This is a genomic window from Undibacterium sp. Di27W, assembly GCF_049340345.1.
Taxonomy (GTDB): Bacteria; Pseudomonadota; Gammaproteobacteria; order Burkholderiales; family Burkholderiaceae_D; genus Undibacterium.
The window spans coordinates 461,371-519,041 of the sequence record NZ_JBMPOS010000001.1 but is presented as its reverse complement, the minus strand read 5'-3'; the positions used below and the strand labels follow the sequence as shown (position 1 = coordinate 519,041).

The 57,671-nt window shown below is 50.5% G+C and carries 55 protein-coding genes and 2 tRNA genes (1 of these 57 running past the window's edge); 12 read left to right on the top strand and 45 right to left on the bottom strand.

The features are described 5' to 3' along the window. Window positions 1-89 precede the first annotated feature (89 nt). Window positions 90-165: transfer RNA gene (locus ACO0LF_RS02325), tRNA-Asn, on the top strand. 274 nt (window positions 166-439) lie between these two features. Here the strand turns inward: ACO0LF_RS02325 and ACO0LF_RS02320 are convergent. The 5 genes from ACO0LF_RS02320 to ACO0LF_RS02300 form a co-directional block, all read right to left on the bottom strand. Then, entirely contained in the window at window positions 440-988 is a 549-nt protein-coding gene (locus ACO0LF_RS02320; RefSeq protein WP_423011516.1) for a cytochrome b/b6 domain-containing protein, read from the bottom strand. Continuing rightward, window positions 978-1,259 (bottom strand): PepSY domain-containing protein, encoded by a 282-nt coding sequence (locus ACO0LF_RS02315; protein ID WP_423011514.1) that lies wholly within the window; start codon window positions 1,257-1,259, stop codon window positions 978-980. The genes ACO0LF_RS02320 and ACO0LF_RS02315 overlap by 11 nt, the downstream gene beginning before the upstream one ends. Window positions 1,260-1,293: 34 nt before the next feature. Continuing rightward, window positions 1,294-1,977, bottom strand: coding sequence for a Fe2+-dependent dioxygenase (locus tag ACO0LF_RS02310; protein ID WP_423011512.1), 684 nt, complete (start codon window positions 1,975-1,977; stop codon window positions 1,294-1,296). A gap of 25 nt (window positions 1,978-2,002) precedes the next feature. Next, window positions 2,003-3,103 carry an alpha-hydroxy acid oxidase gene (locus tag ACO0LF_RS02305; RefSeq protein ID WP_423011510.1) on the bottom strand — a complete coding sequence of 367 codons (1,101 nt, stop codon included), beginning with the start codon at window positions 3,101-3,103 and terminating at the stop codon, window positions 2,003-2,005. Window positions 3,104-3,195: 92 nt separating this feature from the next. Beyond that, complete coding sequence (locus ACO0LF_RS02300; RefSeq protein WP_423011508.1) at window positions 3,196-5,520, bottom strand: TonB-dependent receptor; 2,325 nt, start codon at window positions 5,518-5,520, stop codon at window positions 3,196-3,198. 667 nt (window positions 5,521-6,187) lie between these two features. On the opposite strand from ACO0LF_RS02300, the gene ACO0LF_RS02295 reads away from it, so the two are divergent. The 7 genes from ACO0LF_RS02295 to ACO0LF_RS02265 all read left to right on the top strand — a co-directional run bounded on the left by ACO0LF_RS02295 (window position 6,188) and on the right by ACO0LF_RS02265 (window position 13,920). Continuing rightward, complete coding sequence (locus ACO0LF_RS02295; RefSeq protein WP_423011506.1) at window positions 6,188-6,910, top strand: ABC transporter ATP-binding protein; 723 nt, start codon at window positions 6,188-6,190, stop codon at window positions 6,908-6,910. Continuing rightward, complete coding sequence (locus ACO0LF_RS02290; protein ID WP_423011504.1) at window positions 6,882-9,344, top strand: ABC transporter permease; 2,463 nt, start codon at window positions 6,882-6,884, stop codon at window positions 9,342-9,344. The genes ACO0LF_RS02295 and ACO0LF_RS02290 overlap by 29 nt, the downstream gene beginning before the upstream one ends. 5 nt (window positions 9,345-9,349) lie before the next feature. Further along, complete coding sequence (locus ACO0LF_RS02285) at window positions 9,350-10,021, top strand: arylesterase (protein WP_423011502.1); 672 nt, start codon at window positions 9,350-9,352, stop codon at window positions 10,019-10,021. Window positions 10,022-10,029: 8 nt separating this feature from the next. Then, window positions 10,030-10,791, top strand: coding sequence for a hypothetical protein (locus ACO0LF_RS02280; protein ID WP_423011500.1), 762 nt, complete (start codon window positions 10,030-10,032; stop codon window positions 10,789-10,791). A gap of 14 nt (window positions 10,792-10,805) precedes the next feature. Continuing rightward, a complete protein-coding gene (locus tag ACO0LF_RS02275; RefSeq protein ID WP_423011498.1) occupies window positions 10,806-11,546 on the top strand; it encodes a winged helix-turn-helix domain-containing protein in 741 nt (246 codons plus the stop codon). Continuing rightward, window positions 11,518-12,867, top strand: coding sequence for a sensor histidine kinase (locus tag ACO0LF_RS02270; RefSeq protein WP_423011496.1), 1,350 nt, complete (start codon window positions 11,518-11,520; stop codon window positions 12,865-12,867). The genes ACO0LF_RS02275 and ACO0LF_RS02270 overlap by 29 nt, the downstream gene beginning before the upstream one ends. Before the next feature lie 165 nt (window positions 12,868-13,032). Next, the gene (locus ACO0LF_RS02265) at window positions 13,033-13,920 is read left to right on the top strand and encodes a polysaccharide deacetylase family protein (protein WP_423011494.1); all 888 of its coding nucleotides are present in this window, start codon (window positions 13,033-13,035) and stop codon (window positions 13,918-13,920) included. Here ACO0LF_RS02265 and ACO0LF_RS02260 read toward each other — a convergent pair. The 25 genes from ACO0LF_RS02260 to ACO0LF_RS02140 all read right to left on the bottom strand — a co-directional run bounded on the left by ACO0LF_RS02260 (window position 13,909) and on the right by ACO0LF_RS02140 (window position 38,925). Beyond that, window positions 13,909-14,496 carry a 4'-phosphopantetheinyl transferase family protein gene (locus ACO0LF_RS02260; RefSeq protein ID WP_423011492.1) on the bottom strand — a complete coding sequence of 196 codons (588 nt, stop codon included), beginning with the start codon at window positions 14,494-14,496 and terminating at the stop codon, window positions 13,909-13,911. The genes ACO0LF_RS02265 and ACO0LF_RS02260 overlap by 12 nt on opposite strands. 41 nt (window positions 14,497-14,537) lie before the next feature. Continuing rightward, on the bottom strand, window positions 14,538-15,122 hold the full coding sequence (locus tag ACO0LF_RS02255; protein WP_423011491.1) for a hypothetical protein: 585 nt from the start codon (window positions 15,120-15,122) through the stop codon (window positions 14,538-14,540). A gap of 68 nt (window positions 15,123-15,190) precedes the next feature. Beyond that, window positions 15,191-15,637, bottom strand: a complete 447-nt coding sequence (locus ACO0LF_RS02250) for an excinuclease ATPase subunit (RefSeq protein WP_423011489.1) — start codon at window positions 15,635-15,637, stop codon at window positions 15,191-15,193. Window positions 15,638-15,700: 63 nt separating this feature from the next. Continuing rightward, window positions 15,701-16,951, bottom strand: a complete 1,251-nt coding sequence (locus ACO0LF_RS02245; RefSeq protein WP_423011487.1) for a beta-ketoacyl-ACP synthase — start codon at window positions 16,949-16,951, stop codon at window positions 15,701-15,703. After that, a complete protein-coding gene (locus tag ACO0LF_RS02240) occupies window positions 16,948-17,673 on the bottom strand; it encodes a 3-ketoacyl-ACP reductase FabG2 (RefSeq protein ID WP_423011485.1) in 726 nt (241 codons plus the stop codon). Before ACO0LF_RS02240 ends, ACO0LF_RS02245 begins: the two co-directional genes overlap by 4 nt. Window positions 17,674-17,675: 2 nt before the next feature. Continuing rightward, a complete protein-coding gene (locus ACO0LF_RS02235) occupies window positions 17,676-18,140 on the bottom strand; it encodes a 3-hydroxylacyl-ACP dehydratase (protein ID WP_423011483.1) in 465 nt (154 codons plus the stop codon). A gap of 2 nt (window positions 18,141-18,142) precedes the next feature. After that, on the bottom strand, window positions 18,143-19,336 hold the full coding sequence (locus ACO0LF_RS02230) for a beta-ketoacyl-ACP synthase (protein ID WP_423012433.1): 1,194 nt from the start codon (window positions 19,334-19,336) through the stop codon (window positions 18,143-18,145). A 16-nt stretch (window positions 19,337-19,352) separates the two neighbouring features. After that, complete coding sequence (locus tag ACO0LF_RS02225; protein ID WP_423011481.1) at window positions 19,353-19,913, bottom strand: DUF3261 domain-containing protein; 561 nt, start codon at window positions 19,911-19,913, stop codon at window positions 19,353-19,355. Continuing rightward, window positions 19,897-22,275: an MMPL family transporter gene (locus ACO0LF_RS02220; RefSeq protein ID WP_423011479.1), complete on the bottom strand. Its 2,379-nt coding sequence runs from the start codon at window positions 22,273-22,275 to the stop codon at window positions 19,897-19,899. The genes ACO0LF_RS02225 and ACO0LF_RS02220 overlap by 17 nt, the downstream gene beginning before the upstream one ends. A gap of 27 nt (window positions 22,276-22,302) precedes the next feature. Then, the gene (locus tag ACO0LF_RS02215) at window positions 22,303-22,923 is read right to left on the bottom strand and encodes a LolA family protein (RefSeq protein ID WP_423011477.1); all 621 of its coding nucleotides are present in this window, start codon (window positions 22,921-22,923) and stop codon (window positions 22,303-22,305) included. A 14-nt stretch (window positions 22,924-22,937) separates the two neighbouring features. Next, window positions 22,938-23,372, bottom strand: a complete 435-nt coding sequence (locus ACO0LF_RS02210; RefSeq protein ID WP_423011475.1) for an acyl-CoA thioesterase — start codon at window positions 23,370-23,372, stop codon at window positions 22,938-22,940. Then, complete coding sequence (locus ACO0LF_RS02205; protein WP_423011473.1) at window positions 23,365-24,921, bottom strand: HAL/PAL/TAL family ammonia-lyase; 1,557 nt, start codon at window positions 24,919-24,921, stop codon at window positions 23,365-23,367. Before ACO0LF_RS02205 ends, ACO0LF_RS02210 begins: the two co-directional genes overlap by 8 nt. Next, a complete protein-coding gene (locus ACO0LF_RS02200; protein ID WP_423011471.1) occupies window positions 24,908-25,873 on the bottom strand; it encodes an acyltransferase in 966 nt (321 codons plus the stop codon). Before ACO0LF_RS02200 ends, ACO0LF_RS02205 begins: the two co-directional genes overlap by 14 nt. After that, entirely contained in the window at window positions 25,870-26,628 is a 759-nt protein-coding gene (locus tag ACO0LF_RS02195; protein ID WP_423011469.1) for a glycosyltransferase family 2 protein, read from the bottom strand. Before ACO0LF_RS02195 ends, ACO0LF_RS02200 begins: the two co-directional genes overlap by 4 nt. A gap of 1 nt (window position 26,629) precedes the next feature. After that, window positions 26,630-27,709 carry a class I SAM-dependent methyltransferase gene (locus tag ACO0LF_RS02190; RefSeq protein ID WP_423011467.1) on the bottom strand — a complete coding sequence of 360 codons (1,080 nt, stop codon included), beginning with the start codon at window positions 27,707-27,709 and terminating at the stop codon, window positions 26,630-26,632. After that, complete coding sequence (locus ACO0LF_RS02185; RefSeq protein WP_423011465.1) at window positions 27,703-29,436, bottom strand: AMP-binding protein; 1,734 nt, start codon at window positions 29,434-29,436, stop codon at window positions 27,703-27,705. The genes ACO0LF_RS02190 and ACO0LF_RS02185 overlap by 7 nt, the downstream gene beginning before the upstream one ends. Beyond that, window positions 29,429-29,941: a hypothetical protein gene (locus ACO0LF_RS02180; RefSeq protein ID WP_423011463.1), complete on the bottom strand. Its 513-nt coding sequence runs from the start codon at window positions 29,939-29,941 to the stop codon at window positions 29,429-29,431. The genes ACO0LF_RS02185 and ACO0LF_RS02180 overlap by 8 nt, the downstream gene beginning before the upstream one ends. 38 nt (window positions 29,942-29,979) lie before the next feature. Beyond that, window positions 29,980-30,252, bottom strand: a complete 273-nt coding sequence (locus ACO0LF_RS02175; RefSeq protein ID WP_423011461.1) for an acyl carrier protein — start codon at window positions 30,250-30,252, stop codon at window positions 29,980-29,982. 10 nt (window positions 30,253-30,262) lie between these two features. Further along, entirely contained in the window at window positions 30,263-30,517 is a 255-nt protein-coding gene (locus ACO0LF_RS02170) for a phosphopantetheine-binding protein (RefSeq protein ID WP_423011459.1), read from the bottom strand. Then, window positions 30,510-31,283, bottom strand: coding sequence for a lysophospholipid acyltransferase family protein (locus ACO0LF_RS02165; RefSeq protein ID WP_423011457.1), 774 nt, complete (start codon window positions 31,281-31,283; stop codon window positions 30,510-30,512). Before ACO0LF_RS02165 ends, ACO0LF_RS02170 begins: the two co-directional genes overlap by 8 nt. Further along, window positions 31,276-31,947, bottom strand: coding sequence for a beta-ketoacyl synthase chain length factor (locus ACO0LF_RS02160; RefSeq protein ID WP_423011455.1), 672 nt, complete (start codon window positions 31,945-31,947; stop codon window positions 31,276-31,278). Before ACO0LF_RS02160 ends, ACO0LF_RS02165 begins: the two co-directional genes overlap by 8 nt. A 409-nt stretch (window positions 31,948-32,356) precedes the next feature. Beyond that, window positions 32,357-35,503 (bottom strand): efflux RND transporter permease subunit, encoded by a 3,147-nt coding sequence (locus ACO0LF_RS02155; protein ID WP_423011453.1) that lies wholly within the window; start codon window positions 35,501-35,503, stop codon window positions 32,357-32,359. Window positions 35,504-35,512: 9 nt separating this feature from the next. Continuing rightward, window positions 35,513-36,718: an efflux RND transporter periplasmic adaptor subunit gene (locus ACO0LF_RS02150; RefSeq protein ID WP_423011451.1), complete on the bottom strand. Its 1,206-nt coding sequence runs from the start codon at window positions 36,716-36,718 to the stop codon at window positions 35,513-35,515. Between the two features lie 31 nt (window positions 36,719-36,749). After that, window positions 36,750-38,168, bottom strand: a complete 1,419-nt coding sequence (locus ACO0LF_RS02145; RefSeq protein WP_423011449.1) for an efflux transporter outer membrane subunit — start codon at window positions 38,166-38,168, stop codon at window positions 36,750-36,752. A 31-nt stretch (window positions 38,169-38,199) separates the two neighbouring features. Next, window positions 38,200-38,925, bottom strand: coding sequence for a CerR family C-terminal domain-containing protein (locus tag ACO0LF_RS02140; protein ID WP_423011447.1), 726 nt, complete (start codon window positions 38,923-38,925; stop codon window positions 38,200-38,202). A gap of 201 nt (window positions 38,926-39,126) precedes the next feature. On the opposite strand from ACO0LF_RS02140, the gene ACO0LF_RS02135 reads away from it, so the two are divergent. Continuing rightward, on the top strand, window positions 39,127-41,115 hold the full coding sequence (locus ACO0LF_RS02135) for a methyl-accepting chemotaxis protein (RefSeq protein ID WP_423011445.1): 1,989 nt from the start codon (window positions 39,127-39,129) through the stop codon (window positions 41,113-41,115). Between the two features lie 75 nt (window positions 41,116-41,190). On the opposite strand, the gene ACO0LF_RS02130 is transcribed toward ACO0LF_RS02135, so the two are convergent. From ACO0LF_RS02130 to ACO0LF_RS02090, 9 genes are all read right to left on the bottom strand, one after another. Beyond that, on the bottom strand, window positions 41,191-41,565 hold the full coding sequence (locus ACO0LF_RS02130) for a MerR family transcriptional regulator (protein ID WP_423011443.1): 375 nt from the start codon (window positions 41,563-41,565) through the stop codon (window positions 41,191-41,193). Between the two features lie 8 nt (window positions 41,566-41,573). Continuing rightward, a complete protein-coding gene (locus tag ACO0LF_RS02125) occupies window positions 41,574-41,987 on the bottom strand; it encodes an integration host factor subunit alpha (RefSeq protein ID WP_110253938.1) in 414 nt (137 codons plus the stop codon). A 42-nt stretch (window positions 41,988-42,029) separates the two neighbouring features. Continuing rightward, window positions 42,030-44,456 (bottom strand): phenylalanine--tRNA ligase subunit beta, encoded by a 2,427-nt coding sequence (gene pheT / locus ACO0LF_RS02120; protein ID WP_423011441.1) that lies wholly within the window; start codon window positions 44,454-44,456, stop codon window positions 42,030-42,032. 74 nt (window positions 44,457-44,530) lie between these two features. Continuing rightward, window positions 44,531-45,547: a phenylalanine--tRNA ligase subunit alpha gene (pheS, locus tag ACO0LF_RS02115; protein ID WP_110253940.1), complete on the bottom strand. Its 1,017-nt coding sequence runs from the start codon at window positions 45,545-45,547 to the stop codon at window positions 44,531-44,533. A gap of 140 nt (window positions 45,548-45,687) precedes the next feature. Beyond that, window positions 45,688-46,047, bottom strand: a complete 360-nt coding sequence (gene rplT / locus ACO0LF_RS02110; protein ID WP_110253941.1) for a 50S ribosomal protein L20 — start codon at window positions 46,045-46,047, stop codon at window positions 45,688-45,690. 28 nt (window positions 46,048-46,075) lie between these two features. Then, window positions 46,076-46,273: a 50S ribosomal protein L35 gene (rpmI, locus tag ACO0LF_RS02105; RefSeq protein WP_110253942.1), complete on the bottom strand. Its 198-nt coding sequence runs from the start codon at window positions 46,271-46,273 to the stop codon at window positions 46,076-46,078. A 201-nt stretch (window positions 46,274-46,474) separates the two neighbouring features. Then, window positions 46,475-46,996 (bottom strand): translation initiation factor IF-3, encoded by a 522-nt coding sequence (gene infC, locus ACO0LF_RS02100; protein ID WP_110253943.1) that lies wholly within the window; start codon window positions 46,994-46,996, stop codon window positions 46,475-46,477. 70 nt (window positions 46,997-47,066) lie between these two features. Continuing rightward, the gene (gene thrS / locus ACO0LF_RS02095) at window positions 47,067-48,974 is read right to left on the bottom strand and encodes a threonine--tRNA ligase (RefSeq protein ID WP_423011439.1); all 1,908 of its coding nucleotides are present in this window, start codon (window positions 48,972-48,974) and stop codon (window positions 47,067-47,069) included. Between the two features lie 236 nt (window positions 48,975-49,210). Then, a tRNA-Val gene (locus tag ACO0LF_RS02090) sits at window positions 49,211-49,287 on the bottom strand. Window positions 49,288-49,482: 195 nt separating this feature from the next. On the opposite strand from ACO0LF_RS02090, the gene ACO0LF_RS02085 reads away from it, so the two are divergent. Beyond that, complete coding sequence (locus tag ACO0LF_RS02085; protein ID WP_423011437.1) at window positions 49,483-50,409, top strand: cation diffusion facilitator family transporter; 927 nt, start codon at window positions 49,483-49,485, stop codon at window positions 50,407-50,409. Between the two features lie 399 nt (window positions 50,410-50,808). Here ACO0LF_RS02085 and ACO0LF_RS02080 read toward each other — a convergent pair whose 3' ends face one another. The 3 genes from ACO0LF_RS02080 to ACO0LF_RS02070 are packed head-to-tail and all read right to left on the bottom strand — an operon-like array spanning window position 50,809 to window position 54,293. Further along, entirely contained in the window at window positions 50,809-53,046 is a 2,238-nt protein-coding gene (locus tag ACO0LF_RS02080; protein ID WP_423011435.1) for a RelA/SpoT family protein, read from the bottom strand. A 5-nt stretch (window positions 53,047-53,051) separates the two neighbouring features. Next, window positions 53,052-53,402 carry a RidA family protein gene (locus ACO0LF_RS02075; RefSeq protein ID WP_423011433.1) on the bottom strand — a complete coding sequence of 117 codons (351 nt, stop codon included), beginning with the start codon at window positions 53,400-53,402 and terminating at the stop codon, window positions 53,052-53,054. 21 nt (window positions 53,403-53,423) lie between these two features. After that, window positions 53,424-54,293, bottom strand: a complete 870-nt coding sequence (locus ACO0LF_RS02070; RefSeq protein WP_423011432.1) for an alpha/beta fold hydrolase — start codon at window positions 54,291-54,293, stop codon at window positions 53,424-53,426. A gap of 325 nt (window positions 54,294-54,618) precedes the next feature. Here ACO0LF_RS02070 and ACO0LF_RS02065 point away from each other — a divergent pair, with 325 nt between their 5' ends. Next, a complete protein-coding gene (locus ACO0LF_RS02065) occupies window positions 54,619-55,143 on the top strand; it encodes a DUF3617 domain-containing protein (RefSeq protein WP_423011430.1) in 525 nt (174 codons plus the stop codon). Between the two features lie 89 nt (window positions 55,144-55,232). Here ACO0LF_RS02065 and ACO0LF_RS02060 read toward each other — a convergent pair whose 3' ends face one another. Together ACO0LF_RS02060 and ACO0LF_RS02055 are read right to left on the bottom strand one after the other, a co-directional pair. Continuing rightward, on the bottom strand, window positions 55,233-55,874 hold the full coding sequence (locus ACO0LF_RS02060) for a CoA transferase subunit B (RefSeq protein WP_423011428.1): 642 nt from the start codon (window positions 55,872-55,874) through the stop codon (window positions 55,233-55,235). A gap of 18 nt (window positions 55,875-55,892) precedes the next feature. Further along, window positions 55,893-56,594 carry a CoA transferase subunit A gene (locus tag ACO0LF_RS02055; protein ID WP_423011426.1) on the bottom strand — a complete coding sequence of 234 codons (702 nt, stop codon included), beginning with the start codon at window positions 56,592-56,594 and terminating at the stop codon, window positions 55,893-55,895. Window positions 56,595-56,762: 168 nt separating this feature from the next. Here ACO0LF_RS02055 and ACO0LF_RS02050 point away from each other — a divergent pair, with 168 nt between their 5' ends. Continuing rightward, the gene (locus tag ACO0LF_RS02050; RefSeq protein ID WP_423012431.1) at window positions 56,763-57,323 is read left to right on the top strand and encodes a LuxR C-terminal-related transcriptional regulator; all 561 of its coding nucleotides are present in this window, start codon (window positions 56,763-56,765) and stop codon (window positions 57,321-57,323) included. Window positions 57,324-57,371: 48 nt separating this feature from the next. Here ACO0LF_RS02050 and ACO0LF_RS02045 read toward each other — a convergent pair whose 3' ends face one another. Beyond that, a protein-coding gene (locus ACO0LF_RS02045; protein WP_423011424.1) for an acyl-CoA thioesterase crosses the window boundary here: on the bottom strand, window positions 57,372-57,671 show its 3' portion. 162 nt of this gene lie beyond the right edge of the window; the window shows 300 of its 462 coding nt (coding positions 163-462); its start codon lies off the right edge, out of view; the stop codon is at window positions 57,372-57,374.

Here is a 57,671-nt window from a genome sequence, read left to right as displayed (position 1 = left end):
GTAAAGAATCGAAGTGAGTAGTGAACTTGAAAAAAATCACTGCCGAAAGATAGTTTTAAAAGTTTAATGAAGATCATCATATCTTCTATTCCCTGATAGCTCAGTTGGTAGAGCGACGGACTGTTAATCCGCAGGTCCCTGGTTCGAGTCCAGGTCGGGGAGCCAAATTTAGAAAAGAGTTACTTGCCAAGGCCAGTAACTCTTTTTTTTCCGCCCTGCCCTTATAAGGCATGGCAAACAGGTCAGACAAAGTTTCTATAGCCAGACTTTTTATGTACGCGGCGTAAAATCAAGCTAGAGATTCAAATAACAAAATACCGGTTGACGTACTATCCCGGGCAAAGAAAATCGTACAAGTATTTCCCCCTTCGCTTTAGCCCCATATAGCAAATCCCTGCACCACCATTCAAAAAGTCCTTATCGCCATCAGCGATGCGCACTAATCGATATCACCCGGCTCTGGCACTGGTTTTTTGCCCGAGATCATAGCCCTGGCAAGATTCTCTCTATGCTGCCAGCTGGTGAATACCACCCCTAGCAAATGCAAGCCTATCAAGCCCAGCATGGCCCAGGCAATGGCGACATGCACACGTACTGGCCAAGCATAACCCCATAACATATCCGTACCCATGGCCCAGCCTGTCAGTACCAGCAAACCCACGCAAGATAACAGTGCAACAGCCATCCAGCCGCCCAGGGGGTTATGACCTATATATCTTGGTGCTTTGGAAGTGACGACGAGGCGCAAGTAAGCCAGTGTGGCAGATGGCGATTTAAGAAATTGTGCAAATTTTGCATAACGATTGCCGATGCCGCTCCAAACCAAACGCAGAAGCACCAGTGCGCCTGCACCATAACCTATGTATTCATGGGCCACACCTGTCATGCCACTGGTGATCCAGGCCGCGACGATGGCGCAAACCTGCGCCCAGTGAACCAGGCGCACGGGCAAGTCCCATACAGGCACGTCAGTTTGCTTATTCTTCAACGCGCTCAAACGTCACAGGATTGAAGAATGCTTCTACGCGCTTACCTTTGGGGTCTTTGGCATACACTTCGTAGCAGCTGCTGGTTTTTTCCATGCGACGGATTTGCCAACCCTCCTTGACCAGCTTTGCTTCCAATTCTGTATGTGGACGCCATTTTTCTTTTGGCTCGTTGGTACATTTAACATCACCATGAGCCCAGGCGCTGCCAGATATCATGGCAAAGACCACGGGGACGAGTGCTGCGAAAACGGATTTCTTGATTAATTTCATTGATGCCTCCTGACAAGTTATAGCAGTAAATAAATTAAGTGATTGCCCAGCGACGCAACAAATTATGATAAATGCCAGTAAGCCTGAGCAGTGCGGAATTTTGCGCATCAACCAAGGGGGTCAATTGCTGGATAGCCTGATCAAGGTCGTACAACATACTGCGTTCTGCATCATCACTGACCATGCTTTCTATCCAGAAAAACGAAGCTACCCTGGAGCCTGAGGTCACCGGCGTGACTCTATGCAGGCTTGATGAAGGATAGAGCACCATATCACCCGCTTCAAGTTTCACCGTCTGTGCACCAAAGTCGGTTTCGATTTCCAGCTCCCCTCCTTCATATTCTGCAGGCTCAGCCAGAAACAAGGTTGCCGACATGTCACTGCGCAAATTTTGACGAGTACCGGGCATCATCATGACTGCGCTGTCTACATGCAGGCCATAACCGCCACCATCCTGGTAACGATTAAATTTTGGGGGGTATATTTTTTGAGGCAAGGCAGCAGAAATAAAGGCGGGATGCTCACCCAACTTGCGCAAGATATGATTACCAAGCTGAATCGCCAGGTCTGAATTATCGTCTATCTGTAAATTATTCTTGACCTGTAACGCGAGCGTACCGGCAGTCTTGGCACCATTTTGCCAATCGGCCTGATCCAGATAAGCACGAAATTGCCTCACTTCATCTTTGTTCAACACAGCTTCAATCACATTTAGCATCAGTATGCCTCATCTTTCATGATCATTAGTAATGCAGCAAAGCATGACTGTTTATATCATCCAGGCTTGCGCATCCGGCCTGGGCCATACATATCTCCAGCTCTTCACGCAAGAGTTTAATCATGTGGGCAACACCCAGGGCTCCGGCAACACTGAGCGCATACATTTGCAGGCGGCCAATCAGGACAGCATTTGCACCCAATGCCAAAGCCTTGAACACATCCGAACCTGAGCGTATGCCACCATCCAGCAATAAAGGGAAACCCTCACCTACCGCAGCACGAATGGCGGGCAGTACAGTCAAGCTGGCAGGTGCGCCGTCCAGGCTGCGACCGCCATGATTGGAAACAACAATACCGGCAACACCGGCTGCTTTTAGCGCCAGTGCGTCATCGGGATGCAAGATACCTTTTACCCATACAGGCAAGGATGTTTCTGCCATCAGCCAGGTTAAATCAGACCAGCCTGGCGCTGCACGCATTGCCCCCTGGAAGATACGGCTATCATCAGGTGCAAGCTCCACAGTTTGCCCCGCATAGTTCTCTGGCAGGTTGCCAGCCACGCAATCTGCTGGCATCTGGAATCCGGCTTGCAGGGCGCGCGCGCTGGCAACTTGTATCGATGCATCGAGAGTGACGACGATGGCGCTGAAACCAGCTGCTTCTGCCCGTGCAAGCAAGCTGCGAGTTTCATCACGCCTGTTTTGAAAATACAGTTGAAACCATTTATGCGGGCCCGCAGCATGCGCCACATCTTCCAAAAGGCAAGATGACAAAGTGCTGCATATTATGCAGCTGTCCATGGCACGCGCTGCCCGTGCAGTATCGATTTCACCGGCAGGATGTGCCAGCTTTTGAAAGGCCACTGGTGCCAATAGTATGGGATGAGGAAAAGTTTGCTTGCCTAGCGTCACGCGCGTATGACCGCCAGTAACATCACGCAATACACGCGGATACACTGACCATTGCGAGAAAGCTGCCAGATTGGCAGCGACAGTCAGGTCACGCCCAGTGCCACCTGCCACATAAGCATAACTGGCTTCTGCCATGCTACGCTGGGCCGCAAGTTCATAGTCCTGGGCACAGCGTATATCCGGGGGAATGGCAGGGGTAGTTGGGGTTTTCATCAATGAAAATAATCAATAAAGAACCCGTATTTTAGCTGAATCAACAGGACTCACTCTTAAAGATGAATGAGCCCTTGTTCAACATCAAATGATTACATTTCGTAGTTCAGTGTCACGCGTACTGCACGTGCATCACCTTTATACAGGAAGGCGCCAGAACGATAAACTGCCGTGAAGTAGTCTTTGTTCGTGACGTTTTGCACGTTGACACGCAAATCAAAGCGGCGTGAGAAACGGTATGCAGCAAAAACATCAAATGCCGAGAACGAAGGCACGGGTTGTGAGCACAGGCCAGCTGTAGTGTAACCTGCTGCTGTATCAGGCTGTCCACCGCAACGATCACTTTCATGACGTGCCGCACCACCAAATGAGAATGCATTGGTCAACTGGTACTTGGCTTGTACCGAGAAAGTCTGCTTGGCAAAGTTACTCAGTGGGTTACCGACGTTGGCAGGAGTTGTAGAAGCCAGTACTTTGGAATCCATGAATGCTGCACCAACTTGCACGGACAAGTCTTCTGTCAAATTACCACTGAGACCCAGTTCCAGGCCTTGTACACGATTTTTACCTGAATTGAATGTACCTACTGTGTCGTAGTTAGCACCTTCCATCACATCAGATTTTTTAGTCTGGAACAATGCCGCAGTTGCCAGCAATTTATCGTCCATCAGATTCCACTTCAAGCCCAACTCATAGTTGATAGAAGTCTCAGGCTTGGCACCAGCGATCTGGTTTTGATACAGGACTGCGCCACCGTAACCACTGCTGGTACCAGCATCGGCCTCACCGCCATTGATATCTTGCGCACTTGCCACAGAACCATAGACGATGAGCTTAGGTGTGATCTTGTAGCTCAAGCCAAAATGGCCATTCAGCAGGGTATCTTTATAGCCGTAGTCACCGGTGATCACACCTGTGGTGTTATTGCGGCGAGTCAGGTCCAAATCAAAGGAGTCTGCACGCACACCAGCAAAAACGGTAAATTTATCTGTCAGATCGACCGTATCCATTGCTGTCAGCGCCAGCGCCTTGATATGCCAGTCCTGGTTCCAGCTCAGGCGTGTGGAATTACGACCAGCCAGTTTGTTCAGGTTAGCAACCTGCACTCCGGCACTATCAGTGAAGCAGTAACCATTGTTAGCACCTATGCCTGCTGTGGTCTTGCAATTAAATGCGCCAGTGTTGGTGATGGCATAAGTACCTGAAACAACTTTATGGTCAGCATATTCTGCACCAAAGATGAATTCATGTTTCATGCCACCCAGCTGTTTGTCCCAACGCAGATTACTCTGGTGAGCAAAGTAATCAATGTCCTGCCAGCCCGTGTGGCCGCCATCAAGTACACCGGTTGTGTAAGCTACACCTGTTGCGCCGTTATAACGGGTTGCAGAAGATGCACCTGTAGTCACATAGCCATTGCTGGACTTGCCATAGCGCGTCAGGCTGGTGAGTTTGAGGTCAGAAGCAAGAGCCCAGTTCACACGAGCAGTCAAAGTATCAACGTCAGACTTGAGGAAATCATTTTCCTGGCCATACACTGGTACATTGATTGCTGGCAAACGGTTAGGCACTGTACCTACCAGGTAGTAACCCAGGTCTGGCGAAGTATCTTTGGTACGCAGACCATAGTAGTCCAGTGTTACAGACAAATCCTTGCTGGCTTCATACAAACCGGACAATGCAATACCCTGGCGTGAACGCTTGGCAGGTGAACGATCAGGCACGCCTTCATCGCCATACAATAAATTGGTACGCAAAGCAAAATGGTCGCCGAAACCTTTATTGATATCAGCAGTAATACGTTTTTGTGAATCGCTACCTACGCCGACGGAAACGCGCTCGAAATCATGGTCCAGAGTCGCTTGCTTGGTGATGGCATTGATCGCACCGCCAGCAGTACCACGACCAGCAAAACTAGAATTAGGGCCTTTGGAAATTTCCAATTGTTCGATGACGAAACTTTCGCGTGTCGACATACCAGGATCGCGCAAGCCGTCAACGAAAACATCACTGCGTGCTTCCTGACCACGGATGATGTAACGGTCGCCGAAGGCATTACCGTTTTCACCAGTACCCAGCGTGATACCAGGTTGTGCACCCAGGACTTGTTTCAAGTCTGTCAGGCCAGAATCATCCAGCGCAGAACGTGTCAATACAGAGATAGTTTGTGGCGTTTCTGCCAGTGGGCGGGTATGACGGGAATCAGCAGACGATTTAGCTTTGTAAGGTGCACCGACTTCTGCATTTGGATTGGATTCGCGACGCTTACCCAGGATTTCAACCTCAGGCAATTTTTGGCCATCTTTTTGTGTCTTGGCCGCAGGCGGCGTAGTAGCTGGCGTTGCATCTTGCGCCATTGCTGCCATGGGCATGAACATCGCACCAGAAATACCCAATGCCAGAGTGGTTTTCTTCATAGAAATCATTACCTGATCATCGCTATTGCGCAGGCTTTTTGGTTTTTTAACTGGTGAGTGTTTCATGCAGACCTTTGATTTTATGGAAATATTTCAAATAAGATACTAATTTAATGCAGGATGACGAATTGTATGAATGATATACAGATTGACAATGAGAATCAATATCATTTGCATTTGCAAATGTTAAATACTTTTTCTTTTTGGTAGAAATGCCTCAGAAATTCGGCGTAAATTTAATTTAACTGGCCTTGATTATCTCTGGCGAAACCGAAAGCAAACTGCTATTGCGTGAATGGGATTTTGTGAAGATAAACGGCAAATCGCGTTTTGTAATCGCCCTGCAGTGCTGCCGCCATTTTCTTAAGCTTCTGTATTCAGCATTTGTGGAAACAATATGCTCGTTGCCAATCCATAATTGAGTGAACATCTTTACGCCCAGACGCAAAGCAGCGCATTTTGATCGGCTACGGGCGAGCATGTCGATGCAAGTAACTTGTAATAGCTGTGTTAGTAAAATGCGGACCTCGCTCAGCAATTAAGCCCCCCTCCTCCAACTCCATCTATACACCTGCAACTTTACAAATCTTTACCTGCACTACACAGTCCGTTTAAGCGCAGCACTTAAAGTCATCTCATCTGATGAATGACTGATAAAAGTGAGTAAATGAATAGCAAAGAAATTGCCCTGCAAGCCAGGGCAATCAGCAAGCAGCTTGATACGCCTGAGGGCAAGCTTGAGATTCTTAGCCCAGTCAGTTTTTCGCTGCATGCTGGAGATTCACTGGCTATCACCGGACCATCTGGTGTAGGCAAATCCACCTTGTTAAGCATCCTGGCGGGTCTTGACGTCGCCAGTGCTGGTGAAGTCCTACTGCATGAACATCAACTAGGAAAGCTGGATGAAGAAGGTCGTAGCCGGATCAGGGCTGAATATGTCGGCTTTGTTTTTCAATCTTTCCAGCTTTTGCCAAGTTTGACGGCTCTGGAAAATATCATGCTGCCTTTGGAAATGAAAGGCCACAAGTCAGCCAAAGACCTGGCCAGAAATTTCATCACCAGGGTGGGACTAGCGCAACGGCAGCAACACTATCCCAGGCAATTATCTGGCGGCGAACAACAACGCATTGCCATCGCCCGTGCTTTTGCCTGCCAGCCACGCCTGCTGTTTGCCGATGAACCCACTGGTAACCTGGACAGCCTGACTGCAGAAAAAATCACCCGGCTTTTGTTTGATTTAAACCGCGAATCAGGCATCAGCCTGGTCTTGGTCACCCACGAAAAACATCTGGCAGCACTATGCCAGCAACAATTGACACTGGCTGCAGCACCAGACAGCCACTCTATATTGGATATTACCCATGCTGGCCATCAAATTATTGCTGCGTAACTGGCGCAGCGGCGAACTCGGGCTCATGACGGCATCGATATTATTGGCGGTCTGCATAGTCGGCGCGGTTTCTGTTTTTTCACAACGACTGGAACGCAGCATGCTGAATCAAAGCAGTGATGCGCTGGGCGCTGATGGCATCGTCACCAGCAGGCAAGCAAACCCGCCAGCCTGGGAGACTGAAGTACAGGCTTTCCATATCCGTACCAGCAAAATAACTGAATTTGAAGCCATGCTGATAGCTGGCGAAGAAATGACACTGGCATCAGTCAAGGCAGTTGATCAAAACTATCCTTTGAGAGGCCGTCTCGAAGTGCGGCCTCAAACCAAGGCCAGGGAGAGCAATGAACTGGGGGAAATCCCGGCAGCAGGTACAGCCTGGATAGATGCACGCCTGCTGTCTGCATTAAAAATTGGACTTGGTGCACGCATACGTCTTGGTGAACTTGAATTGACCGTCACTGAAGTGCTCAGCAATGATCCTGGTTTATTCAGCTTCAAATCAAGAATACTGATTCATCAGGCTGATCTGCCCAAAACTGGCCTATTACAAGCAGGTAGCCGGATAGCCTATAAATGGCTGATGGCATCTGACAATCATCAAGAACTGCAAGCTTTCATTACATCGCTAAAAAAACAACTGACTCCCGAGCAAGCCCTGGTAACGCCAGAAAGCATGGTCAATAACCGGGGGGACGCCATGAAATCCATCAGGCATTTCCTGATGTTGAGCAGTATTTTTGCAGTCTTGCTTTGTGGTCTAGCGATTGCCATCAGCAGCAGGCAATTTGCCCATAAGCAGCTAGGACAAATTGCCTTGCTAAAAAGTTTTGGCTACAGCGCAAGGAACATACGCAAAATGCTGCTCTGGCAATTGCTAGCAATAGCAACGCTGGCCACATTGTTTGGTCTATTTTGTGGCAGTCTTATGCAAACCGCTGCAGCAAGCTTTTTACTGCATACCTATCAATTCAAGCTGCTGGCAGCACAATCATCTGACTATACACTCAGCCTCTTGTGTGGCGTGCTATGCCTATGCTGCTTTACTCTACCAGCAGTCTGGCATTTACCTGCACTGCCACCGATGCAGGTCTTGCGCGGTCATGTGCAACTGCCAGCCATTTCCGTATTGAAGCGGCTATTGCCTGCTTCTCTGGCAATCTTTCTGCTGATATTCATGCTGAGCAAAGATGTCCTGGTCAACCTGATCGTCATTGCCAGCCTGAGCATATTATTGTTGCTGCTCATGGGCATAGCCAAATGCCTGCTGTCTGTCTTGCGCGTCCCTATGGAGAATATGGGTGGTTCATGGCGTTTGGCACTGAGCAGATTGCAAGGCCAACAATGGCAAGGCATCTTGCAAATAGCAGTATTTGCGGTCGTGATACTGGCTTTATCCAGCCTGGTCGCCCTGCGCCAAAGCCTGACAGAGCAATGGCAGGCACAATTCCCTCCACAAGCGCCAAATCATTTTCTGGCCAATATCAGTGCGTCCGAATTACCTGAGCTGCGTAGGACACTGGTCGCACATGGGATCAAACCCAGCAGATTTGACCCCATGGTTTTGGGCAGAATTACACATATCAATGGACTGGTGCTGGCCAATACGGATAAGAGCAAATCAAAAATATTTGAAAGAGAAATGGAAATCAGCTGGAGCCCTGATCTACCCGCTGGAAATTTAATTACTGAAGGCCAGTGGAGGCCGCAGGCAGCAAGGGACAAGTCTGTTCCCGGAGTGTCAGTGGAAAAAGAGTTTGCAGTAAAGGCAGGACTGCATCTTGCTGACCAGCTGGAATTTTTTATCGGTGGCTGGTCACAGCCAGCCATCATCACCAGCATCAGGGAGATAAAAGACAGTGCCCGCTCATCCAGCTTTACCTTCTTGTTTGAAGCTGACAGCCTCCAGCCCATCGTGCCGACTTACGTAACGGAATTTTATGTAAATCCGACAGAAAAAAACTGGCTATATACCCTGTCCATGGCCCATCCCGGCATATTAATCATAGAAGCTGACCGCATGCTGGCATTGATGAATAGCATGGTGAGACATGCCAGCCTGGCCATGCTGGGACTATTGCTACTCTCTTTGCTGGCAGGTTTCCTGGTCATGCTGGCAACAGTACTCAGTAGCATGCAAGACCGCAAACAAGAGTCTGCTGTCTTGCGCGCATTCGGCTGCTCAGCTCCCAGGCTGCTGGGCAGCATATGGCTGGAATTTTTTATCATGGGCCTGATTGCAGGAAGTATAGCCACAGCAGGAACCCAGGCATTGCAGTTCGCCCTGCACAAAATCATCTTTAAAGCCGCCATGCAAACGCATCTGCTGCTCTTGTTATCGATACCTGTTGCCAGCGCCCTCTTACTCAGTTTAATCGGTGTATGGGCTTGCCGCCAGGCGATCAAGACACCGCCCGCCACGGTATTGAGGTAAACAATATGAACATCATCAAAATCTGTCTCTTCTTTCATTTTCTACTTTTACAGATTCATGCACTGGCGCTTGAAAAACCAGTCAAGATCATGATCATGGGAGACAGCCTGAGTGCAGCTTATGGCATTCTTCAGGAGCAATCCTGGGTGAAATTACTGGAAGAAGAAACAGGTAAAAAATACAGCCTGGAATTCATCAATGCCAGTGTCAGTGGTGAAACCACGGCCGGAGGCAAAGCCCGCCTGCCGGCTTTGCTGGCAGCACATCAGCCACAAATAGTGCTACTGGAATTGGGCGGCAACGATGGCTTGCGCGCTTATCCCGTAAAAATCATCAGGCAAAATTTGCAAGACATGCTGGCTCAAATCAAAGCCGCCAAAGCTGATGGTTTATTGATGGGCATACAGATACCAGGTAATTATGGACAGGTGTACACACAGGCATTCAAGTCCATTTATCCTGAGTTGGCTGCTGAAAACCAGGTAGCTTACCTCCCCTTCTTTCTGAGTGAAGTTGCCACGCAAACCAAACTCATGCAGGCGGATGGCATACATCCCAATGCGAGTGCCCAGCCCCTATTGGCGGCCAAAGTCAAAACCAGCTTGCTCAAAATAATAATAGAAAAATACCAAAGACAAGCTGCCGTCAAAGTCGTAAATCAAAACTCTGTCAAATGAAGTGAATCATGATAAACAAAAACTATCTCTTATTGCTCATTGCCAGCTCGATCTGCAGCCTTGGATCTCATGCCCGGGCTGACGGTCTGGCAGATTTAAAACATGCTTTAAACCGTTTGCAGGCACAGACGCCCATCAAGGTTCAAATGGAAGTTAAATCCTGGCGCAAACAGGGTGAAGGCAAGGATGGAGAGGAAAAATCAGGCCAGGCCCTGCTCCAGCTTGATGAAGGCAATCAAGGCATGCACCTCATCTATAGTAAGGAAATGCTGACCAGACTTGAGCAAGAAGCGGCATTAAAGGCCAAAGACAAAAAAAACCGGCCATCGACTGTATTAGCCTTGAATGAATTGACTACTTCAGACCTGCGGCAAATGATATCTGCCGCCCCCTTTATTTTGCGTCATCTGGATGATGCGATCTACAAAGGTGAAAAAACAGACAACTACAAAGGTAAGGCTGCACGTATGCTTAGTTTTGAATTTACGATAGACAAGCTGAGCGAGCGCGAACGCAAATACATCAAGAATCTCGACAGCAGGCTGGATATTTGGATAAACGCTGACGGCATTCCTATTGCCAGCAATTTTCATCAATACGGAACAGGGCAGGCCTTTGTCGTCGTGAATTTTGAACAAAAAACAGATGAAGAGACTGAGTATGTGGTTCAGGGTGACAGGCTGCTCATGGTTAAAAAAGAAAGTAAATTCATTTCCAGTGGTGCAGGAGAAAAATTCGAGAGTAAACTGCTGAAAACTCTGCAAATCTAAGCTGGATATTGACTATGCTACGCCCGCAACTCCTGATGATAGAAGATGACCAGCGACTGGCCGAGATGGTCGTCGCCTACCTTCAGCAAAATGGTTTTGAAGTCAGGCATGTACAAACCGCGCAAGAAGGAATGCAGGAATTGCAGCATCCATCATCAGGACATGCCTATGCCCTGCTCTTGCTTGATCTGATGTTACCTGACGCATTTGGTTTGGATGTCTGCAGGCAGATCCGCGCCCTGCCTGGCAATATTGCTAGCCTGCCTATCGTCATGCTGACCGCAAAAGGGGATAGCATGGATAAAGTGCTGGGGCTGGAGATAGGTGCCGATGACTATATTGCCAAACCTTTCGAGCCACGTGAATTGCTGGCCAGGCTGCGCTCGCTGTTGCGTCGTCAGCAATTGGCGCAGACAGTACCTGGCAAGGCTGACGATGAGCACACCTTGTTACGCTTTGGCCGCCTGCACATCAATTTGCATGCACGCACTCTCAGTGTAGATGACAGGGATTGCCATATCACCTCCTATCAATTCGATTTATTAAGCATCCTGGCCAAATCTGCCGGGCGCGTGCTGTCACGCGAACAATTGATGGATGCGGTAAAAGGGGAAACCCCGGATGCATTTGATCGCTCCATCGACGTTCACATAGGCCGTTTGCGGGCAGCCATAGAAGACGATCCCAAACAACCCAAGCGCATCATTACCATACGCGGAGCTGGTTATGTTTTTGCCAAACTTCAGGATATCTGAGTTTTTCAGCTCCTATCTGGGCAAATGGCGGTCCCGCTGGTGGCATCGCTTTTACTTGCGCGTTTACCTGGCCATCATCGCCAGCTTACTGGTGACGGTGTTATTGATAGGCATCATCCTGCATATGATAGCCAATAGCTCGGGTAATTTTAAAAATAATATGGATAATTTTTCGCAAATCGCCAGCGATATCCTTCCCCCTTCAGGAGCGCCCGTAGCTGACGTGGAAATTGGCCTGAAACGCTGGCAACAATGGATGGGGAGCAATCTCAGCATCTACGACAGGGATGGAAAAAAAATAGCTTCTGCTGGTGGCCCTATGCCAGACGCGTTTCCATCTGAAATGAAAAATGGCTGGAACATCACATCCCCGACTTATTTTGCTACGCCACTGGCAGATGGGCGCAAGCTATTGGCGCGCTCACAATCAGGTATCTCGGTCTCCTTATGGCAAATAGTGACACCACTGATGATCGCTTTTGCCGTAGCCCTGGGTTCTTATCCTGTGGTGAGGCGCCTGACCATGCGACTGGAGAGACTCAATGACAGCGTTTCTGCCCTGGGCAAAGGCCAGTTATCAACCAGAGTGGCGGTCGAAGGCAGCGATGAAGTGGCCAGGCTGGCCACCAGCTTCAATCAGTCTGCGGCGCGCATAGAAACCCTGGTCAACGCGCAAAAATCCCTGCTGGCAAATGCCTCACATGAATTACGCTCCCCACTGACACGCATACGCATGGGCATAGAAATGCTACAAGGACAAGCACAGCCAGGTTTACAGGCAGAATTGAAACGTAGTATCAATGAACTGGATCAGTTGATTGATGAAATTTTATTGAGCAGCCGCCTGGAAGCCAGCCATGAAGATACTTTTACCTCTGAAGCCGTCGACATGCTCAGTTTACTCAGTGAAGAAAGTGCCCGTGTCAATGCCGACATTTCATGCCGGGATATCACTTCAGATTCAGCCGTGGTTGAGGGGGATGCCAGATTATTGCGCCGCCTGTTACGCAACTTGCTGGAAAATGCACGCCGACATGGGGTAATCAATGGCAGCGAGGATATTTCCAGCCTGATTTATCTCAGTGAAAATACTGTCGTCATAGAAATCAATGACCGTGGGGCAGGAATACCAGCAGAACAAAGGGAAAGGATTTTTGAACCCTTTTACAGATTACCGGGCGCAAAGGAAAGTGACGGCGGCGTTGGCCTGGGCTTAAGCCTGGTCAAGCAAATTGCACAAAAACATGCAGCAGAAATCACTTGCCTGGAACGTGAAAGCGGAGGCACCTGCTTCAGATTCAGCATTCTCAAAGCATCATGACAAGCATGTCTGACGGAGATGCCTGGCTTGTATACGTATGCGCAGCAAGAATGTCTATTTTTGAAATCAATTTCAAAATAAAGCCCAGTATTTGATTATATAAAGAAAAAATAGTTGTGGACGGATACAATATGCACTCCCCATCAAAAGCTGATTTTTCTGATTTTGTCTACCTACTGCTCCTGGCGTCACACCTTTTTTTGTTTGCTCGTCTTCCTGGCGTCAGGCTTTTGCAATGGTGCAACGGCAGATACCTGTACGCCCGGCCCCGCGCCGATACGGTTTTTATTGAGCTTCGATGATGGCCCCAGTGCTGTTGATCCAAATAACCCTACAGAGAAAGTATTGCAGACTTTACAAAGCAATCCTTACCAGACTGGCATCAAGGCTTTATTTTTTGCACAAACCAGAGCAGTCAATGGCGGCGGTACTGAATTTGGCCGTGCCCTGCTTAAGCGTGAAGTGGAAGCTGGACATTTACTGGCGTTTCATACGGCGACACCAAGACATTCCAATCACCGCTATCTTGGTGAAGAAAAATTAGCAAGCTCACTTGATCTGGGTATTGCCGACTTGAGCAGTATTACAGGCGTGCCACCAAAACTGGTGCGTCCGCCTTTCTGGAATTATGATGCACATACACTAGATCTTTATCATAGTCGTGGATTGCAAATGCTGCTGACAGATCTGAGTGCGAATGATGGCATTATTTATGGCATCAACTTCAGTCTGACCAAGCGCCGTAATATGCGCAAGCTGCTATTGGCTCTGCGCCCACGCTGGTGCCAGAACGACATGCCGGCGGTTGATGGGGTAACCCCCATTGTCGTCACCTTCCATGATATCAACCCCTACACTGCCCGTCATCTGGAAGAATATCTGGAGATACTCTTGGATGTTGCCAGAGAATTGGAAATACCTGTCGCCGAAAAACCTTTTTACGATAACCGCGATGAACTGGAACGTGCAGCTTTGGCGAGGGTAGTCAAGGATGCCAGCAACCCACCAGAACTGCCGGGTATATGGAACTGGTTCTGGAGTTTATTCCACTGACAGGCTAGTCTGCAAAAGTTGTGGTGTAGCAGTAAGCTGCCTGGCACTACATAGCGTGATAGATAATTCAGTGTGCGCTAACTGAATACATTGCGCACTTGGTACATTGAGCTTGATATGCGCTTCTTTACTGGTCCATAGCCGGTAAAAATCATGCATGCGATCAGCTTGATCTTGCTGGTTTAAGCATGCATTTTCTTCCGCATCAAATACATGCAAGGCCAACGCAGAAAAATCGCGAGCCGGATTCAGCAACTCTATGTCCAGACCCAGCCTGCTCGTGGCACTGACTGCACAGGCTACCCAGTTGCCACTATGCGACAGGCTGAAACCTATATCGGGACTATCCGGCCAATCGAGCAGCGGTGCATTATTTCTTTGTTCTATCAGCCGCAAGGAAGTGTGCGGGACCTTGAGCAATTGCCCCAGGCTCCGCCGTAGTAAAACACGACCTGCCAAAAACTGGCGCTGACGTTCTCGCCGGACGAAGCGCTGATAGCGCAAGGCTTCGTCGACATTCAGGTAGTGTTGATATGACTGCAGGGCCAGGTCCGTCAGTGTACTTGTATCCAGCAAAAAAACTCTAGCTTCATGGACCTGCATCATCACTGCCCAGCTTAACGCGCCAGGGCCTTTTCATCTGCACCAGTAGGCCCACCTTTTGCAGTATTGTAATTAGCAATGATGTAGCCAGTCGCGAGATTTGCTACGCGTGTGAGCATGAGGTTGTCATGCACACCAAATACAAAACCTGCTGCCATCGCGTCGGCACGTTGAAAGAATTCTGGCGAGGCCACAGATCCATTCATCACTTCATAAATACGCAAGCGCAAACGTACACCAGAGCTACCGGCCAGTGGGCCCAGCAATACACGCTTTGCACCATGCTGGAATTGTATTTCCTCGACGATAGGTTCTATGATGAGCGTACGGCCATTTTCCGGACCTTTATTCCAGCTTTCAACATAGCTTGCCATGTCTTTTTGAATATTCTCATTGATCTTGGCCAGACCCGCTTTATCTCCAGTGTAGCCTTCCTTAAACATGGCTGTTTTTACTTGTATGCGCCCAAACGCCGAGAATGCTTCTTTTGGCGGCGGATTATCCATCGCTTTTGCTTTAACCGAAGTCGCGCAACCTTGTATCAGGGCCAGAGAAAATAAAGCAGCTACCAGCAAACCACGTTTTATGATTGTATTCATTTGTTTTTGTAAATTTAAAAAAAGAGCAATTTTTACCAATGACGGCATAGTATCGTCATCGATTTTATTTAATCAGCAATACGGACAAAGTCACCCTTGAAAGCTACGCCAGCCATGATGGCGCCGACATGGCATTCAAACTCTGTCTCACTTGAATTTTCGACATTGTCATAATTGCTGACAATATTGATGACTGCATTAGCACCCAATTCTTTGGCGCGTTTTTGTAATTGCAGCATATCGGACAGAAAAACCCAATTGCAGGCTTTTTCATTGGTCTTTCCAAATGCATTGGTTTTCAGGCTAGTTTTATCGGTGGCGATTTTTTCAAGCACAGGTGGTGTCGCCTGCTTGCCAAAATAAAATTTCACTGAAGTACCAAGACGATATTGCGCATTATTGTCCCCCATTGCATTTGCGATAGGTAACATCACTCTATTATCGGCTGCCTGTACTGAGACGGTATTGGCCGTCATGACACCAAATACCAAGGCTGCAGTAATGATTCTTTTCATTTCGAATTCCTTTAAGATCGTTTACCCAAGAACACTGACTTATTAATACGATTGATCCTGGAATCAACGGTATTTTTTAAAAATCAGCGAAGTATTTATTCCGCCAAAGGCGAAGTTATTCGACATTACGTATTCACAATCTATCGCCCTGCCCTCATCCCTGATGTAATCCAGGTCTGCGCATTGCGGGTCCAGCTCCTGCAAATTGATCGTGGGAGCAAACCATCCCTCGTTCATCATTTCTATGCTGATCCAGGCTTCCAGTGCGCCACAGGCACCAAGAGTATGCCCCATATAACTTTTCAATGAACTGATGGGCATGCTATTGCCAAACACTTGCGCTGTAGCCTGGCTTTCGGCGATATCGCCCTGCTGGGTACCGGTGCCGTGGGCATTTACATAACCAATATCAGATGTCTGTAGTTCTGCATCTTCCAGCGCCAGTTGCATGGCAACTTTCATGGTCTCGGCATTTGGTTGCGTGACATGGCAGCCATCGCTATTGGTGCCAAAACCCACCAGCTCGGCGTGTATCGTGGCACCGCGTGCCAGTGCATGTTCCAGTTCTTCCAGTATCAGACAGCCAGCGCCTTCACCTATGACCAGGCCATCACGTCCGGCATCAAAGGGACGCGGCGTGATCTCCGGTGTGTCGTTGCGCACACTGGTGGCAAACAGGGTGTCGAATACCGCCGCTTCCGTCGCACATAATTCTTCCGCGCCACCGGCAATCATGGCGATCTGTTTGCCACCACGTATGGCTTCATAGGCATAACCTATACCCTGGCTGCCAGAGGTACAAGCAGACGATGTCGTAATGACGCGCCCGGTCAGGCCAAAGAACACACCTATATTCACAGGTGCGGTATGCGCCATCATCTTGATATAGGTAGTGGCATTAATACCTTTGGTAGTACGCTCTTCCATCATACGGCCAAAATCGCCAATGGCACTGGGTGTACCGGCAGAAGAGCCAAAGGAAATGCCCATTTTGCCGCTGCTGACGAGAGGATCGTTGAGCAAACCAGCATGCTCCAGTGCCATTTCACTGGCACGGGTTGCCATCAGGGCGATCCTGCCCATGCTACGGGTGGATTTGCGGTTATAACGCTCACTCAATGTAAAATCTGCCGCCGGCGCACCCAATTGCGTGTTCAGTCCTTCGTAGTCGCTCCATTCATCCATGCGCTTGATGGCATTTCTGTATTCACCCAGTTGCTTGCGTATACTGGCCCAGTCATTCCCCAAAGGGCTGATGCCGGCCATGCCGGTGACGACGACACGAGGTTTGCCGTTATTTTTAGCATTGTTCATGCCATTCCCCCATTCACTGAAATGACCTGACGCGTGACATAAGCTGCGTCAGGCCGCATGAGAAAGCTGACGACGGCAGCTACTTCTTCCGGTTTGCCTACGCGCTTGGCAGGTATCATTTTCAAGGCTTCTTCCATAGGCACATCTTCTATCATGTCTGTTTCTATTAAACCCGGGGCCACGCAATTAACGGTGATAGCGCGTTTTGCCAACTCTATTGCCAATGCCTTGGTGGCACCAATAATGCCTGCCTTGGCAGCGCTGTAATTGACCTGGCCGCGGTTGCCGATCAGGCCGGACACCGATGCCAATGTGATGATGCGACCAGGCTTGCGGCGCTGTACCAGGGGCATGACCAGGGGATTGAGCACATTATAAAAACCATCGAGATTGGTGCTCAGCACGACATCCCAGTCCTCACCTGACATGGCAGGGAAAGCATTGTCACGAGCCACACCAGCATTGCATACAACGCCATAATAGCAGCCGTGCTGCTCAATATCGGCTATCAGCATGGCTGCTGCCTGATCGCGTTCGCTGATATCAAATTGCAGGACACGCACCTGGCGGCCCATGGCAGCAATTTCTGTCGCAACAGATTCTGCTTCTTCACGCTGGCTGCGGCAATGCAAGACGATATCGTAACCATCACTGGCCAGGCGCAAAGCAATTGCCTTGCCTATGCCACGCGACGATCCTGTCACCAACACACTCATACTCATTACTAACTCCGTTGCAGAAAATCTTTGACGTTATTTGGCTGAAACACGGTAATAGTCGCATTTGCCAGCAACACACCACTCGTGCTATCACTAATCTGACATTCAAAAGCCCCCAGGCCATTATCACCCTGCAATGCCTTGTGTACATGGATATGCAATACACTGCCCAAGACAAATGCTGGCTGGCTGCATTCATAGCGCCGTGAGCCCAGCAAGAACCCCACTTTAACAGGCTCTCCACGCAATTGAGCCAGATAACCTGCATGGGCAGCAATGGCTTGTGCCATATATTCAATACCAACCCAGGCACCGACGCCTGATGCTTCACAGAACAGTGTTTCTGGTCTGATGCTGACTTCGGCACACAAATTTTCATCGTCAGCACTCAGCACCCTGTCCAGCAAAACCATCTCGCCATCATGCGGTACCAGCTCGCGCACCGGAGGTAATTCTTTTTCATTCAGCATGCTCATCCCCTCCCCAGTATCAAGGCCGCGTTGGAGCCGCCAAAGGCAAAGGAATTGCTCAGTACATAACGCACTGGCCTTCCTAGTTGTTGACCATGGAAAACCACATTCAGCGCAGGTAATTGCGGATCGGCGACAGCATCCCACAGATGAGGTGGCAATCTCCCGAGCATATTGTCATCCTGCATCGTCAGCCAGCACAATGCAGCTTCTACTGCGGCGGCAGCACCCAGTGTATGCCCGGTAAATGGCTTGGTAGAACTGACTGGCACAGCATCGCCAAACACGTCATGGATCACGCGCGATTCCATCGCATCATTTTGCGGGGTGGCCGTGCCATGCAGGTTGATGTAATCGATATCTACTGCTGCAATACCGGCACGCTGCAAAGCCTGGTTAATCGCCAGGCGGGCACCGCCACCGGCAGGGTCAGGGGCTGACATGTGATGACCGTCGGACGATTCGCCCCAGCCACACAAGGCGATGCCAGAACCCGTGCTATCAGTTTCAGCACTCATCAGAAACAGGGCTGCACCCTCGCCTATATTGATACCGTGACGATTCGCACTCAAAGGGTTGCACAAGCTGTCACTGACAGATTCCAGTGCTGAAAATCCAGCCACGGTAAAAGCACATAAGGTATCTACGCCGCCCGTCAGGACGACATCGCACAAGCCCATCTTAATCAGGCGCGCAGCACTTGCCATGGCCTTGGCACTGGAAGAACAGGCACTGGAATGCACATAGGCCGGGCCAGTGATACCCGCAACATGGGCCAGGAAATCAGCAGGGGAAGCCATCTCTTGCTGACCATAATGAAACTCTGCAGGCAGTGATGCATCAGCATTGAACTGGCGCAAGGCAGCTTCGGTGCTGGCGATGCCTGAAGTACTGGTGCCTATCACCACAGCAATGCGGTCTGCGCCAAAGCGTGCTATGGCAGCATCCAGTGCTGGCCGTATCTGTGTCAGTGCAGCCAGCGCCAATTGATTATTGCGGCTGCGCATGCTCAATGGCATGGCGCTGATATCCGGCAATGCACTTGTTACCTGTCCGATTGGCAATGTACGACCGTTTGACCAGGCATCGGTAGGCAAGACACCAGTTTCAGCCTTATCGAGCAAACGATGCAGGATGTCCTGATGATTATCGCCTAATGCGCAGACGATACCGCAGTGATGTAAATACAGCTTCATCATAATATTCAGGTACTCAAGGTGCCGACTGTATGGTCAGTCGATAGTGGTAACGCAGATTATTCAGGACGACAGTGCCGCTCCAGCGTGGCATGCCGCTATAGTCAACCGTGACGACCAGTTTGTCATCAAGATAAAGCGAACGGTGCAAACCCTGCTCTTCTACGCGCCAGCCTGCAGGCAAGGCCTGAACAATTGCATTCACTGGCCACAGGCTGAGCTGCATGTCTTCCAGCACGTCTTCTGCCCTGACTTGCGCAGGCAGCATGACATGCCGCCAGGACTTTAGCTGCTTGCCGTCATAACTGAGACTCAGGACGCGCTGTCCAAATGCCAGGCCGACGAGTTCCAGATGGCCAGGTTCAACTTCCAGCGCCGCATCCAGTTCGTCTATGCGGCCATTTCTTTCCACGATCAAATGTTGCTGCACGCTGAAAGAAGCATCCAGTGCAGCAGGGGCCAGCATAAGACCCAGGCGCGCTTCTGGTTGCACAGGTTTGCTGGCGCAGGCACTCAGCAATGCGAGTGCGGCTACCGACGCAGCCAGGCTGAGCCATGATTTAAGTTTGAGCGACATGCGCACTTTCTGTAGTAGAAGTAAAACAGGGAACAATCAGCCACACCATCGCCGTCCCTATCAGCATCGTCAGGCCAAAGGCTTGCAATGCTGGCGTGCGGCTCAATCCCAATAAACCAAAGGATAGCAAGGTATTGGCAGCCGACAAACCAACTGCCAGCCAGGGTGTGGCATTGCGCCGGTCAGGATGCTCCTGCATGAAGATGCCATAATCAACACCAACCCCCAGCAATAACATCAGTGCCAGCACATGGAATAACTGCAGGCTTTGCCCGGCCAAACCCAGCAAACCCAGCGTCACCAGACTGGCACACATGGTGGGTGCCAGCACGCGCCAGGCATTGCGACGGTAGCGTGGGAATAACAAGGCAAATACCACCAGATAAGCAGCTGATACTACCCAGCCCATATAGGCTCGATAGCGCCCCAGTACCGAAGATATCTCGTTGACTTTATCCACCCATTGCACACCTTCCAGCCCCTGACCTGTCTGCTGCAAAGTCGCCAGGCCATTATTGGCATAACTGAGACCGCGCAAGGCGACAATGCTGGCGTATTCATTGCCGATTTGCCCCAGCCACAAATGCCGCCAGGGTTCGCCAGCAGAAGTCTTGAGAAATTCATCGATAGAAGTGCTGGCTGTCAGTGTCAGCAAATGCTTGCGTATGGCATTAGCCCAGGCTGCATCTTCCTCTACCTTGCCGGCCAGTAAACTCAAAGCCCCGCCCTCTGCCAGCAGTTTTTCATCTATCAGTTGATGGCGTTGTTTTTGCAATTGCGCAGACGGTATCCAGTTCGACAAAGCCTGATAGCCGGAGATGGTATGACGTTCTATCAGAGGATCAAGTTTGCGCTTCAGGGCTTCTTCACGCTGCAAGACAATTTCAGCACTGCCACCTCGCACCAGGAAATATTGGACTGGTGTTGGTGCATCCAGCAATTTACCCAGTTTGATCTGGTCCGCCACCAGATGCTTGGGAGAGTTTTGCAAAAGACGAATATCATCGTTGGCACCAAGGCGCGAACAGCCTATCACCGTAGCTATAGCAAAAATAGCCAGGACAACAAAGCTGCGCAGATTCAAGCCCAGGCGTGGCCAGTGCATGAGGGCTGCTGAATAACGCGCCACCAGCTTGCCACTTTTCAGACTGCCAGCGTTGATCAGTTGCGGGAACCAGCAAATCACCGTCAGCCATGCGAACACCAGGCCTAGCGCAGAAAATACTGCCATATGACGCAAGCCAGGGAAAGGCGTCAATCCCAGGCCCAGATAACCAATGACTGCTGCCAGCAAAGTCAGACTGAGGCCTGGCAGCATGCGTTTCAGTAAAGTGGGGGAATCAATACTGACATCAGCACTGAGGCGGTTGCACAAAAAGTAAATGCCATAATCCTGCGCCACCCCTATCAGGCTGGCACCAAATACCAGGGTCAGCAAATGTATGCTACCAAACAGCATCCAGCACACCGACAAGGCACCGAGAAAACCTACGCCTATGGAAAGCAAAATCAGGGTGATGGGCTTCAGGGAACGGAAGCTCAGCCACATCAGCAAGATGATGCCTATCAGTGAACCCAGGCCTATCGTCGATACTTCGCCACCAGCCTGTTGCCCGGCGGCAGCTGCATGCAGGACAACACCAGCGCTGATGACCTCTACCGAAGGTGTTGCCAGCAAAGCCGCTTCAGCCGCCTTGCCCAGCAAAGGTACAACCGCTTCTTGCGCAGTCAGGGAAAATGCCGATGGTTTCAGGGTCAGCGGCAAGAGTACATATTGTTTCTCCTTATCTGCCAAGAACAGATAACCATCACGTGGTCGCACTGGTGTTTCTTGCGCCCGTTCCTGTACCCAGCCAGAAAACAGATTAAAAGGATCATCCTGAAAGCTGCCCAGTTTTGGACCTGAGAAGGCACTGTACATTTTTGCCAGCGCGAGGTCAGTCCAGTATTGCGCTGGTTCGATACGCAATTGCTGTTCTTGTTGCGCTGTCAGCAAACCCAGGCTTTGCTTCTGAAATACGGCTAGCCAGTCATTCTGGGCCTGGTCGCTGATATTGGTCGCGGTCAGTAAATCGGTGCGGCTTGCCAGCACCTTTTGATAAGCAGTGGCTGCTTGTTTGGCCTGCTCCCAGTCATTCGCACCTATCAGCACCACGACCCTTTGCTGGGCAGTGTCCACCATGTGGGCGAAGGATTGCTGCAAGACCGGGTCTCTTTCCTGCACAGGCAGCAAGGCCAGGATGTCGGTGTCAGGCGCGATACGCTTGCCCAGCCATAAATAGGCATGATGAGCCAGCAACAGGCAAACCACGATTGCCCATGTGGTTGCCAGCCATTTAGTCCATCCATGCTGTTTTTTCATACCATCGCTCATGAGTTTGCTTTTTCCTTATTGAGCAAACAAGGCCAGTTCTTCAGCCGTCATGGCCGTTTCACCAGTTTTGATATCTGAAAAAATAATGGTGGTACGGTCACCACTGGCTTCATCGATATGGATATTTTTTACGTAGGCTCCACCATCCAGCGAGATCGCACCTATCGCTTTTGCCAGGGCTGCTTCACGGGCTTTGAGTGCCACCTTCCAGCTAGTGGCATCAGCACTGCCATCAACTTCAAACAGTGTTTCCAGCTTGCCCAAGTCACCAGACAGCAGAGAAAACAGCACGCTGTTGATCATGCGTACCGTAGGTTCTTTTTGCGCGTCCAGGCGCATCGCTACACGTTCACCTTGCAGGTGTACGATCTCGTCCCGCGTCAGGCGCAAGGTGTTGGGGAATGGTTGCAGTGTGCGCCACAGGATGCCCTTGCCATTGACGACACAAAAACGGCCATTGGATGCCAGTGGTTTTTTCATACCCTGCAATTGCTTGGTCTGGTCAAACCTGCCGCACAGCACTGACGGCTTGGCCAGCATGTTCTGGATTTTACTGATAGGTGCGGCGGCATTGCTGTTGTCCGACCAAAACAGGCTCAGCAATAGTATGCCGATAATAGTTAGGAAACGCATCATGGTCATCATAGGTATCATGGAAGAGGTACTCCCAATTTTTCAAACAAGATGGCAGGAGAAACAAAGCACATTTCTCCATTGGTAATTTCAACAGCAACCTGAGTCGTGCTGGCACGGTTCAGGCGTTTTCCGGTTGCGGCATCGGTGATCAGGTAATCTATCTTTAAACGGTTTTCCCATTCGACTATCTCGGCGCGCAGGGTCAACTTCTGGCCAAAACTGGCGGGAGCAATATAACGCAACTGCATGTCAATGACGGGCCAGGCATAGCCAGACTCTTTCATCTGCACATAGTTGTAATTAATATGATCCAGCAAGGCACAGCGCGCTACTTCCAGATATTTGACATAGTTGCCATGCCAGACAATTTCCATGGGGTCCAGGTCAAAGAACTGGACCTGCATCTCGACTTCGGCAGCCCATGGGCTGGGCGTATTCTTTTTACGCATAGAGCTTCCATTCTTGCTGGCGGATACGCTCCAGCATCAGGCGCAGGTCAGGCTCCAGGCGACGGTCTTCCTGCACTGGTGCTACATCGCCAGCCAGTGCCTCCATCATTTGTGTCAAGGCTGGTGATAATTGCAAATCCTGACTCACGCGGGTACGCAGCCAGACGCCCTGTCTTACTGTAATGAGCAAGGCAGCTACTACCTGCTCTGTCAATTCCAGCACGCGCAGGCAATCACGGGCAGCGACGGTGCCCATGCTGACCTTGTCCTGATTATGGCATTCGGTGGAACGTGAAAAGACCGAGGCAGGCATAGTCAGCTTCAATGCCTCTGCCGTCCAGGCTGAAGCACTGATTTGCAAGGCTTTCAAACCGTGGTTGATTGCGGCACGCGGCCCTTCCATGCCAGACAGATTGGCGGGCAATCCATGGTTATAACGGCTGTCCACCATCAAGGCCATTTGCCTGTCCAGCAAGTCTGCCAGATTGGCGACGGCATTCTTCATGCCGTCCATAGCGAAGGCGATATGGCCGCCGTAGAAATGGCCGCCATGCAAAACGCGCTCATTATCGCCATCGATAATCGGATTATCGTTGGCGCTATTCAATTCATTTTCTATGGATTGACGGAAGAAAGGCATGGCATCGGCCAGCACACCTATCACGTGCGGTGCACAGCGTATCGAATATCTGTCTTGCAGGCGTTTGCCATTGCGTTCAGCCTGCCCGGCTGGCAAATCCTGGCGCAACCAGGCTGCCACACTCTGCATGCCAAGATGCGGCTTCACTGAAAACAATACTTCATCAAAATGATGGGCATTGCCATCCAGCGTCACTGATGCCATCGCCGTGATGCGCGTGGTCAGCTTCACCAGATAATCTGCCCGGTCATAAGCCATGCAGGCGAGTGCTGTCATGACGGCTGTGCCATTCATGATGGCCAGGCCCTCTTTCGGGCGCAAACGCAAAGGCGTGATCCCGGCTTCACGCAAAGCCTGTGCGGCAGGTACTTGCTCGCCATCACGCCAGACTTCGCGCTCGCCACACAGGACCGCCGCCAGATAAGACAAAGGTGTCAGGTCACCACTGGCACCGACCGAGCCTTCGCTGGGTATCAGCGGCAAAAGACCAGCTTCCAGCAAACGGCTGATCTGTTCCAGCAAATCTACGCTGACACCGGAAAATCCTTTGGACAAAGATGCCAGACGTGTCGCCATGACGGCGCGAGTTTGAGCAGGTGACAGATATTCACCCAGGCCACAGCCGTGGTAAGTATACAAATGGTGGGGCAATTCTGCCACCAGGTCTGGCGGTACGGTGACGGTACAGGAATCCCCATAGCCTGTCGTGACACCATAAATCGTGCCATCTTCACGCAACAGACGGTCCAGGAAATCTGCGCCGCGCGCTATCGCTGCGCGAAATTCAGGGTCGGTAGACAGCGCCGCATTGGCGCGGCCATGGGCGATATCGACGATATCGTCTATGCTCAATCTATTACGGTCGAATTGTACGGTGCGCAGTTTGGTGCTCTGATCAGCGGATTGCATCTTGTTTTTCCAATTCGGGTAAATACCAAAAATCATAAAAATTAAACCATTGCAGCGGTGCCCGCACTGCATAATATTCGAGGCGGGCGGCATACTCTGCGACTATGCTGCGCAAGGCTTCATCCCGCCCTTTGCGTGGCAACCTGATAGCTTCATGCAAGAGCTCAAAGCAGACTTGCGGCACGCCATCCATTTGCAAGGAAAACAGCAGATAGACCGGGCATTGCAAGACACTGGCCAGCACATAGGGGCCAACCGGGAAAGCAGCATCCAGCCCAAGAAATGGAGACACTGCGACCCTGGGTTGCGGCGCTACCGGGATACGGTCGCCAGCAATTACGACAAAACCACCTTCGGCAATTTTGTCTGCCAATAGCATGGCAGTAGCAGGTGTCATTTCTGTCACCTGCAATAAATTCATCTGGCTCTCAGGATCAAGTTTGGCCAGCATGCGGTTAAATGCTTGGGCATGCTTGGTATGTACCAGTACCGTCAATTTCACGTCAGGAAAACGACGCGACAATACGCGGCACATTTCCAGATTACCTAAATGCGAACATACGATCAGGCCGCCACGTTTTTGGGTGACCTGGACATGCATTTCTTCTTGCCCTACATACTTAACTTTGCTCTCATCAAACAAGCCGCCCCATAACAACATCTTGTCGAGGATGTTTTCTGCAAAGGCGGCAAAATGCTGTAACACCCCGCCCCAACCCTGAGCTACTTTGCTATAAGCGTTCATGCGTTGCAAGTAAGCCATTGATGCACGGCGAGGAGCTGGCTTGGTGAGGACATACCAGGCCAGCACCGGGTACAAAAATATGCGGAACGGCCAGCGTCCACAAACCTTGAATATCCAGAACAAAAAGCGCATACCAGTCACAAAGCTGACTTCATTGATGCTGGCCCAATGCCAGGAGGAACCTGACTGCTGAGTGTTCTGTTTCATTTTCCCGCCTCAGGCTCGCTACGCCAGTGACGTGCCAGCAGAGATGGAATGCGTAACAACATGCCAAAGAATAATTTGGTATGCATGACGGTGATCAGCACATTGTCACGCCAGACGCGAAAATGAGAAATACCATCCGTGGGATAAGCAACACGGGTAGGAAGATTGATGACTGCCACGCCATCCCAATACAACCTGACCAGGATATCCGTATCAAAATTCATGCGCCTGCCTATGTCCTGCCTGGCCATCAACGCGATTACAGCATCCACAGGATAGACACGGAAGCCGCACATGGAGTCGCGTATGGCCAGCGACAAGGTATTAATCCATACCCAGACATGGGTCAGGTAGCGCGCATATAAACGTAAGGCGGGTACGGATTCGTCATAGACCGGGTAACCGGAGATCACCGCCTTTGGGTTCGCCTTTGCCTGCACCAGGAATTGCGGCACATCGGCCACGCAATGCTGGCCATCTGCATCGATCTGCAATAGATGGGTGTAAGACGCTTGCGCTGCATAGCGAAAACCGGTCAGTACGGCAGCGCCCTTACCCTGATTGATATCATGACGCAGCAAAGTCACACGACCTGGTGTTGCGACCTGCAAACCCTGCAATACCTGTGCGCATTCAGCCGAACTGCCATCATCCACCAGCACGCAATCCACCTCATGCGCCAGCACAGCCTGGACTACGGCAGCTATCGCATGTTCATGGTTATAGACAGGGATGAGGACGCAGGGCTTGAACACTTTACTTCTCCAGCCTCGCAAAACGCAACAGGGAATGGCAATAGCCGATATCGTCACGGGTCGTGATCAATTGCAGGCCAGCGGCTTCTGCCAGGCGCACATAATCACCGCTCTCATAAATCTTGCTATTACCACTGGCCATGGCCGTGAAATAAGGTGAAGTATTGATGAGGCAAAATGCGGCGATATCATAACGCTGCCTGTCCCAGAAAGTATCCATGATCAGCAATTGCCCGTTAGGGGCCAGTGCTTTGGCAGCGCGTTGCAAGATACTGGCAATGGCAGGCTCTGAAAAACAACTGAGGAACTGGCTCATCCAGATCATGTCCATGCCTGCAGGCAAGGCAGCATCATTGTCCAGCAAGTCAATGGAGTGAAGATGGGCACGCTCATATACGCCAGCGATTTTCAGATTTTCTTCCGCCACCGACAATTGACGTGGCAAATCCACCAGATGCATTTCTACAGCAGGATTGTAGGCCAGTGCGGCACAACTGAATTTGCCAGTATTGGCACCAATGTCCATCAGTTTGCGTGGTGCAGTGGCAAATACGTCAGGCAATATGCTGGGGAAAGAGGTATCCGAATAATGGTGGTCGAAAGCAAACCAGCTGGTCTTCGCTGGCTCTGGCAATTGCGACAAACCCTGGTACAGCGTGGGCCAGTTACCCAAGGCGCTTAAGCCCAGAGGCTTTTCATTGTCCAGTGACTCATCAAGCTTGAACAAACCTTCGTAGCAAACATCATGATTGAAATCGAGGTTGACCTGGGTGATGGAATCCGTCAGTACACAATAGCCAGCCTTGTCGAGCACGTAAGAACCGGCGCTCAGATATACCACACCAGACGAAAGGCAGGTTTCAAGTACAACCTTCAATGCATATGCTGTCCACTTGCCTGTGGCTGCCATGTCTGAAATCGTCAGCCCTGCACCTCCGGCATCGGCAAGTGTCTGCAACATGCCGCGCTTCCAGGCATAACGTACACATTGGAAAACGACAGGACCAAAGGCAATCTTTTGCGCTTCAAAACGGGCAGCAAAAGCGGATTGACGTTCAGGGGAAAATTTCTTATCTAGCATGCGGGTTTTTCATTAGCGAAAATAATACGACCACCGGCATGTTGCCCGGCCTCAGAAAAATAACGGAATTGCAAACTGTCTTTTACTACATCATGTATCAATTCCAGCATGACTGGCGCTTCCGGATGGATCACATGCTGGAACTTCAGCGCATGAACAGACTTGAATATGGGCGGTAATGCAAAATACTCACGGGCATATTTGATGACCCAGTCAAGTTGCACCACCCCTGGCAACACAGGAGCCACTGAAAAATGCCCATCAAAATAAAACAATGCTGCTGGCACGATCAGCTCAAACAATACTTTCTCTGGCGCTTGTTCCAGCAGACGTATTTGTGGTAAACGTGGACGCGGATCACCAGCCTCATCCAGCAAGGCATGCAGTTGTGCGAGTGTAGTCTTGCCCTGAGCATTGACTGGCATTTGATCCAGGTAACGCCAGCGACGTGGCAGGGCAATCGCCTCTACCAGCTCGCTCAATATTGCGCGCATGCGCAGGTTGAATGCCCTCTTTCCTTCAAATGCCAGTTGTTGACGGCCTTGTTCAGTCGCCACGATAAAGGCAGACAATTTTTGTCTTTGCCCAGGCACTTCATGATCCGCGATCACTTTGGCTTCACTAACAAGATCAGAGGCCAACAAAGCCTGTTCGATGGCATCGAGTGAAATACGTTTTTCTTCGATTTTAACGATGCGGTCACTACGGCCCTGTAGCAACAAACGACCATTATCTGTCAGTTGTGCCTTGTCAGCCAGGCGCAACCAGTCTGGTTGACCCAGGTGTGGTGAACGCACTTCCAGCATCTCTTCTTCTGCTATGCGCAAATCAACCTTGGGTAAAGCTTCCCAGCTTTCGATTGCCCCCGCTTGACGCTGGCGCCAGGCGATGCCGCCTGTTTCAGAACTGCCATAAACCTCAAAGGGCACTTGCCCGAGCATATCGCCGACGGCATATGCAGTCTCTGCAGCCAGTGGTCCGCCGGATGAAAAAATGGCCAGCAATCTTTGTTTGCCAGTTTGCCAGTCCAGGTGTTCTGGCAGGCGTTTTAGATGAGCGGGACTGGCAATCAGGGCACAATCGCGCTGCGCCAATATTTGCGCAAGTTGCTCAGGAAAGTTCACGCTCAAGGCATGAATGGCACGACCTGCGGATAAAGGCCACAAGACTTTGAACAGCAAGCCATAAATATGTTGATGCGATACGGTAGAAACAATCTCGGCATTGCCAAGACGCTGGCCAAATAACTGCTCCAGGCTGGCAACTTCACTCATCAGTTGCGAAAGTTTTTTGGGTATGGCCTGTGGCTGCCCGGTACTGCCTGAGGTATGCACGACTAGGCCAGAAAAATCGGGGGCCAGCGCTTTCAATGCCACTGGTACAGCATCAACTACCGCTTTTAAAGCTTGATATTCTTCAGGAAACTCACCCAGAAATGCATCCACAGATTTGGACAATGCCAGACATGTAGCAGGCAAGGTATCAGCTGTCAGCCATACCGTTTTATTTTCCAGCCAGGCTGCCAGCAAGGCAGCAGAAAATTCCAGGCTGTCTTCCAGATACAGGGCCAGTTGTGTTCCTGCCGTATTACGGACTGCAGCAATCCACGCACCTATACGTTGCAAGAAATCGCTATTCGTTACAGCGCCCGAGGCATTCCAGCCCATGATGGAGTGGCCGGGACGAGCTGCCAGCGCAAGGCAAGGATCGGGAGAAAAATCAGACATGATGAATTCGTTTAAAGCGCAGGCGCACCAGGTATTCGATGGCGAATAGCAGGCCCATAAGGATATAGGCAATCACGCCGGTGTAGAGCGACCAGACAGCTGGTGAAGCCCACATGGCCGTAGCAAAAGCGATGCTCCCGTTGATGACGAAAAACACGCACCAGACTTGCGTCACACGGCGTGTGTAGGCGATTGCCACGTCAGGTAAATCAGGTTCGCGCAGACGTGCAAATCGCTCCACCATGGATGGTGGCACCAGCAAGCTGTAAGAAAAAACAGCCAGCAATACGCCATTGACCAATACCGGATATAATTTAAGAGGCAATAATGCATTGGCCCATACAGCACAGCCCGCCAGCAACAAGGCGCAGAACATGGACCAGCGCGCTACCCGGCTGACCTTGAATGTGGGCAATCTGGTGGCCGCCGCCAACAGCAATAAGGCAGCCAACCAGCGTGGCTCCACCTGTCCCTGGCCGAACCAGATGACGAGTGGATAAAGCACAGTAAGTATGACCGCTACAACGGTCAGGATCGCGCGAACTATGTTGACTGCTCCGCTGTCAGATTGAGCAAGGCATCAATCACGTCACCAATAGTGCGTATCTTTTTAAATACTTCAGGCTGCAGACGCATGCCCGTCATTTGCTTAAGCTTGACTGCCAGATCAACTGCATCAATGCTGTCGATATCCAGGTCTGCATACAAATTGGATTCAAGTGTCAGACTAGCCTTATCCAGTTCAAACATCTCAACCAGCAGATCCACTACCCAAACATAGAGCTCGTCCCGGCTCATTTCACTTACCACTACCATTACAAACTCCTTACTTCTTTCTATTTGCAGCAATTAATGCAGCCAATGCGTTCACAGATGCAAAATGGCGGCGCGTATCTTCTGAATCAGCCGACAAGGAAATGCCATAGCGCTTTTGCAGAGCCACACCCAGTTCAAGTGCATCAATGGAATCCAGACCCAGGCCTTCCACAAACAAAGGGGCATCACTATCTATGTCGGCAACTGTGATATCTTCCAGTTGCAGCACTTCGATGATTAATTCTTTTACTTCTTGCTCAAGCATGACGTTGGTTTTCCTCGGTAAAATAATGCTGCAGATAATCCGTCAAATGACGGGCTGCCATGACATCCGACTGGCCAGCGCTTATAAAATGCTGGATCGGAATATCTTCTTTGACTTCTATCCTGAACTGCGCAAAACGTTCTGGTACATGCCACCACTTCTCACCCTTGCCCAAAGTAGCAGGCTCGCATCGTATGAGCACTGGCGTTACCGCACATACGCCACGAACGGCAATATTGGCGGCACCACGCTTCAAACTGATGACACCATCAGCAGGAGTGCGCGTCCCTTCAGGAAACACAATCAGATTATTGCCCGCATGCAAAGAAGCAATACAGGCTTCCAATAATTCTGTTCCCTGCTCATTGCTGATATAAGCAGCAGCCCTTACCGGGCCACGGGTAAAAGGGTTATTCCACAAATGGCTTTTGACGATGCAATCTGCATCTTTGACAAAGGCCATCAAAAACACTGTATCAATCAGGGTAGGATGATTTGCCAATATCAGCAAGCCACCGCGCTCCAGCTTGTCCAGGCCGATGACCTCGTAACGCAAAACACCAAGCAGACGCATAAGGCCAACAAAACCACGAAAAGCCAGACGTATGATGTGGCGTGCCACCTTCGTGCGTTTTTGCTGTTGCCACACCAGCAAATACAAGGCTGGAAACACCAGCACGCGCAGCAGCAAGCCACCTACACCAAAAGTCAGAAAACTTATCCCCGTCGCCACAACTCGCCAGCAACGGTCAAGCTTGTCAAACATGACGCGACCAAAGCCAGCGCCGCTTGCCTGCTACTCTCTGCATTTGTCGCTGCTCCCGTAATTGAAAACGTAATACTTCCAAGCCGCCGGACATGCCACCAGGGTTGACTTCTGCCTCCCCAGCCTCATCCCATTCCAGATGTATGGCATTCTCCCTGGCTGGCACCATTAGCCAGGCAAAGGCATATGCCTGTTCATCACAATCTTGAAATGCAGCAAAGACCTCTGGCAAGGGGTGGTCATAAGCTACCAGCATTACCATCGGTGCACCATCTGCCAGCAGGCCACATGCCTCTATGACAGCATGCTCTATCGTACTCTTGCCACCAGCCAGGGCAATATGATTGGCCCGGTCCTTGCGTGCAATGGAAAATAATCCAGCGCTGGCATTGTGCACTGCCAAACCAAAACCCGTCGGTGACACCGTCGCATCCTGCATCAGCTCTGTCAATAAATCGACAGCACGTGCCACCTCACCATGGCGGGAACAAAATACCGTGGGAATATCAGATCGGCCATCCAGGCACTGATAAGCCACTTCAAGTGCCATTTTGCCAAGAAAACCAGCACGCCTGCGCAACATGGCTGGCATAGCCGCAACGCCGGGCTCGGCCTCCCCCGTCAGTGCGAATGGTGATATAGCCCAATCCTTCCAGGCAGCCATATCTGCAACACCGGGAGCCCAAGCGTAAAAATGATCAATTGAAAAACTAACACTGTTAACATTCATTATTATTTTTTTCATCCAGTCTTAGCATGTCACAGGCCGTATAAATGTCGTGCTATACAATTTGTAACAAATGAGGGACGCATTATAGCAAAGCATGAATAGAGTCCACAATCTGATATATCTTCAGTTATCTGAAGTTTATTTCAATTTACATCATTCATTTCCATATATTAATTATTTTCAATAAAAACCTGACAATGAATGGACATTTCACATGCAATGCCATAGCAAATAGCTATATAAAAAAATAAAACCCTGCAACAGATACATGTTGCAGGGTTTTAGAGCCAACTCATTTTCCAGACTGCTTACGCGGCATGAAAATCACAACTCAAAAACAGACTTAACTGAGCTTTGTATCCACATTATGTGCGTGCTTACCTTTAAACATGCCCCGAATCCTTCCCAGCAAGTGCTCAAAATCATCGATATAGGTGAACACTGCAGGTACCACCAACAAGCTCAGCAAGGTTGAAGTAATCAAGCCACCTATCACCGCAATCGCCATTGGTGAGCGGAAGCTGGGGTCAGCGCCCCAACCCAGCGCAAGTGGCATCATGCCTGCGCCCATGGCTATCGTCGTCATGATGATGGGACGACTACGCTTGTGGCAGGCGTCAACCAGTGCATCAAAACGGCTCATGCCCGCATTCCTTGCCAGCACCGCATAGTCCACCAGCAAGATAGAGTTCTTGGTCACGATACCCATGAGCATAATCAAACCTATCATGGATGGCATGGACAAGGCACGCCCCGTCACCAGCAAGGCCACGAAGGCACCGCCTATACTCAGCGGCAAAGCTGCCAGGATAGTCACTGGTTGCAAGAAGTCCTTGAACAAAAGCACCAGCACACCATAGATACACAGCACACCGATCAGCATGGCAATACCAAAGCTGGCGAACAGGGCTTGCATCTCTTGTGCGTCACCCAGTTCAGCTATGCTGACGGATGGCGGCAGGTTTTTCATACTCGGCAAGGCACGTGCTTCTTCATTGACTTCGCCAAGCTGACGACTACCCAGTTCCACATCCAGGGTCACATTGCGTTTACGATTCAAACGGTCTATTTGTGCCGGACCAGATTCCATGGTGACGCTGGCGACGCTGCCCAACATCACGGGACCATTCTTGCCAGGTACAGTCAGGCGCTCTATTTCAGACAAATCTGCCCTGAAACTATCTGGCAATTTGACACGGATAGGCACCTGGCGTTGCGACAAATTCAACTTGGGCAAGGCCTGGTCATAATCACCCGCCGTTGCCACGCGCACTGTTTCGCCTATGGCAGATGCGGTCACCCCAAGCTCCGCCGCCCTTGCACTGTCCGGGCGCACAATGATTTCAGGGCGCACCAGCGAAGCACTGGAACTGACATTACCTACGCCTTTAAGTGTACGCAATTCCCTTTCGACTTTTTGCGCAGCTTCCAGCAAGGCCAGAGGGTCTTCGCTTTGCAAGACCAATTGCATTTTGACGCCAGTATCTGGCGGGCCTACGTTAAACCTGGCACCCGAGATATCTGCCACTTCTGTACGGATCTTGGCATCAATATCGGCAATTGAGTCCTTGCGCTTGTTTCTGTGGACTGCTGTCACTGTCAACACTGCTCGCCTTGCCTCTGCTGCCGCACCTGGGGCAAATGCATCACCACTGGAACCACCGCCTATGGAACTGAAGACATTGATAATCTCTTTATTCTTCATAATGGCGACCCTGGCCTGCTCTGCCACGGCACGGGTTTCTGCCAGTGTGCTGCCAGGCGGCAATTCTATATTGACCTGGGTTTGGGCACGGTCAGCCGATGGCACGAAACCAGTAGGCAGCAAACCGACCAAAGCTATAGAGCAAATGAAGAACACCGTCGCAGCGATCATGGTGACCAGGCGATGGCGCAAGCACCATTGCATGGTTTTCATATAACGTGTCATGAGCCAGCCATCTGGCTGGCCGTGTTCGCCCGTTTTACCTGGCTTGGGTGACTTCATGATATAAGCAGCCATCATAGGTGTCAGCAAACGCGCCACCACCAGTGAAGCCAAAATCGCAATCACCGCCGTCCAGCCAAACTGCTTGAAGAACAGACCCGGCACACCGCCCATAAAGGCAGTCGGCAAGAACACAGCAACCAGGGCGAAGGTAGTGGCAATCACCGCCATACCAATTTCATCTGCCGCTTCCATGGCGGCCTGCATCGGTGTTTTACCCATGTGCAAATGGCGGGCGATGTTTTCGATTTCTACAATCGCATCATCGACCAGTACACCCACGACCAGTGCAAGCGACAGCAAGGTCACGGTATTGAGGGTATACCCAAAATACTTGAGCCCAAGGAAGGTAGGTATCACCGACAAAGGCAAGGCAGCTGCTGCCACCAACGTTGCGCGCCAGTCGCGTAAAAACCAGAATACCACCAGGATGGCCAGCAAGGCACCTTCGTACAACAAGTCCATGGAGCCATCGAAGTTTTCTTCTACCGGCTGGGCATTATCGATGGCCTGATGGAACTTCATATTCGGATGAGCCGCCTGCAATTCATCAACAGCTGCATGCGAACCCTTGGCCACATCGACTTCACTGGCACCCTTGGTACGAAATACTTCAAAACCAACCACCTGCTTGCCATCCAGCGTTGCCACGGAACGTGGCTCACTAACGGTATCAAGTACACGCGCCACCTGGTCAAGGCGTATATGTCGGCCATCAGGCAAAGGGATGTCCAGCACAGCCAGTTCAGCCGCTGTCTTGACGGTTGCGATGGTACGCACTGATTGTTCTGCACCACTGACGTCACCACGACCACCTGGGGCCTCTTGCTGCACCAGCTTCAGGCGGCGTGAGACATCCACAGCCGCGACATTGAGGGCCGCCATCTTGTCGGTATCCAGTTCCACCCGTACTTCACGGCTGACACCACCCATGCGCCTGACGGCACCGACACCAGGCACTGCACGCAAGCGCTTGGCCACGGTATTATCAACAAACCAGCTCAACTCTTGCGCATCTGGTTTACTGCTTTCGCCAGCAACGACTTTGCTGTCCTTGCCGTCTTCAGCAGCTTCTACCGTGTAGGTCATGATGACACGGCCAGCAGTAGATGCCTTGGTCACAGTAGGATCGCGCATTTCGCTAGGCAAATCGGCGCGCACTGTTGCTACCGCATCGCGCACTTCATTGACGGCATCTGAAATAACTTTTTCCAGGACGAATTCAACCGTAACTTCAACATCACCATCGAGCACTTTGGTGTAGACGTTTTTTACGCCTTGCAGTGAGGCGACGGCATCTTCTATCTTGCGGGCGACTTCTGTTTCCAGCTGCGCCGGTGCTGCGCCTGACAAAGGGGCGCTGACGGTGACGATGGGTAATTCAATATCAGGGAAATCCTGGACTATGGTAGAGCGAAACGACAATATCCCTGCCAGCGTCAGCAAGATAAACAGCATGATCGCCGGTATGGGATTTTTAATGGAGAGGGAAGAGAAATTCACATGGACCCCTTAGTTTTTTGCTGCAACTGGCTTGGCAGCAGCCACGACCTTGACTGTGTCACCATCATTGAGGAAGCCTGCGCCACTGGAAACTACCGTGCTGTCTGCATTCAAGCCTGACACCACCTCCACCAGATCACCCTGTGCATTGGATACCCGACGACCAGTCTGTAATTTGATTTGCGTGACATGACCATCTGGGTTCACACGAAATGCATAACTAAACCCATCTCTGACAACCACGGCTTGCTGCGGTATGGTCAGGGCCTGCGAGCTGCCCATGACAAATTCACCCTTGGCATACATGCCTGGCTTGAATGCCAGTGAGGCTGTGGCTGGCTGTGGTTTGGATGTGCTGTTTGCATCTGGCACCAGATCAACATAGACCAAACCCATCCTGGTTTGCGCATCGACAGTTGGTGAAACCACCCTGACTTTGCCCTTCCATTGCGCACCACCTGGTGCAGTCACTATGGCCTCGGTACCTTGCACTATTTTTGCCATTTCACTGGCTGTCACTTCAGCACGCCATTCCAGGCGGCCCTGACGTATCATGCGAAATAATTCTGCACCGTTACCAACAACAGAACCCAGAGTAGCTGCGCGCGCAGTAATAATGCCTCTGTCGGGGGCGAGCACGCGGGTGTGACGCACACGCAATTGCTGGGCTTCTACGCTGGCCCTGGCAGATTCCACCCTGGCCTTGGCGGTTTGCTCTGCCGTCAGGTATTGACCTACTTGCTGGGCACTGAGTGCACCACTGGTTTGCAAGGCACGGGTACGCTCGGCATTAGCGGCCGCATCAGCCAGGTTGGCCTGCGCCTCAGCCAGGCTGGCTTGTGCCAGCGCCAAATCGGCTTTCACGGTTTCGCTGGCGAAACTGGCCAATAGTTGACCACGCTGCACCACATCCCCTATGTTGGCATGCAATTCCTGTATGCGAAGGCCGGTAGCTTCTGAGCCTATCAAAGCTTCTTGCCAGGCAGCGACACTGCCATTGGCGGTCAATTTAATGAACAGGTTGCCGCTGGTGGCCTTGGTGGTGGTCACTGTCAGGGCAGGCTTGACTTTTGCCGCCGGTGCAGAGGCGCTCGCGGCCTTGGCAGGTTCATCGGCGGCATTGGAAGTGGCTGACAGCCATAAGCCACCTGCGCCAACAGCAATCATGCCAGCCAGGCTCAAGGACAATGGTTTGCGTGAAATGAGTTTCATCATGTCTGATACGCTTTCTATTAATTTTTTAAATTCAGGAATTTGTTTGGGATTGGACAGATGCTTGAGCACTCATGTCCCAACCACCACCCAGCGCCCTGTATAAGGCGATCCAGGCACGATTTCTTTCCAGCTGCAAAGCAATCAGCGCTGACTGTGAAGCAAAGGCCGTGCGCCTCGCGTCTTCCAGTTCCAGCAAGCTGGCCATACCCTTGTTATAGCGTGATGCGGTAGCCTGCAAGGCTTGTTCATATCCCCGTGCTGAAATTTCAGAATCGAGGCGACGGGCATCCGTGCTATTGAGGTTAACCAATGCTTCTTCAACTTCACGCACTGCCTGCCTGACCTTGCCGTGATAACTACTGCTGGCAGTCTGGTAACGCGCCTTGGCCGCTTCAATATTGGCGCTGGTCTGGCCACCATTGAAGATGGGCAGGGTCAATGCCAGTGGGCCGACTGACCAGGTATCCATGCGGGTATCACTCCCCCCGCTGCTATAACGCATGGTGCCGATAGAGCCGCTGAGGCTTAGTCGCGGATAGCGTTGTGCTTCGGCGGCACCTAGCTGTGAGCTGGCAGTTGCCACATCTTTTTCAGCAGCGTACACATCCGGGCGTTGCGTCAATAGCTGCGCTGGCAAAGTGCTGACTGCCAATGGCAGCAGGTTTTTAAAACCAGCTTGCGCACTTTGCAGTATTTGCCTCAACTCAGGTTCAGGCTTGGCCGTCAGTGCGACCAGGGCTTTGACATCCAGGTCACACAGTGCTGCCTGTTGTATGGCACGACTGTTTCCCTCGGCAGCACTGGCACGTGCCAGCGCAGAGGTGGCGCTGGATGACATGCCTGCCTGTGCGCTAAGCTCAGTCAGTCTGGCAGTTTCAGCACGTGATTTGGCATCTTGCCAGCTCAGGTCTGCGGTTTGCTGGCAGCTCAGGGCTGAGAAATATAATTGCGCAACTTCAGCCGCGACCGATATCCTGGCATCATGCCAGAGCGCCTGACTGCCTTCCAACTGTGCCTGGGCAGCTTGATTGCTGGCACGATTAGCACCAAACAAATCCAGTTCCCAGGAAGTTTGCAAACCAGCCTGTGCCGTCGTAGCTACTGGAAAACCAGGCTGGTTTTTAGCACGCGTGGCATTCGCAACCGCATCCACTGAAGGCAAGAGTGCAGCACCACTGGCAACCCTGGCTGCCCTGGCCGTTTCCATGCGTGACCAGGCCTGTGAAAGCGTAGGGCTGACTTTTTGCGCCGCCTCGATCAACTCCAGCAAACTGGCATCACCATGTGCCTGCCACCAATTGCGCAATTCAGTGTTTTTTTCAGTGGCGGGCAAGATAGCGTGCCATTGTGCTGGCAAGCTGGCTGAACTTGATGCAGGAGGATTGTTGGTGCTACATGCAGCCAGCAGTGCTGCAATCGCCGGGATGAGAATAAAGCGTCGTATAGTCATGTCATTGTCGGGAGATGTGGTTAATCAGAATTCAATATATGTTCACTATATGGCGTCGGCGCTTTTCGTCTTCGCACATGGCCAGGGCATAATCCACCAGGCGGGAAGCATAGGTATCAATCGCCTTCGGCTTGGCAATCAGTGCAGGCCGGATCGCCTGTATGACATCAACACTGATGAGCAAGGAGATAGCCAGGCCAGTGATGGAAATAGCCAGTCTGTGTACATCATCATCTGCCTTGCTGATACCCAGATAGCGACACAAGAACTTGACCATGGCAAGATGAGAAGGCTTGATGGCCGTATCAATTTCTTCCACCCATAAACCGGTAGGTTCCAGCATTTCACGGAAATGCAATTTCATGCAAGATTCCATCAGTTCCCCCTGCTTCAAGGAGTCGATAAAAGTGCAGATCAGGGCCGTCAGTATAGTGCGTAAATCTGCATCTTCCTGCTCGAATATCGCAGGATCTACATTGGGATTGGTGCGTGGATCATTAAATACGGCACGATACAAACCTGCTTTATCAGCAAAATAATAACTGATAGCAGATATATTCACATTGGCGGCCTTGGCAATTTCCCTGGTGGAAGTTTTTGCATAGCCGCTTTCAGCAAATAATTTTAGTGCTGCATCCAGCAAACGCGTGCGCGCCTCCAGGCCATCGACCCGCAATATTTTACCGTCGGCGGTAGCAAGCTGGCTTTCTGGCTGGACTTGTTGCTTTACGACTTTTTTGTGAGTGGATGTTTTCATGCAAAGCATACTAACACATAAATCAAACGTTTGATTTAACTAAACCCTAGAAACAAAACGGGACTTTGCCAATTTGAAATTCAAACAAGACATGTGAAAACCCTGTCGCCTACAAGGATGTTGCCCGCTGTCACTGCATAGTCATATTCCCGGTTTAGGCTTCGCCCTATCCACTTTCACTAACTCATTTGGTATATCAAAGTGACCCCACTCACCTCCCCCGCCATTCATCTTTTGCGCAATGTGAAGATTGCGCACAAGCTTAGCTTTGTTGCCCTGGCCTTTGCGATTCCTTTGCTCGTCGTGCTGGCATTGCTATTCCAAAATCTGCATCAGGACGTTTTGCAAATCCAGGAAAAGCAGGTCGCAATTAAAACGATTGCCACAAAAAATGAATTACGCGCCCTCCTGCAAAGGCAACGCTCCTTGCAGCACATGCGCATCCTCGGCAATAAACAATTGGACACCAGCATCAGTGAAAATCAGCAGAAAATAGAAAACTTGCTCAAGCAGGAAAATCAGAGCAGTTCCATCAAACAGCTGTGGCCAGCGCTCATGGCAAAGCAGGCTAGGCTCAAGGCAGCCGAGAGCTTCACCGAATATGACAGCTTATTGAATACCATACAGCTAGAAATTACCGAAATTGCCAATAGTTCAAAATTGGCGCTGGATAGCAATTTAAAAACCCATCAATTGGTCAACATCTATCTCCACACCCTGCCGCAACTGGAAGAAAAATTGTCTGTCATTAGCGGACGTGGTGCCGCTTACATAGACACAGGTTTATTTGAAGCTGGTGAAGATGTAATGCTCAATTCCTTGCACATGCTGGCCAAGCTGAATTTATCCGAACTTGCATTGAACATGCAAAACCTGGGCGCACATGGCAAGGAATACGCATCCGTCAGCAAGGACATACAGGTGCGAACAGTTGACGCAAAAAAATTCCTGGAGCGCTCACAGGATGAAGTACTTGCATCTGTCAATCAAAGCTCAGGTCAGGCATTTCTGCAGGCAGGTACAGACAATTTACAAGCTCTGCAAACTGCAAAAATGGCCATCGCCAAACTCATTGCAGATAATCTCGCCCACGACATCGACAATGCCACCCAGCATGCCTGGCAAATGTCTGCCAGCATCATCTTGCTCTTACTGATAGCCAGCTATTTTTTGATAGCAATTTACCAGGCGCTAACGACAGACTTGCAGATATTGGCGCAAGCAGTAGCAGAAACTGCGGCAGGCAATTTGCAAAACCGCGTCAGCAGCCGTGGCAAAGATGAGCTGGCAGGATTGATCAATGCCGTTGGCAGGATGAATATGGAATTAAGCAATCTGGTTGCCAATATACGCCTGGGCGCACAAACCGTGGATGTCATTGCCCGAGAAATTCATGATGAAAACACTGATCTGGCCAGTCGCACCGAAAGCCAGGCGGCATCACTGCAACAAACCGCCAGCGTCATGGATGAGTTGACAGCCACCATGACTGAGAACACTGGCAACCTGGCACAGGCAAACAGCCTCATGCATAGCTCTGCCGAGCGTGTGCAACAGGGGCTGGAAGTCATGCAGAACAGCATACTGTCCATGCAAACTGTCACCGCCAGCGCCAAAAAAATTACCGAGATCATCGGCGTCATGGATGGCATCGCTTTCCAAACCAATATCCTGGCCCTGAATGCCGCAGTAGAAGCCGCCAGGGCTGGTCAGGAAGGCCGTGGCTTTGCGGTAGTGGCAGCCGAGGTGCGCAACCTGGCACAACGCAGCGCCAATGCTGCCAAAGAGATCAAGGGCTTGATCGCCTCCTCTGGCCAGGCAGTGGACGCAGGCAGCAAGATGATCAATACGGCAGGCCAGACCATGCGCAATATTGCCGACAATGTAGAAGTGGTCACAGAACTCATCAAGCAAATCGCCAAGGCCAGCCAGGAGCAAAGCGTAGGTATTTCTGATGTTAACCGAGCGATTGCCGATATCGATGAAATTACTCAGGACAATACCCGCCTGGTGGAAATGGCGAGTGAGTCTACGGCCAAACTGGAAGAACAGGCAGCCTCTCTTGGCGCAGCGGTAAGTGTCTTCAAGACAATGACGATGATTGCAGAAACACCTCACTTGCATCTGGCCAGCAGTTCGAATGAGCGCTATATGCAGGCAAAGCCTGAAAAGAAAGAACTGGCTGCATGAGCTAGATAAGCAGCCTGCCATATAAAAAAGCCACCATGCATATGCACTGGTGGCTTTTTTATATGGCAGTTTGCTTCAGACTTTTAACAGCGTCAGTATGGAGAGCAATTCATCTCTGATCTGATGCAGATTGACAGGCTCGTCTATAGGTTCTTGTGCCGTTGTTTCAGCATGTCCACCGTTGACGTTGAGCTTGTTTCTGGCACCATTGATGGTAAAGCCCTGCTCATATAATAATTCGCGGATACGGCGTATCAGCAACACTTCATGATGCTGATAATAACGACGATTACCGCGACGCTTGACAGGCTTGAGTTGAGTAAATTCCTGTTCCCAATAACGCAGAACATGCGGTTTGACGCCACACAATTCACCAACTTCGCCTATCGTAAAATACCGCTTGGCCGGAATAGGCGGCAGCACAAAAGACTCAATCTTGATTTCAGTCATGGAAAATATCAGGCAGCATGGGCAAGAGGTTGATTACCGACATCGTCGACCATGCCTTTGAGTTTCTGACTGGCATGGAAAGTGACGACCCTACGTGCAGTAATAGGAATTTCTTCACCGGTTTTAGGATTGCGACCAGGACGTTGCGGTTTGTCACGCAACTGGAAATTGCCAAAGCCAGACAACTTGACGGCTTCGCCTCTTTCCAGTGCATCACGGATTTCATCAAAAAAAGTTTCTACCATGTCCTTGGCTTCGCGCTTGTTCAAACCTACATGTTCAAACAAAAGCTCGGCCAATTCTGCCTTGGTTAAGGTAGGCAATTCCTTTTCCGCCTGTGACCGCGCCCGGGCTTCCTGCATTGCGCGATTCAAATCAGCATCCAGCACCGACTGGAACTCGGCGGAAATCACATCATTCATTTCGAAACTCTTCTCAATTAATACTAACAAATACAGACAAGATCAACGCAGTTTGGCAGCAAATTGCTGACTTGCGGCTTGCACCAGAGCTTGCATCGCGGCTTCCACTTTATCGTCTTGCAGGGTACTTTGAGTATCTTGCAAGCTAAAGCGGAAAGCAAGACTTTTCTCATCTGCTTCCAGACCTTTTCCACGATATTCATCAAATAAAACAAAGCCTTGCACGATCTTGCATACTTCATTTTGCTGCGTTTCGCGCTTGAAAACATCCAGCAGATTTTGCACTACAACTGTTTGTTTGACAACTAGCGCCAGATCGCGGGTGACTGCCTGGAACTTGGATATTTCCTGATATGAGGGCACTTGCAGTTGTTGCAAGGCCGTCACGTCAACTTCAAATACCACTGGTGCCAAAGGCAGGTCATATTTCTGCTGTAAACGCGGATGCAATTCACCAATAAAACCGATGACTTTACCATCAAACTCTATATTGGCGCTGCGGCCAGGATGCAGGGCGACATGCTCATTTTTAACGAAGCGCAGGGAACCTGGTGCAAACAGGGCTTCGAGATCAGCCTTGATGTCAAAGAAATCAACATTGCGGGTATCCTGCCCCCACTGCTCTTCTGCCACTGGGCCATAAGCCAGTGCGGCCAGACGCTTAGGCTGATGATAGCCAGCCACTTCCAGCGGGCCATCCTGCACACTGGCATCTTGCAGATACACTGCGCCGATTTCAAAAATGCGTACGCGGTTCAGTTTGCGGTTCAGGTTATAGCGGGTATTGGCGATCAGGCTGCCTATCAGATTGGTGCGCATGACACTCATCTGGCTGGCAATAGGATTGAGCAATTTGACTGGCGCATCATTGCCAGCAAAATCTTTTTCCCATACTTCTTCGACGAAGCTGTAATTGACCACTTCCTGATAATCCTGGTCAGCCACGAGGCGACGCACAGCAAACAGCGAACGCTGGTTTTCTGGTGCGATCAACATGGCATTTGCAGCCACTGGCGGCAAGGTCGGAATATTTTCAAAGCCATATACGCGCGCCACTTCTTCAATCAAATCTTCTTCGATTTCTATATCGAAGCGATAAGACGGCGGCGTCACCAGGAACTCACCTGGCTGCTGAGTGAATGACAAACCCAGGCGAGTGAAAATATCAGCAATCCTGGCATCATCCAGCGCCACACCAATAACTTTCACAGCGCGAGCTGTACGCAACTTGACTGGCAAACGTTGTGGCAAATTGACGATCTGGTCATCCACCGGGCCCAGTTTGACTTGTTCGACACCACCGCAAATCTCTACGATCAGGGCGCTGATGCGTTCTATATGTTCGACGATGGAAGCAAAGTCTACACCGCGCTCAAAGCGATGCGCTGCATCGGTAGAGAAGTTGAAACGACGGGCACGGCCCTGTATCGCTTGCGGCCACCAGAAAGCGGCTTCCAGATAAATATTTTGCGTGTCCAGCGTCACGGAAGTGGAATCCCCACCCATGATACCGGCCAGGGATTCAATCTCTTTTTCATCAGAAATAACGCCAATCCAGTCATCTACCTCTACTGTATTGCCATTCAGGAGCTTCAGTGATTCACCGGCCTTGCCCCAGCGTACTTCCAGACCGCCGTGGATTTTGTCCAGATCAAACACGTGGGAAGGACGGCCCAGTTCCAGCATGACATAGTTGGAAATATCTACCAGTGCAGAGATAGGACGCTGACCACTGCGTTCCAGTCTTTGCTTCATCCATTCTGGCGTTGCGGCACGGGCGTTGACGCCACGGATCACACGACCGGCAAAACGACCACACAGGTCAGGCGCGCTGACTTTGACTGGCAGGGTTTCTTGCAAAGTCACAGGCAGCACAACTGCCTCTGGCAATTGCATGGCTGTGCCAGTCAGGGCAGATACTTCACGCGCCACGCCGAGTAGCGACAGGCAATCTGCCTTGTTCGGTGTCAGCTTGATGGTGAACTTCAGGTCATTGAGTTGATAGTAATCGCGGAAGTTTTGGCCGACGGGCGCATCAGATGGCAAGTCCATCAGACCGCCGTGCTCTTCAGACAATTTCAATTCGCGGGCAGAGCACAGCATGCCGTAGGATTCTACGCCGCGCAGTTTGCCTATCTTGATTTCAAATGGTTTGCCATCTGCGCCAGGAGGCAGGATGGCGCCCACCATGGCGCAAGGCACTTTCATGCCTACGCGTACATTTGGTGCGCCACAGACGATGTTGAGCAAGCTGCCGGTGCCTACATCAACCTGACAGACATTGAGCTTGTCAGCATCTGGATGCTTGGCGATTTCGCGGATTTCCGCGACGACGACATTATTAAATGGGGGAGCAACCGGCTCCACCTCTTCGACTTCCAATCCCGACATGGTGAGCATATGGGACAACTCATCCGAAGTCATCTTCGGATCGACCATGGTACGTAGCCAGTTTTCAGAAAATTGCATAATTCAGCCGTCTAATGTTGGATGCAGGGCGCGATGCGCCACTCAAAAATTCAGGAATGCGCTGTGTAATTCTTTTAGTTGAATTGCTTCAGGAAGCGCAAATCACCTTCGTAGAACAGGCGCAAATCATTGACGCCATAACGCAGCATGGTCAGGCGTTCGAGACCGGAACCAAAGGCGAAGCCTATGTATTTTTCCGGGTCCAGGCCCATGTTACGCACCACGCTAGGGTGTACCTGGCCCGAGCCAGACACTTCCAGCCAGCGGCCTTTCAAAGGACCACTACCAAAGGCGATGTCGATCTCGGCAGATGGTTCTGTGAACGGGAAATACGATGGGCGGAAACGCACTTGCAAATCGTCAGTTTCAAAGAAGGCTTTGACGAAGTTCAGGTACACACCTTTGAGGTCAGCAAAGCTGATGTCTTCAGCAATCCACAAACCCTCAACCTGATGGAACATCGGGGAGTGCGTGGCATCGCTATCGACGCGATAAGTACGACCAGGTGCAATGACCTTGATCGGTGGTTTGTTCATGCGCGCATAACGCACCTGCATGGGGCTGGTGTGGGTACGCAGCAATAATTGTTTGCCCTGGCTATCTTTGCCATCGACATAAAAAGTGTCCTGCATAGAGCGCGCAGGATGGTTTTCCGGGCTATTGAGCGCGGTAAAATTGGTCCAGTCCGTTTCGATTTCGGGGCCGTCTGCCACGTCAAAACCGATGGAACGGAAGATTTCTTCAACACGCTGCCAGGTACGCATGACAGGGTGGATACCGCCAACGCCACGGCCACGGCCAGGCAAGCTGACATCGATCGCTTCTGCATTCAGGCGCGCCTGCATTTGTGCATTCGCCAGGGCATCGCGTCTTTCAGTCAGGGCTTCTTCTATCTGTACTTTGGCGGCATTGATCACTGCGCCCTGTACTTTTTTTTCCTCTGGTGGCAATTTACCCAGACTCTTCATCTGTTCTGTAATCTGACCACTCTTACCAAGGTAAAGCGCTTTCGCGTTCTCTAATGCTGCAGCGTCATTTGCTGCCAGAAAATCAGCACGTGCCTGGCTGACGATTTGATCTAAAGGGTTCATGCCTTGTTCCCGCTTACTGTGAAGCTGAAATAATGATCTGAAAACAAAACGGGGCATAGGATTCAACCTCTGCCCCGCTTGATATTTGCAACTGGCTTACGCCAGCTACTACGACTCACTGATTGCGATCACTAATGTGATTAAGCAGCCAGGTTAGCCTTGACTTGATTAACAATCGCAGCGAATGCTGGTTTGTCAGTCACAGCCATGTCAGCCAGTACTTTACGGTCGAGTTCAATTGCGGCTTTTTTCAGGCCGTTCATAAACACGCTGTAAGTCAGGCCATGCTGGCGAGCCGCTGCATTGATACGTGTGATCCACAAAGCGCGGAATACACGTTTCTTGTTGCGGCGATCACGGTATGCATATTGACCAGCGCGCATAACTGCTTGCTTGGCAATACGGAATACCTTACTACGACGACCACGGTAACCTTTAGCAAGGTTGAGAACTTTCTTATGACGGGCACGAGCTGTAACCCCACGTTTTACTCTAGGCATAATAACTCCTTAAATAATGAGTATGAGGTTAAGCTGTTGGCATCATGCGCATGACGGATACCATGTTGGTGTCATGAACACCTACGGAACCGCGCAATTGACGTTTGTTCTTGGTAGTTTTCTTGGTCAGAATGTGACGTTTGAAAGCTTGACCGCGTTTAACGGTTCCACCTGGACGGACGCGGAAGCGCTTCTTGGCGCTGCTTTTCGTCTTCATTTTTGGCATAGTACTATCTGTCTTTTAAGACAGCTCCACTTTTATATGATGGTAGGTGGCAGCAACAATCGCTACTCTTGGATGCCTACTTCTCACTTATTGTGACTCACCCTGAGGATGAGTCTTTCGTAATGCGCGCAATGCGTGCCTCACAAACCTGCTCAAGAAACATACAGAAAATAAGCAAAACCTATTTCCTGTTATTTCTCATTATTTCTTTTTCTTCGGTGCCAGAATCATGATCATCTGACGACCTTCCATCTTTGGAAACTGCTCGACCTGGCCATACGGCTCCAGATCAGCTTTCAAACGTTCCAACATACGCATGCCGATTTCCTGATGCGCCATTTCACGACCACGGAAACGCAGTGTGATCTTGGTCTTGTCGCCATCATCCAGGAACTTGGTCAGATTACGCAATTTGATATTGTAATCACCATCATCTGTACCCGGACGGAATTTGACTTCCTTGACCAGTATGACTTTTTGCTTCAGCTTGGCTTCGTGAGCTTTCTTTTGCTCCTGGTATTTGAACTTGCCGTAATCCATCAAACGGCAAACTGGCGGCTGCGCCGTCGGCGCTATTTCCACCAAATCAACATTGGCCTCTTCCGCCAAGCGGAAGGCTTCACCCAGTTTTACGATGCCCAGAGGCTCGTTCTCAACGCCGGATAAGCGCACTTCTGGCGCTGTAATTTCACCGTTGATGCGATGTGACTTGTCAGTAGCTATTGCAGTTTCCTTCGAAAATAATAATAAAAGGCTATGCAGCCCTGTTTAAAACAGGGTCGCTGCTAATCTGTTAAACCTTGGTTTCAACTTCGTTTTTTAAACGAGCTATAAAGGCGTCCAGAGGCATTACCCCCAGATCCAGATTGCCACGCGTACGCACAGCCACTGTATTGGCATCCCTCTCTTTATCACCTATCACGAGGATATATGGCAGTTTTTGAATGGAATGCTCGCGTATTTTAAAGGTAATTTTCTCATTACGCAAATCAGTTTTCACTCTAAACCCTTGTTTCTTCAGGATTTCTGCAACAGATTGTGAATACTCCGCCTGCGATTCCGAGATATTCAGGACAGAAACCTGCACTGGAGCCAGCCACAAAGGCAGGGCAGCAGCATGATTTTCTATCAAGATACCAATGAAACGCTCCATAGAACCAACAATCGCACGGTGCAACATGATAGGCACTTTGCGGCTATTGTCATCTGCAACATATTCCGCACCCAGGCGACCTGGCATGAAGAAATCGACCTGCATGGTACCAACCTGCCATGGGCGACCCAGGCTATCTTTCAGATGATATTCAATTTTAGGACCGTAAAAAGCACCCTCACCCGGCAATTCTTCCCACTCAACGCCGCAAGAACTCAGCGCAGTACGCAGGGTAGCTTCTGCCTTATCCCAGATTTCGTCGCTACCAATGCGATTTTCAGGACGCAAGGCCAGCTTGATGAAGATTTTCTCAAAGCCAAAGTCTTCATACACTTTCATCGCTTGCGGATGGAAGGCCATAACCTCATCCTGAATTTGCTCTTCAGTACAGAAAATATGACCATCATCCTGGGTAAAGCCACGCACACGCATGATGCCGTGCAAGGCACCAGACGGTTCGTTGCGGTGACATTGACCAAATTCACCAAAACGCAAAGGCAGATCGCGATAGCTCTTCATGCCAGAATTGAAAATCTGCACATGACCAGGGCAATTCATCGGCTTCAGGGCATATTCACGGCTCTCGGATTCAGTGACAAACATATTGTCTTTATAGTTATCCCAGTGACCAGTCTTACCCCACAGGCTTTTATCCAGAATCTGCGGACCCTTAACCTCTTGATAGCCACAGTCCTGATAGACCTTGCGCATGTATTGCTCTACTTGCTGCCAGATAGTCCAGCCTTTGGCATGCCAAAACACCAGACCAGGCGCTTCATCCTGGAAGTGAAACAAATCCAGCGCCTTGCCGAGTTTGCGGTGATCGCGCTTCTCTGCCTCTTCCAGCATGTGCAAATAAGCTTCCTGATCTTCTTTCTTGGCAAAAGCAGTACCGTAGACACGTTGCAGCATCTCGTTTTTGGAGTCACCACGCCAGTAGGCACCGGCCAGCTTCATGAGCTTGAATACTTTCAGCTTGCCTGTTGATGGCACGTGCGGGCCACGGCACAAATCAGTGAAGCTACCTTCTGTATACAGCGACACATCCTGATCAGCAGGAATCGATTCTATGATCTCGGCTTTATAGGCCTCGCCTATGGATTTAAAATAGGCAACAGCCTCATCACGCGGCAAGACCTTGCGCGTTACTGGCTCGTCTTTTTTCGCCAGCTCAGTCATTTTCTTTTCTATCGCCACCAGATCATCTGGTGTGAATGGGCGCTTGTAGGAAAAGTCATAGTAAAAGCCATTTTCGATGACTGGACCAATAGTGACTTGTGCATCTGGATACAATTCCTTGACGGCATAGGCCAGCAAGTGCGCAGTAGAGTGACGTATCACTTCCAGGCCATCAGCATCCTTGTCAGTGACAATGGCCAGATCCGCATCAGCATCAATCAGATGCGAGGTATCGACCAGCTTGCCATTGACGCGGCCAGCCAGAGCAGCTTTTGCCAGGCCAGCACCGATGCTGGCAGCAACTTGCGCCACCGTTACCGGCGCATCGAATTGTCGTTGCGAACCATCAGGAAGTTTTACTGAAACCATGTCACTCTCCAAAGCGGAAAAATACAAAAATAATTGAGATTATTGAGATAAAGGATGAGTCTAAAAAACGCAGACGAAAAAAAAGCACGGCTAGCCGTGCTTTTTCAGTTTGTTTCAAACGAAAAGTATCCTCGACTAGAGTCGCTCCCAAACCAGTTTAGTGGTAGTTCGCGGTGTCATAACCAGGGATGCCTTTCTCGCTCTTAACTATAATGTTTTAATAATTTTAAAATCTTTGGTAGGCACGATTGGACTCGAACCAACGACCCCTACCATGTCAAGGTAGTGCTCTAACCAGCTGAGCTACGCGCCTAAGAAACAAGAGTATAGCAGAGCCTTTACCGAAAATGCTAGCCCCCTGGGACAAAAAAATTCTATTCACTATTTTCCTGAATGACTTGCACCAGCAATCCAGGCAAGGATTCAGCAAAAGCCTGGCCGCACCTATATATAAGCGCTTCCCGTCAGCTACACTAATAACATATACAAAATAACAGGTACTCAAGCAATGCCAGCCCATACCCACCATCAAAGCAGCGATCATCTACATGACCACCGACGTGGCGATGCCGAGCACAGGCATTATTTTGAAAACCGCAGTCAAAAAGTACTAGCCTGGGCATTGGCGCTGACCCTGAGTTTTGCAGGTGTCGAAGTTGCCTTTGGATTTTTATCAAACTCCCTGGCTCTGATCTCTGATGCCGGGCATATGGTGACAGATGCCGCAGCCCTGGGCCTGGCCTTGCTTGCACAAATCATTGCCAAGCGACCACCTACGGCAAAAAATTCATTTGGCTTTGGCCGTGCAGAAGCCCTGGCAGCCTTTGTCAATGGCCTGGCCATGCTGTGCATCATCGCCTGGATATCTAAAGAAGCAATACAAAGATTCTCAGCACCGGAGACAGTACAAGGTGGCACCGTTATGCTGGTGGCTGGCATAGGCCTGCTCATCAACATTGTGGTTGCCTGGGTGCTGTCCCATGACAAAGAGAGTGTCAACACCAAGGCAGCATTGGTACATGTTATGGGCGATTTACTGGGTTCCATCGCCGCGATTATTTCTGGTGCCGTTATTTATAAAACCGGCTGGATGCAAATCGATCCCCTGCTGTCGATTTTTGTTTCGCTATTGATTTTAAAATCTACGTTCTCGGTATTAAAGGAGTCTTACCACTTCCTGATGGAAGGCGTGCCCCATAACATAGACTATGCGCAAATCGGTGCCGACCTCGAGGACATCAATGGCGTGCTGTCTGTGCATGACTTGCATGTGTGGGAGATGTCACCTGGCTACCCTGCCCTGATCGGCCATCTGGAAATCGAAGACCTCAGTGCCTGGCCGCGCATATTACAAAGCGTCAAAGGCATGCTGCTCAGCAAGCACGGCATCGATCACATTACACTACAGGCGGAAGTCAGCGAAGAGGAAGAATGATACGACTTTGCTGCTGTTAAAATTATGGCTGCCGCTGAAGCGATAGACCCAGCACCGGATAGCGCTGAGCCAGCGCCACATCAAGCTGACGCAAATAACTGCTGCCAAATTGGCCCGATTCAAGACCGCTCAACAGCGATAGCAAATGCATTGCCTCAGTAATCGCTATCCGCCATCAAGACTTCCGCAACTGCGATACTCATCTGCGTATCATCTGTATAGTGACCCAGCCGCTATACCCAGCTCATGCGGCACGTATTGTTCAAGTGTATTACTGAGCACGATCTTTTCTCGTGGACAAAACTCGAAACCCGCACCATAGGCATCGCCTATTGCTATTTCTAAAAGCAAATCACTTCTCCACGAGCTTCCATACCTGCAAACTCAAATTATTGGAATTCAATTCCTGCGCACTTCCAGCACACCGCTGACCTCGTGCAAGACATGCAGCGCCTTTTGCAGTTGTGTAGTACCACCTATTTCCACAGTAAACGACATGCGTGCCTGTGACTTGGCGCTTTGGGTATTAACGCCGATGACATTGATTTTTTCACGGGAAAACACTTCAGAGATATCGCGCAACAAACCCTGGCGGTCTTGTGCCAGCACGAAAATATCAACCGGGTAAACCGTGTCCTTGCCATGATCGCCCCAGGTGGTCTGGATGACACGCTCTGGCGCCTTGTTACGCATTTCGGCAAAGTTCTTGCAAGTCAGGCGGTGTATCGACACGCCCTTGCCACGTGTGACGAAGCCAACAATATCATCTGGCGGTGCTGGTTTGCAGCAGCGCGCGAGTTGCGTCATCAATCCTTCCGTGCCAACCACCAGCACTCCGGATTTGGCGCCTTGCGTGACACTGGAAGCCCGGCTCTTGTTGGTGAAACTGAGTTCATCCGGCTCCGCTTCTGGTACATTTTCCCGCAAGACTGTCTCAATTTGCCTGAGGCTGAATTCATCTTTGCCTACAGATAGGAAGAGATCATTGACATCCGCAAAACCCAGCTTGCGCGCCAACTCTTCAAGATTGACTGCGGTCTTGCCTTCGCGTTGCAGGGTTTTCTCTACCAGGGCACGGCCATTCGACAAGGTTTCTTCCTGATCGATGGCATTAAACCAGGCGCGAATTTTAGTGCGCGTGCGGGTACTGGCAGAATAATCGGGTGAGAGCCAGTCACGCGATGGCCCAGCCTGAGAAGAACCGACCTTGAGCGTAATAATCTCTACCGTCTGACCATTCTGCAAGGGTGTGTTCAGCGGCACCATAACATTGTCGACCCGCGCGCCACGACAGCGGTGACCAACATCAGTATGCAGGTGATAGGCAAAATCCACAGGAGTGGAATTGCAAGGCAATTCTATGACGCGGGCTTGCGGGGTCAGTACATAAATTCTGTCATCCAGGCTGGCTGCCTTGAGTTTTTCCACCCATTCGCGCTGCAATTCCTCCTGTTCAACGACAACATCAGTAACGTCCGTCTTCCAGGCCAGCAATTGTCTGAGCCAGGCGATTTTTTCATCATATTCTTGCGCTGAAAAATTCGATCCACCAGATTCTTTATAACGCCAGTGCGCCGCCACACCATATTCGGCAAACTGATGCATTTCACGGGTGCGTATCTGCACTTCAAGTGGGCGACCATCTTCCACTACGACGACCGTATGCAATGACTTATAGCCATTCGGTTTAGGGCGGGAAATATAATCGTCAAACTCTTTGGGTATAGGCACCCAGGCATTGTGGACCATCCCCAGGACGGTATAGCAATCCTTGATGTCATCGACGATGACACGGAAAGCGCGCACGTCATACAACTCATCAAAGTTGACTGACTTGCCTTTCATTTTTTTCCAGATACTGTAGATATGCTTGGGGCGTCCTGACACTTCCGCCTTGACACCCGCTATCTGTAATTCCTTGTTCAGTCTTTCTATGGCATTGACGACGAAGCTTTCACGCTCCAGGCGCTTTTCTTCCAGCATCTTGGCGATACGCTTGTATTGTTGCGGCTCAAGAAAGCGGAAAGACAGGTCTTCCAGCTCCCATTTGAGTTGCCAGACGCCGAGGCGATTTGCCAGCGGCGCATACAAGTCCATGGTTTCACTGGCATATTGCTGGGCCGCGCCATCTTCGCGCTTGCATTCTGCAAAATAGCGCAATGTAGTGACCCTGGAAGCCAGACGCACCAGCACCACGCGCATATCGGTGGCCATGGCCAGCACCATCTTGCGCAGGGTTTCCATCTGGTTGGCAGCTTTTTCAGCAGCATCTTTGCCGCGGCCCACATCATGCTGCGTCAATGCGGCTTCACGCAATTTCATCAGGCGGCGTATGCCGGTGACCAGGTCTGCAATTTCCTTGCCGAAGCGTATCTCTATCTGCTCTGCTGCGATCGGGTTCAGGTCTGGCAATTCAAACAGGATGGCAGCGATACGGGTATCAACATCGGTACGCAACATAGCCAGTGTCGCCACCACGCCATTCACAAATTGCAGGGCATTTTGCTCGGTGATCACACATTTACTGGCATACAGCGGTGTCACATATTCCAGGGCAGCCATGACGCGCTCGGCGTCGGCTTCCGACAAGCCTTCCAGCAAAGCGGCTTCTGTTGCTGTAGTCGAGATTGATACCATATGAATTAATTCTGCGCAGCTGTTACAACTACCTCTATGAGCCAGTCGGGATTAGCCAGTTTGGCTTCTACCGTGGCACGTGGTGGCGAATTACCCTCAGCAACCCAGGCATCCCATACCTGATTCATGCTGCCTATCAGGCTGATATCTGACAAAAATATCTGGCAACTGAGTATACGTGACTTGTCGCTACCCGCCTCTGCCAGCAAACGGTCTATATGGGCCAGTACTTGCGCCGTTTGCCCTTTAATATCCTGACTTGCATCATCTGGAATTTGTCCGGCCAGGTAGACAACTTGATTAAAAATGGCGGTTTCGGATAAACGCGGACCTACGTGAAATCTTTGGATACTCATTTTTCAACTCTATTTTTTAACTTATTCTTGGTTCAATAAAAAATCAACAGCCACCGCTATCTGCTCTGGCTGGACAAAAGTCGGCGCATGTCCAACGCCAGCGAATTCCACCAGTTTGGCTCGCGGGCCACGCTGCGTCATTGCCTGCGCAGACTCAATAGTCAACAAATCCGACTCTGCCCCCCGCACCAGCAAAGTCGGACACTGTATCGCATCATACGCTGCCCACAACATGGTTTGGGCGACTGCTGCCATTTCTGGCGTGCTGGCCTTGATCGGCTGGGCCAAACCCAGGTCATAGTGCCGCACCCACTGCCCTTGTTCATTTTGGCGCAAAACATCACGCGCCAGTTTCTCCCATTGCGCCGGACTGTGTGGACCAAAGGAAATCGAGATGGCCTTTATATACGCCTGCGCTTCATCAAAGCTGTCAAAGCGTACATCCTGGCCTATGTAATCACCTATCCTGGCCAGTGCCTCGGGATTAAGTACCGGGCCTACATCATTCAACACGAGTTTTTTGATAGGGTTATCAGGCAAACTTGCAAGACTCATGCCTATCAAGCCACCCATGGATGTACCAAACCAGTGCACGATTTCAGCATCCAGCCTGGCCAGCAAGCTCACCATATCGCTGACATATTGCGGTATCTGGTAATGCATGGGATTGCGCAGGCGGCCCGACTGACCACGCCCCACCACATCAGGACAGACTACGCGATATTCCTGACACAAGGCCGCAGCCAGCGCGTCAAAGTCTTCTGCCACACGCGACAAGCCATGAACGCAGATCAAGACCTTGGTATTGAGCGGATCACCCCACTCCTTGTATGACATGGTATGCAAGCCGGTAGGCGAGATACATTGCACTGATTTGCGTCTGGCCTGCATGGATTATCCTTGTGAATAGATTTTTACTCCTGTAGATGCATGACATTTTACCGTTCGTTGAGTTTAAAATCATTGTTAACTGTAGGAATACATGTTTTTTAGACAAAAAGAACAGGCTACATGTCTTGTTTTAGCGCAATAAAGGGAATAAGTCAGATAACCAGGACTGGAATAATGACTCACCAAACTCGCCACCCAGGCATGCGCAACTGCGCTTTTGGTCAGGTTTTAATTCGGAGGGCGAGAATGCGACATATACGTTTTTTTACTTTCGTCCTGCTTTTTTCAGATGTATAGTACTTAACACTAAAAACGGGAGCTACTCATGCATGTTCTTGTCCGCCTCACTGGCATTTCTGCCATCCTCATGACGACTGCAACTTGCCTTGCGGCAGATAGAATGAAACCCGGCCTGTGGGAAATGACCATAAAGTCGGATGCCATAAAGGCCATGCCCAAGATCCCGCCTGAACAACTGGAAAAAATGAAGCAGATGGGCATTAAACTGCCCGATATGCAAAATGGTGGCATGGTGCATAAAGTCTGCTACACCAAGGAAATGGTGGAACAGGACAAACCACCTTCTGGCGGCCATGATCAGCAATGCCAGAACAAGAATTTCAGTCGTTCAGGCAATACCTATTCCAGCGACATCGTCTGCGATATGCCAGATATGAAGGGTACGGGCAGTATCAAAGGCAGTTTTAGCCCCGATACTTTGAGTTCTACCTATGATTTTAAAGGTGTATCCCACGGCCAGCCAGTTACCCAGCATATGGAAACCACCGGCAAGTGGCTAGGCGGCGATTGTGGTGATGTGAAACCACCGATGATGCCACCGAAAAAATAAATCTCACTGAAGTCTAATTTCATAAAAGCAAAAAGCCGATGTCGATGACATCGGCCTTTTGCTGATAGACGGCTTAGTTCATTAGCTACTCAGACAACAGCGCTGACATCCAGTGCCGCTTCTGTCTTGGCGATGATTTCTTCTTTGCTGACGCCGTTTGCGAGCTCCACCAGTTTCAAACCAGCAGGAGTAACATCAATCACGCCCAGGTCAGTGATGATGCGATTCACCACACCCACACCTGTCAATGGCAAATTGCAGGCCTTCAGTATTTTATGGGCATCGCCCTTGGCGACATGCTCCATCAAGACCACGACACGGCCTACGCCTGCCACCAGGTCCATGGCCCCACCCATACCTTTGACCATCTTGCCAGGTATCATCCAGTTAGCCAGATCGCCTTGCTCGCTCACCTGCATCGCACCCAGAATAGCCAGGTTGATCTTGCCGCCACGTATCATGGCGAAAGAGTCGGCCGAGCTGAAGATGGATGAACCAGGCAAGGTTGTTACCGTTTGCTTGCCAGCGTTAATCATGTCGGGATCAACTTCTTCTTCCGTCGGGAAGGGGCCTATGCCCAACAAACCGTTTTCTGACTGCAACCAGACTTCCATGCCTTGCGGCACATGATTGGCAACCATGGTCGGCAAGCCTATGCCCAGGTTGACGTAAAAGCCGTCTTGCAATTCTTGAGCTGCGCGCGCAGCCATTTCATCACGATTCCATGCCATGTCTTGTCTCCTGCTATCTTAATTCGATGGGCGTACGGTACGCTGTTCTATACGTTTTTCTGGCGTCGCATTGACGACGATGCGCTGCACGAAAATGCCTGGTGTGTGAACTTCATCCGGGTCCAGTTCACCAATTTCCACCAACACTTCAACCTCGACCACGGTGATCTTGCCTGCCATTGCCACATTGGGATTAAAGTTGCGCGCTGTCTTGCGATACACCAGGTTACCTGCCTTGTCGGCTTTCCAGGCTTTGACCAGGGATACGTCGGATACCAGTGCACGTTCCATCACATATTTTTGGCCATCAAATTCGCGGATTTCCTTACCATCGGCAACGATAGTACCTACGCCAGTCTTGGTGAAGAAAGCCGGGATGCCGGCACCGCCAGCGCGCAGCTTTTCTGCCAGCGTACCTTGAGGCGTGAATTCCAGTTCCAGTTCGCCAGCCAGGTATTGGCGCTCGAACTCCTTATTTTCGCCCACATAGGATGAAATCATTTTCTTGATCTGGCGGGTGGTCAACAACTGACCCAGACCAAAGCCGTCAACACCGGCATTATTTGAAATTGCCGTCAGGTCTTTAACACCAGAATCGCGCAAGGCAGCGATCAGTGCCTCTGGTATGCCACACAGACCAAAACCGCCTACCGCGATAGTCTGGCCGTCCTTGATAATGCCAGCCAGAGCACTGGCTGCGTCAGGATAAACTTTGTCCATATTGTCCCCTCTCCAGGTTGTAAAACGATATTTCTTTTGTCAAATGGCCTCTGCAAATGCAGCAAAGCGCCCTACAAATCATTAGCCTTACAGGATATGATGCTGCGTTATACTGCGCAATACCGTAAAAATACGCCTTTACTACAAACCTGTCAGTGGACCGCAGAAATGAATGTCGTACAGCCCATCGATTTTGAATCCATCTTTCAACATGCCCCTGTTGGCATGTGTGTGTCGCAGAATCGCATTATCCAGGCCTGTAATGATGATCTGGCAAAAATGTTTGGCTATCAAAAAAATGAATTACTGGGCCAGTCTTTCCTGGTACTTTACCCTAGTCCTGACGAGTTTGAACGTACCGGTGCACGCATCACCCCCATCATGAATGCCAAGGGTTATTACTCTGACGAACGCATCATGAAACGCGCCAGCCAGGAGCTGTTCTGGTGCCATGTTTCTGGCCGTGGCTTGAATAAGGACAATCCACACGCAGCTGGCATCTGGACTTTTGAGGATCTCAGCGCAAAACGCCCTGTCACCGCAGAACTGACACCGCGTGAACGTGAAATTGCGGCCCTGCTGGTAGAAGGCAAGACCAGCAAACTGATCGCCCGCCAGATAGACCTCAGCCCACGAACCGTGGAAATGCACAGGGCCAAACTCATGCGCAAGTTCAATTCTGCAACTTCCAGCGAACTGGTGCACAAGTTGCTGGGCATCATGCGCTGAGCCTTGCTGCAGGTGACATCAAACTTGTTGAACAAGTTAAAGTTAAACTTATACCTTAACAGCCCTGGCTTTACGTTTTACGACCTTGATTTCACTCAGCTTTTGCTTGATCGCTTCTGGCAAAGCCTCGGACTTGCCAGTCTCGGCAGAGACCCAGACAACTTTGGCACCTCCCTCTGCATACAGAGCATAACCATCACCGACTGAGCGCATTTCCTGCATGGTTTCAAAACTGCTGCGGCCTGCTGCGCCGATATAAGTACAGACTTCCACCTGCCCTGGATATTTCAGGGGCTTCTTGAAGGTGCAATAGGCATTGACGATGACAGGGCCATTGCCGTTTGCATC

What these genes read in the sequence shown, in the direction of transcription:
- ACO0LF_RS02315 (WP_423011514.1), bottom strand. Translation starts at nt 1,259, where the DNA reads ATGAAATTAATCAAGAAATCCGTTTTCGCAGCACTCGTCCCCGTGGTC.
- ACO0LF_RS02310 (WP_423011512.1), bottom strand. Translation starts at nt 1,977, where the DNA reads ATGCTAAATGTGATTGAAGCTGTGTTGAACAAAGATGAAGTGAGGCAA.
- ACO0LF_RS02305 (WP_423011510.1), bottom strand. Translation starts at nt 3,103, where the DNA reads ATGAAAACCCCAACTACCCCTGCCATTCCCCCGGATATACGCTGTGCC.
- ACO0LF_RS02300 (WP_423011508.1), bottom strand. Translation starts at nt 5,520, where the DNA reads ATGAAGAAAACCACTCTGGCATTGGGTATTTCTGGTGCGATGTTCATG.
- ACO0LF_RS02295 (WP_423011506.1), top strand. Translation starts at nt 6,188, where the DNA reads ATGAATAGCAAAGAAATTGCCCTGCAAGCCAGGGCAATCAGCAAGCAG.
- ACO0LF_RS02290 (WP_423011504.1), top strand. Translation starts at nt 6,882, where the DNA reads ATGCTGGCCATCAAATTATTGCTGCGTAACTGGCGCAGCGGCGAACTC.
- ACO0LF_RS02285 (WP_423011502.1), top strand. Translation starts at nt 9,350, where the DNA reads ATGAACATCATCAAAATCTGTCTCTTCTTTCATTTTCTACTTTTACAG.
- ACO0LF_RS02280 (WP_423011500.1), top strand. Translation starts at nt 10,030, where the DNA reads ATGATAAACAAAAACTATCTCTTATTGCTCATTGCCAGCTCGATCTGC.
- ACO0LF_RS02275 (WP_423011498.1), top strand. Translation starts at nt 10,806, where the DNA reads ATGCTACGCCCGCAACTCCTGATGATAGAAGATGACCAGCGACTGGCC.
- ACO0LF_RS02270 (WP_423011496.1), top strand. Translation starts at nt 11,518, where the DNA reads ATGTTTTTGCCAAACTTCAGGATATCTGAGTTTTTCAGCTCCTATCTG.
- ACO0LF_RS02255 (WP_423011491.1), bottom strand. Translation starts at nt 15,122, where the DNA reads ATGAATACAATCATAAAACGTGGTTTGCTGGTAGCTGCTTTATTTTCT.
- ACO0LF_RS02250 (WP_423011489.1), bottom strand. Translation starts at nt 15,637, where the DNA reads ATGAAAAGAATCATTACTGCAGCCTTGGTATTTGGTGTCATGACGGCC.
- ACO0LF_RS02245 (WP_423011487.1), bottom strand. Translation starts at nt 16,951, where the DNA reads ATGAACAATGCTAAAAATAACGGCAAACCTCGTGTCGTCGTCACCGGC.
- ACO0LF_RS02240 (WP_423011485.1), bottom strand. Translation starts at nt 17,673, where the DNA reads ATGAGTATGAGTGTGTTGGTGACAGGATCGTCGCGTGGCATAGGCAAG.
- ACO0LF_RS02235 (WP_423011483.1), bottom strand. Translation starts at nt 18,140, where the DNA reads ATGCTGAATGAAAAAGAATTACCTCCGGTGCGCGAGCTGGTACCGCAT.
- ACO0LF_RS02230 (WP_423012433.1), bottom strand. Translation starts at nt 19,336, where the DNA reads ATGAAGCTGTATTTACATCACTGCGGTATCGTCTGCGCATTAGGCGAT.
- ACO0LF_RS02225 (WP_423011481.1), bottom strand. Translation starts at nt 19,913, where the DNA reads ATGTCGCTCAAACTTAAATCATGGCTCAGCCTGGCTGCGTCGGTAGCC.
- ACO0LF_RS02220 (WP_423011479.1), bottom strand. Translation starts at nt 22,275, where the DNA reads ATGAAAAAACAGCATGGATGGACTAAATGGCTGGCAACCACATGGGCA.
- ACO0LF_RS02215 (WP_423011477.1), bottom strand. Translation starts at nt 22,923, where the DNA reads ATGATGCGTTTCCTAACTATTATCGGCATACTATTGCTGAGCCTGTTT.
- ACO0LF_RS02210 (WP_423011475.1), bottom strand. Translation starts at nt 23,372, where the DNA reads ATGCGTAAAAAGAATACGCCCAGCCCATGGGCTGCCGAAGTCGAGATG.
- ACO0LF_RS02205 (WP_423011473.1), bottom strand. Translation starts at nt 24,921, where the DNA reads ATGCAATCCGCTGATCAGAGCACCAAACTGCGCACCGTACAATTCGAC.
- ACO0LF_RS02200 (WP_423011471.1), bottom strand. Translation starts at nt 25,873, where the DNA reads ATGAAACAGAACACTCAGCAGTCAGGTTCCTCCTGGCATTGGGCCAGC.
- ACO0LF_RS02190 (WP_423011467.1), bottom strand. Translation starts at nt 27,709, where the DNA reads ATGCTAGATAAGAAATTTTCCCCTGAACGTCAATCCGCTTTTGCTGCC.
- ACO0LF_RS02185 (WP_423011465.1), bottom strand. Translation starts at nt 29,436, where the DNA reads ATGTCTGATTTTTCTCCCGATCCTTGCCTTGCGCTGGCAGCTCGTCCC.
- ACO0LF_RS02175 (WP_423011461.1), bottom strand. Translation starts at nt 30,252, where the DNA reads ATGGTAGTGGTAAGTGAAATGAGCCGGGACGAGCTCTATGTTTGGGTA.
- ACO0LF_RS02170 (WP_423011459.1), bottom strand. Translation starts at nt 30,517, where the DNA reads ATGCTTGAGCAAGAAGTAAAAGAATTAATCATCGAAGTGCTGCAACTG.
- ACO0LF_RS02165 (WP_423011457.1), bottom strand. Translation starts at nt 31,283, where the DNA reads ATGTTTGACAAGCTTGACCGTTGCTGGCGAGTTGTGGCGACGGGGATA.
- ACO0LF_RS02160 (WP_423011455.1), bottom strand. Translation starts at nt 31,947, where the DNA reads ATGGCTGCCTGGAAGGATTGGGCTATATCACCATTCGCACTGACGGGG.
- ACO0LF_RS02150 (WP_423011451.1), bottom strand. Translation starts at nt 36,718, where the DNA reads ATGATGAAACTCATTTCACGCAAACCATTGTCCTTGAGCCTGGCTGGC.
- ACO0LF_RS02145 (WP_423011449.1), bottom strand. Translation starts at nt 38,168, where the DNA reads ATGACTATACGACGCTTTATTCTCATCCCGGCGATTGCAGCACTGCTG.
- ACO0LF_RS02140 (WP_423011447.1), bottom strand. Translation starts at nt 38,925, where the DNA reads ATGAAAACATCCACTCACAAAAAAGTCGTAAAGCAACAAGTCCAGCCA.
- ACO0LF_RS02130 (WP_423011443.1), bottom strand. Translation starts at nt 41,565, where the DNA reads ATGACTGAAATCAAGATTGAGTCTTTTGTGCTGCCGCCTATTCCGGCC.
- ACO0LF_RS02125 (WP_110253938.1), bottom strand. Translation starts at nt 41,987, where the DNA reads ATGAATGATGTGATTTCCGCCGAGTTCCAGTCGGTGCTGGATGCTGAT.
- pheT (WP_423011441.1), bottom strand. Translation starts at nt 44,456, where the DNA reads ATGCAATTTTCTGAAAACTGGCTACGTACCATGGTCGATCCGAAGATG.
- pheS (WP_110253940.1), bottom strand. Translation starts at nt 45,547, where the DNA reads ATGAACCCTTTAGATCAAATCGTCAGCCAGGCACGTGCTGATTTTCTG.
- rplT (WP_110253941.1), bottom strand. Translation starts at nt 46,047, where the DNA reads ATGCCTAGAGTAAAACGTGGGGTTACAGCTCGTGCCCGTCATAAGAAA.
- rpmI (WP_110253942.1), bottom strand. Translation starts at nt 46,273, where the DNA reads ATGCCAAAAATGAAGACGAAAAGCAGCGCCAAGAAGCGCTTCCGCGTC.
- thrS (WP_423011439.1), bottom strand. Translation starts at nt 48,974, where the DNA reads ATGGTTTCAGTAAAACTTCCTGATGGTTCGCAACGACAATTCGATGCG.
- ACO0LF_RS02085 (WP_423011437.1), top strand. Translation starts at nt 49,483, where the DNA reads ATGCCAGCCCATACCCACCATCAAAGCAGCGATCATCTACATGACCAC.
- ACO0LF_RS02080 (WP_423011435.1), bottom strand. Translation starts at nt 53,046, where the DNA reads ATGGTATCAATCTCGACTACAGCAACAGAAGCCGCTTTGCTGGAAGGC.
- ACO0LF_RS02075 (WP_423011433.1), bottom strand. Translation starts at nt 53,402, where the DNA reads ATGAGTATCCAAAGATTTCACGTAGGTCCGCGTTTATCCGAAACCGCC.
- ACO0LF_RS02070 (WP_423011432.1), bottom strand. Translation starts at nt 54,293, where the DNA reads ATGCAGGCCAGACGCAAATCAGTGCAATGTATCTCGCCTACCGGCTTG.
- ACO0LF_RS02065 (WP_423011430.1), top strand. Translation starts at nt 54,619, where the DNA reads ATGCATGTTCTTGTCCGCCTCACTGGCATTTCTGCCATCCTCATGACG.
- ACO0LF_RS02060 (WP_423011428.1), bottom strand. Translation starts at nt 55,874, where the DNA reads ATGGCATGGAATCGTGATGAAATGGCTGCGCGCGCAGCTCAAGAATTG.
- ACO0LF_RS02055 (WP_423011426.1), bottom strand. Translation starts at nt 56,594, where the DNA reads ATGGACAAAGTTTATCCTGACGCAGCCAGTGCTCTGGCTGGCATTATC.
- ACO0LF_RS02050 (WP_423012431.1), top strand. Translation starts at nt 56,763, where the DNA reads ATGAATGTCGTACAGCCCATCGATTTTGAATCCATCTTTCAACATGCC.